The organism is Nocardia sp. No.11 (genome assembly GCF_038752175.1).
Classification (GTDB): domain Bacteria; phylum Actinomycetota; class Actinomycetes; order Mycobacteriales; family Mycobacteriaceae; genus Nocardia; species Nocardia canadensis.
In genome coordinates this window covers 1-57,671 of the sequence record NZ_JBCGFB010000010.1, presented here as the reverse complement: position 1 = coordinate 57,671, position 57,671 = coordinate 1, and the positions used below count along the sequence as shown (strand labels likewise).

The window sequence follows — 57,671 nt, the reverse complement described above, 5'->3', positions numbered from 1 at the left end:
TGCCAGACAATCGCATTGACGAGCCCCACGCCCCGACCTCGAGGAGAGGCAGGGCGACGGGACAGGAGGGGCCGCGACCTCGAGCGCGCCAGCGCTCAAATATTCACGCCGTAGTCTCTGGCGATGCCGGCCAGGCCGGAGGCGTAGCCCTGGCCGATGGCGCGGAATTTCCACTCGTTGTTGTGGCGGTAGAGCTCGCCGAAGACCATGGCGGTCTCGGTGGAGGCGTCTTCGGAGAGGTCGTAGCGGGCCAGTTCGACACCGGTGATCGCGTCGGTGACGCGAATGTAGGCGTTGCGGATCTGGCCGAAGGACTGGCCGCGGGCCTGGGCGTCGTGGATCGAGACCGGGAAGAAGATGTTGGTGATCGTCGGCGGCGTGGCCGCCAGGTCGACGTTGATCACCTCGTCGTCGCCGTCGCCGGCGCCGGTCAAATTGTCACCGGTGTGCTCGATGGTGCCTTCCGGCGAGCGCAGGTTGTTGTAGAAGACGAAGTGCTGGTCGGAAAGCACCTTCAGGTTGGCGCCGGTCGCCAGCGCGCTGGCGTCGAGATCGTGGTCGGCGCCGGTCGTGGTGCGCACGTCCCAGCCCAGACCAACCGCGACCTTGGTGAGGTTGTCGGTCTGCTTCGACAGCGAGACATTGCCGCCCTTGGCGAGTGTGACGCTCATGGAAACCCTTCTATCTGATGATGTGTGTCAGTCCTCGGCCCAGGTCCGCAACGTCTCGACCCGGCCTTCCAGCGCGCGCAGTTCGGTCTCGTCGAGCACGGTGCGCTGGATGCCCCGATCCACCGCGAAAGCCGACTGGCGATGGTCGTCGATCACCTCGACGTCGAGTTGCACGGCGGTGTAGTCCTCGGCCGAGGGCATCTGCTCGGCGATCACCTTCGCCCGCCCGCGCGCGCACAGCGCGACATTGCCGCCGCCCAGGATCAGCAGGGCCACCTCCGGCCGCGCCCGCAACCGGGCCAGCGAGCCGCGATCGGACTTCAGGCTGATCAGGATCCGGCGGTCGCCCGCGCGCACCGGCCACGAGACGGGAATCGCGTGCGGCGCCGGATCGGTCGTGACCAGCACGGCGATCGTCTCCTGCGGCCATACCGGCAACACGTCGAGCTCGGGGTGATCAGTCATGTAGTCCTGCCCTGCCGGATCGACTTCTGTTGCCATCTACCTCACCTCGACGATCGTCGGACACCGCTGCGCCCACCGCGGACGGCGAGCCACCCCCGAGTCTAAATCGGTGTGCCCCTTGCTCGCTGGCTCGCGCCGGATTGTCCGGCAGATCTCAGCAACGTCTCAGCCGCCACCTGCGCGAACGATCCGATTAGCTGACCGATAACTCGTGCGGCCAGAACGCGCGCCACTGCGCCGCCGTCAGCGCGGCCCGCTCGCCCCGCGCGGCTTCGGCCGCGTCCTCGGCGGCCCGGATCGCGGCGGCGAAATCGATGGTGGCCTTGCGCAGCCGCTCCTCGGCGGAATCGGGCCCGCCGAGCTCGACCACCCGCAGCGCGCGCGGCACCAGATCGTCGGGCAGGCCCGCTCTGGCGCTGCGCGAGCGCACCTTCTCGGCCAGGGCCAGCGCGGGCTGGGCCATCGCGATCCCGTCGAGGCAGGAACGCCGCGACTTCTCCGCGGATTTGCGTTCCTCCCAGGCCTTTTCCTGCGCGGCGATCTTGTCGGCGACCGAGGTGCCCGCGGGCAGGTCGGCATCGATCAGGTGCGGGCTGCGGTGCACGAGCTTGCCCACCAGCGTCGCCGCCACCTCGTCGACGGTGAATTCACCCGCGGCCTCGGCGATCCGGGAGTGGAACAGCACCTGCAGCAGCAGGTCACCGAGTTCCTCCTTGATCGTCTCGTAGTCGCCCGCCTGGATCGCGTCGAGCAGCTCGTAAGTCTCCTCGAGCAGGTACGGGCGCAGCGAGTCGTGGGTCTGGGTGGTCTCCCAGCCGCCGAAATGCCACAGCCGGTCCATCACCTCGACCGCGCCTGCCAGGCCGGCCGCGACCACCGCGGCGTCGGCCGCCTCCTGCGCGCGGACCTCGCCGCCCATCAGACCGGAGTCGCTTCGGTCGGCACCGAGAGATCCACCATGCCTTGGGGTTTGCCGTCGAGCGCGAGCAGCAGATCGGCGACGAACTGCAGCACGGCCACATCGCGCACCCGGTCGGCGCCGACGCTGTCGGTGATCCGGGGCAGCGGCAACTGCACGAGGCCGCTGGCCGCGCGGTAGGTGGCGCTCGGGTAGAGCCGCTTGAGCCGGAGCTGTTTGGAATCGGGCAGCGTCAGCGGCGCGATCTTGAGTGTTGTTCCGGTGACCACGATCTCGGACACGTCGTAGGCGCGGGCCAGCAGCCGCAGCTTGGCGACCGAGACGAGCCTGCCGACCTCCACCGGCAGCGGGCCGTACCGGTCGACGAGTTCCTCCACCACCGCGGCCAGCGCCGCGTCGTCCTGGGCGGCGGCGAGCTTGCGGTAGGCCTCGAGCCGCAGCCGGTCGCTGGCGACGTAGTCGGGCGGGATGTGCGCGTCCACCGGCAGGTCGATGCGCACCTCCTTGGTCTCCTCGGTGACGATCGGCTTGCCGTCGGCGGCCGCGCGATAGGCCTCCACGGCCTCGCCGACCAGCCGCACGTACAGGTCGAAGCCGACGCCGGCGACGTGACCGGACTGCTCGGCGCCGAGCACGTTGCCCGCGCCGCGGATCTCGAGGTCCTTCATGGCCACGGCCATGCCCGCGCCCAGATCCGAGTTCTGCGCGATGGTGGCGAGCCGGTCGTAGGCGGTCTCGGTCAGGGGCTTCTCCGGCGGGTACAGGAAGTAGGCGTAGCCGCGCTCGCGGGAGCGCCCGACGCGGCCACGCAGCTGGTGCAGCTGCGACAGGCCCAGGGAGTCGGCGCGTTCCACGATCAGGGTGTTGGCGTTGGAGATGTCGAGGCCGGTCTCGATGATCGTGGTGCAGACCAGCACGTCGTATTCGCGCTCCCAGAAGCCCTGCACGGTGCGCTCGAGCTGGTCCTCGTTCATCTGCCCGTGCGCGACGACGACCCTGGCCTCGGGCACCAGCTCGCGAATCTTCTTGGCCGCCTTGTCGATCGAGGAGACCCGGTTGTGCACGTAGAAGACCTGGCCGTCGCGCATCAGCTCGCGACGGATGGCGGCGGTGACCTGCTTGTCGTTGTAGGCGCCGACGTAGGTGAGCACCGGGTGCCGTTCCTCCGGCGGGGTCAGGATGGTCGACATCTCGCGGATGCCCGCCAGGCTCATCTCCAGGGTGCGCGGGATCGGGGTGGCCGACATGGTGAGCACGTCGACGTGGGTGCGCAGCGCCTTGATGTGCTCCTTGTGCTCGACACCGAAGCGCTGTTCCTCGTCGACGATGACCAGACCCAGGTCCTTCCAGCGCACGCCGGTCTGCAGCAGCCGGTGGGTGCCGACCACGATGTCGACCTCACCGTCGGCCATCCCGGCCAGGATCTCCTTGGACTCGGCGGCGTCGGTGAAGCGCGACAGGCCCTTCACCTTCACCGGGAACCCGGCGACCCGTTCGGTGAAGGTCTGCAGGTGCTGCTGGGCCAGCAGCGTCGTCGGCACCAGCACGACGACCTGCTTGCCGTCCTGGACCGCCTTGAACGCGGCGCGCACGGCGATCTCGGTCTTGCCGTAGCCGACGTCACCACACACCACGCGGTCCATCGGGACCGCCTTCTCCATGTCGGCCTTGACGTCGGTGATGGCGGTCATCTGATCGACGGTCTCGGTGAACGCGAACGCGTCCTCCATCTCCTGCTGCCACGGCGTGTCCGGGGCGAAGGCGTGCCCGGGCGCGGCCTGCCGCGCCGCGTAGAGCTGCACCAGCTCGCCCGCGATCTCGCGAACAGCCTTGCGCGCCTTGCGTTTCGTGTTCGCCCAGTCCGACCCGCCGAGCTTGGACAGGCTGGGCAGTTCGCCGCCGACGTAGCGGGAGAGCTGATCGAGCGACTCCATCGGCACGAACAGCCGGTCGCCGGGCTGGCCGCGCTTGCTGGGCGCGTACTCGATGACCAGGTACTCGCGCCGGGCCCCGCCGATGGTCCGCTCGATCATCTCGACGAAGCGGCCGATGCCGTGCTGGTCGTGCACCACCATGTCGCCGGCCGACAGCGCCAGCGGGTCGACCTGGTTGCGGCGCTTGGCGGGCAGCCGCTTGCCCTCGGTGGGCGCGGTGACCCGGTTGCCGGTGAGGTCCGACTCGGCGACGACGACCAGGCCCGCGTCGTCGAATATCAGGCCGTCGTGCAGCGAGCCGCACAGCACCCCGACCACGCCCGCGTCCGGCACCGCGCCCGCCGCCAGCGCGGTCGCGGGCACCTCGGCGTCGGCGAGGCGTTCCAGAATGCGTTGCGCCGTCCCGTGTCCGGTGACCACGACGACGGCACGACCGCCGGTGGCGACGTGCGCGCGCAGCGAGGCGAAGATGGTGGCGACCAGTTCCTCGGACCCGCGTGCGGTCGGCCCGGCCAGCACGGGCAGGTTCACCTCGACCGGATCACCGGAGCTGAGCGGGCTCAGCGACCACCACGGCAGCCCGAGTTCGTCGGCGCTGGTGTGCAATTCCGGCAGGCTGCGGTAGCCGGAGGCGGCCAGATCCAGACCGTGCGCGCCCAACGGCGCGTCGCTGCCGAACGAGGCGGCGGTCCAGGAGGCTTCGAGGAATTCCTCGCCGGTGCGTACGAGATCGGCGGCGCGGGTGCGGATCTTCTCCGGATCGCACAGCAGCAGGTGGGTGCCCGCGGGCAGCGCCTCGGTGAGCAGGCTCAGCTTGCCGGGCGCCAGGACCGGCAGCAGCGCCTCCATGCCGTCGACCGGGATACCCTCGGCGATCTTGTCGAGCATTTCGACCAAGGCGGCGTCGGCGGCGTTGTCGACCGCCACGGCGGCGGCGCGTTCCCGCACCGGCGCGGTGAGCAGCAACTCCCGGCACGGCGGCGCGACCACGGTGTCGACGGTGTGCTCGCCCAGCGAGCGCTGGTCGGCGACCGAGAACGGGCGCAGCTCGGTGATCTCGTCGCCCCAGAACTCCACGCGCACCGGATGATCGGCGGTCGGCGGGAACAGGTCGAGGATGCCGCCGCGCACCGCGAACTCGCCGCGCTTGCCGACCATGTCGACCCGGGTGTAGGCGAATTCGACCAGGCGGGTGAGCAATTCGTCGAAGTCGTAGTCGGCGCCGGTGCGCAGCACGATCGGTTCGATGTCGCCAAGGCCCGCCGTCATCGGCTGCATCAGCGAGCGCACGGTGGTCACGACGACGCGCAGCGGCTCCGGATACACCGGGTCCTCGGGGTGGGCCAGCCTGCGCAGCACCTCGAGCCTGCGGCCGACGGTGTCGGGGCCGGGCGAGAGCCGCTCGTGCGGCAGCGTCTCCCAGGACGGGAACATGGCCACCGAGGGCCCGAGCATCTCGGCCAGCTCGACGGTGAGGTCGTCCGCCTCGCGCCCGGTGGCGGTGACCACCACCAGCGGCTGCTGGGCCGCGATCGTCGCGGCGACGAACGGCCGCACGGCCGACGGGGCGACCAGTTCCACCCCGGACTTGCCGACCAGGTCGGCAACCGTCCGCAGCGCGGCGTCACCCCCAGCCGCCTCGGCCAGACCGGCGAGCGGAGGACGAAGGGAGGACATGAACGCTCCTGAATACGCAGACGGGATGTTCCGCGTCGAGTCTAATCACCGGCCCCGACACCGTCGGCGCACGCCTCCTGACCGGCGCCGGTGCGGTCCGGGGGCACATCCGACGAGGCGTTTTCCGCCGCGCGGGCGTACCGTCGAGATCGTGAGTCTGGCTCAGCGGGAACGCCACGCCCTGGTGGCGACAATGATCGAAGCGGGGCCGTCGGCGCCGACCCTGTGCGGTACGTGGACGGTGCACGACCTGGCCGCCCACCTGGTGGTCCGGGAGCGCAGGCCCGACGCCTCCCTCGGCATCCTGATCCGGCCGCTGGCCGGCTACCTGGACGCGACCCAGGACAAGATCGCGCAGCGGCCGTTCGCCGAACTGGCCGAGCTGGTGCGCACCGGGCCGCCGTGGTGGTCGCCGCTGCGGCCGGTCGACGCGTTCGCCAACCTGTCCGAGATGTTCGTCCACCACGAGGACGTCCGCCGGGCCGAACCCGGTTGGACGCCACGGGAATTCGTGGCCTCCGACGAGGCGCGGCTGTGGTCGGCGCTGCGCATGGTGGCGCGCACCGCCTACCGCAAGTCGCCGGTCGCCGTGGTGCTCGCGACGCCGGACGGCGACCGGGTGACCGCGCATCGCGCGGCGGGCACCGAGGTCGTGCTCACCGGCAAGCCGTCGGAGCTGCTGCTGCACGCGTTCGGGCGCGACGAGGTCAGGATCGAGACCACCGGCGCCGAGGCCGACGTGCGGGCGGTGCTCGGCACCGACCGCAGCGTCTAGGCCACCGGCTAGAGCACGTAGCGACGCAGGCGGCGGGCGGCGAACTCGCGGAAGTACGACAACTTCTCCGTCGGCACGATCGAGGGCAGCAGGAAGTACCAGGCGCGTTCCATCCTGGACGCCATCTGATCCATCGACTCGGTTCCGACCGCGACGATGTGCACGCCCGCCGTCAGCTCGTGCAGCAGCAGCCCGACCACCTCGGGATCGAGGTCGGCGTGCAGGTCGCCCTGGGCGATGGCCCGCTCGGCCAGCACCCGGTAGGTCTCACTCCAGACCTTGGCGATGTTGTCGCCCTGGGCGCCGCGATAGTCGCCGATCTGGTGGGTGAGCTTGAGCATCGCCCCCACCATCGGATCGTTCATCGACAGATCGGCCACCACGTAGGTGATGCCGATGCACGCCTCCAGCGCGGGCACCCGGGAATCGAAGAATCCCTGGCACGAACCGACCAGGCGCTCGTTGCCCTGATCGACCACCGCCCTGGCCAGCTCCTCCTTGGAGCCGAAGTGAAAGTACAAGGCGCCCTTGGTCACATTGGACTGCGCGATGATTTCGCTGAGGCTCGCGTTGGCGTAGCCCAAACGGAGAAAGACATCGGCAGCGCCAGCAAGGACGGAGTCGCGGGTGATCTCCGCGCGCGCTTGCCTAGCCATCAGATCCGCCTGTCATCCAATAATCCAGCCATCCTGAAGTAGACCGACATCCCGAAGTTTGATCGACTTACCGCCCGGCAGCACCCAAAAGGATGGGTGAACCGTACCACCAGGCGGCTACGCGGCAGCCGAATCCTGGATTCGCTGTGGCCGCGGGCGCTATCGTCCGGTTACCCCGCCGATCCGCCTGCCTGTCCCGTATTCCATTCGGAGCTGAGCCCCGGTTCGGCTTCCAAGTGGCTCAATCCGTTCCAGCACAGGTTGACCAGATGGGCCGCGACCACTTCTTTCGAAGGCGTGCGCTCGTCGAGCCACCAGGTCGCCGCGGTCGAGACCATACCGACGAGCGCCTGCGCGTAGAGCGGAGCCAGGCTCGGGTCCAGATCGCGCCGCGCGAAATCACCGGCGAGCAGATGCGCGACCTGGTTGACCGCCTCGTTGAGCAGGCTCGAGTAGCGACCGTCGGCGTTCACGGCGGGCTGGTCGCGCACCAGGATCCGGAACCCGTCGGTGCGCTCCTCGATGTAGGCCAGCAGGGCCAGCGCCACCTGTTCGAGCCGGACCCGCGAGCGGTTCTGGGTCAGCGAGGAGGTGATCATGTCCAGCAGCATCGACATCTCGCGGTCGACCACGACCGCGTAGAGCCCTTCCTTGCCACCGAAGTGCTCGTAGACCACGGGCTTGGACACCTGGGCACGCTGGGCGATCTCCTCGATCGATGTCGCGTCATATCCCCGCTCGGCGAACAACGCGCGACCGATCTCGATCAGCTGCTGCCGTCGTTGCGTACCGGTCATCCTCGGTCTACTGGGCCGCCCCGCATCACTCACCAGATCCCGCCTCTCCTACCGCCCGACAGTCCCCCCAACTGTCTCAGACCGCCCCACCCGTCCACAGACCCCACCCCGCCCGCCGACCAACTGATTTCGCGAGCACAGGGGTAACTCACCGGGGACGGGCCGACCTGCCACCTCGGCAAGGCCTGCCGCGTTCACGACTCACCCCGCACCTAGGTCCGGCCAAAATTTACGGAGAGGCGGAACTGTGCGAGGATCATGGCCGTGCCGTAGCACAGTGGTGGGCTCTCACGGCCCACTGGTGTGGCGATCCGCCGTAGTGTAATGGCAGCACCTCTGATTTTGGTTCAGATAGTTCAGGTTCGAGTCCTGGCGGCGGAGCACACGGACACAGTGACGTATCGTCGGCCCGCACCATCACCGACCGAACCCGCCACAGCACACTCGCTGACAGGCAGCCGAGGGAGATCCATGCCACCGCAGACCGCCGTCGTCGTTCTCGCCGCTGGTGCCGGGACGCGAATGCGGTCGAAGACCCCGAAAGTGCTGCACCCATTGGCCGGTCGGTCGATGCTCTCGCACGCGCTGCACGCCGCCGACGAGATCGACCCGACCCACCTGATCACCGTGGTCGGCCACGACCGCGACAAGGTCGCCGCCGCCGTCGCCGAGGTGGGCAAGGAACTCGGCCGCGAGATCGTCTGCGCGGTACAGGAGGAGCAGCTCGGTACCGGCCACGCGGTGCAGTGCGCACTGGACTCGGTGCCGACGGACTTCGACGGCGACCTGCTCGTCACCTCGGCCGACGTCCCGCTGCTGGACGGGCACACCCTCGCCGCGCTGCTCGACGAGCACCGCAGCTACGCCGAACGCCCGGCGGTCACCGTGCTGACCTTCGTCCCCGACGACGCCAACGGCTACGGCCGGATCGTGCGCGACGCCGACGGCCAGGTCGCCGAGATCGTCGAGCACGCCGACGCCACCCCGGAACAGACCAAGATCAAAGAGGTCAACTCCGGCGTCTACGCCTTCGACGCCTCGGTGCTGCGCACCATGATCGGGCGGCTGTCCACCGCCAACGCCCAGCACGAGCTCTACCTCACCGACGTGCTGCGCCTGGCCCGCGAGGCCGGGCACCCGGTGCACGGCGCGCGCCTGGTCGACGCGAACAAGGTCACCGGGGTCAACGACCGGGTGCAGCTCTCGCAGGCGGGCGCCACCCTCAACCGCTACATCCTCGAACGGCACATGCGGGCCGGCGTGACGATCATCGATCCGGCGACGACCTGGGTCGACGCCGGCGTGCGGATCGGGCGCGACGCCGTGCTGCGGCCGGGCACCCAGCTCTTCGGCGAGACCCACATCGGCGAGGACGCCGAGATCGGGCCGGACACCACGCTGACCGACGTCGTCGTCGGCGCGGGCGCGAGTGTGGTCCGTTCCCATGGCGAGCGCGCCGAGATCGGCGACAGCGCGACCATCGGTCCCTTCAGCTACCTGCGGCCGGGCACCGTCGTCGGCGAGCAGGGCAAGCTCGGCGCCTTCGTCGAAACCAAGAACGCCTCGATCGGAGCGCACTCGAAGGTGCCGCACCTGACCTACGTCGGTGACGCGACCATCGGCGAGTACAGCAACATCGGCGCTTCCAGCGTTTTCGTGAACTATGACGGCGTCAACAAACACCACACTGTGGTCGGTTCCCATGTGCGGACCGGTAGCGACACCATGTTCATCGCTCCCGTCACCGTGGGTGACGGCGCCTATACGGGAGCGGGTACTGTGCTGCGTAGAAGCGTTCCACCGGGGGCACTTGCGGTGTCGGGTGGACCACAGCGCATCATTGAGAACTGGGTGCAGCGTTACCGTCCAGGAACCGCTGCGGCGCGCGCGGCGGCGGATGCCATCGCGGCAAACGAGACGTCTGATCAGACAATCGAGCAAAAGGATGGCAACCAGCAGTGACCGCGTTCTCGATCGACAACCAGAAGAACTTGATGCTCTTCGCCGGCCGGTCACATCCTGAGCTGGCCGAGCAGGTCGCCAAGGAACTGGACGTCGACATCACGCCGCAGACCGCGCGCGACTTCGCCAACGGCGAGATCTTCGTGCGGTTCGAGGAGTCGGTGCGCGGTTCCGACGCCTTCGTGCTGCAGAGCTTCCCGGCCCCGCTGAACCAGTGGCTGATGGAACAGCTCATCATGATCGACGCGCTCAAGCGCGGCTCGGCCAAGCGGATCACCGCGGTGCTGCCGTTCTACCCGTACGCCCGCCAGGACAAGAAGCACCGCGGCCGCGAGCCGATCTCGGCCCGCCTCGTCGCCGACCTGCTCAAGACCGCGGGCGCCGACCGCATCATCACCGTCGACCTGCACACCGACCAGATCCAGGGCTTCTTCGACGGCCCCGTCGATCACATGCACGCGCTGGTGCAACTCTCGGAGTACATCCGCACCAACTACCCGTCCGACAACCTGGCCGTGGTCTCGCCCGACGCGGGCCGCGTGAAGGTCGCCGAGAAGTGGGCCGACTCGCTCGGCGGCACCCCGCTGGCGTTCATCCACAAGACCCGCGACCCGCTGGTGCCCAACCAGGTGAAGTCCAACCGCGTCGTCGGTGACGTCGAGGGCCGCACCTGCGTGCTGATCGACGACATGATCGACACCGGTGGCACCATCGCCGGCGCGGTCAAGGTGCTCAAGGAAGCCGGCGCGGGCGATGTCATCATCGCCGCCACCCACGGTGTGCTGAGCGATCCGGCCGCCGAGCGCCTCGCCAACTGCGGCGCCAGGGAGGTCGTCATCACCAACACCCTGCCGATCAGCGAGGACAAGAAGTTCCCCACGCTGACCGTGCTGTCCATCGCGCCGCTGCTGGCCCGCACCATCCGCGAGGTCTTCGAGAACGGCTCGGTCACCGGCCTGTTCAACGGCAACGCCTAGGCTGGTCCGCCTCTCCGCACATTCTGGCCGGACTCAGGTGCGGGGCGAGTTGGGGACGCGGCCAGGATTTCGGAGTGGGGGTTCGCCCGCACCCGGTGAGTTACCCATGCGCCAGCGAGAGCAGTCGGTGCGCCTTGTCTTCGGACGTGGCGCACCGACTGCTCTTCGGGCATGGTGGGTCCTGTAATACGGGACGTGGCAGGGGGGAACATGAGTACCGAACCGGAAAGGCCGGTCGAGCTGGGTAAGGACCGGGTGGTGCCGCGGGTGCAGGACGCTCCGGCGCCCACCGAGCGGATGTGGAACGACGGCACGCCGCCCGCTGAGTTGCCGCCGCACCCGGAGCAGGCAGCCGTTCCGCCCACCCTGGCACCGCCACCCACCCCGGCACCGCCGCACACCGAGGCGCCGTGGGCCGGGGTCGAGCGGCCCGCGCCGCCGGTGGAGCTGCCGCCGTATCCTCCGCCACCACCGGTCGCCGGCCCCATGTTCCCGCGCCCGGCGTATCCGCCCGCCGCGGGCTATCCGGGGTATGCCCGGCCCGCTTACGGCCCGCCCCAGCCGCTGACTCCGCGCTACGGCTATGTCGACAGCACGCCCATCTGGTCGATCCTGAGCTTCTGCTGCGTCGCCGCCTCGGTCCTTGGCGGACTGCTGCTGTGCGGGCTGCCCGTGCTGGTCACCGCGCCGACCGGGATCGTGCTCGGCGTCGTCGGCCACGCCAAGGGCGAGCAGATGGGCAAATGGGCAGCGATCGCCAACGGCGCCGTAGCCGCCCTCGCCGTTCTCGCGTTCGTGCTGTTCGTCGCGGCGATCGGCGGATCCTGACCCGCGGCGGGCAATACTGGTAGCGGTAGCCGCAGGATCGCCTCAGGGAGGATCGATGAGCACGCCCCAGCAGCCGACACCGAACCCCGACGAGCCCGCCGAATACCGGCCCCGGCACGCCGCGCCGGAAGCATCCGAGGAGACCGCGCCGTCGAACCGGGACGACACGTCGGGCAGGCCCCCGGTGTCGTACTCACTCGAGACCGACGACGCGCCCGCCACGGGACGGGCGACCGGCGGCAGACAGCCCGGTGGTCGCCCCGATGTTGCCTACGGCGGCCTGCCCGCCGACACCGACCGGCCCGACGGCACCGCCCCGGCGCGCCAGACCTGGTCGACCGTGGCCTTCGTGTCGGCGGTCGTGGCCCTGCTGTTCTTCCCGATCATCTTCGGTGTCCTCGGGATCGGCTTCGGGCTCTACGGTCACAAGAAGGGCGAGCCGCTCGGCAACTGGTCCGCGGTGGCCGCGCTGACCGCGCTGCTTGCCGGAGTGGCCCTCCGGGTGTTCTTCTTCGATGCCGACCTGATCCCCGCACAGAACTGAGACGCACTCCCACCATGGACGCTTTCACTGGTTTTCCGCTGGCGGCCCTCGACTTCTACGAGGACCTGGAAGCCGACAACTCCAAGGCCTTCTGGACCGCGCACAAGCAGACCTACGACGAGGCGGTGCGCGCGCCGATGGCCGCGCTGACCGCTGAGCTGGAGGCGGAGTTCGGGCCCGCCAAGATCTTCCGGCCGCATCGCGACGTCCGGTTCTCCGCCGACAAGGTGCCCTACAAGAACCATCAGGGCGCCGTCGCGGCCACCGCGCCCGGTGTCGGCTGGTACGTGCAGATCGGCGCGGCGGGGCTGTTCGTGGCGGGCGGCTGCTACATGATGTCGCCCGCCGCCCTGGCCACGCTGCGCGCCACCATCGACGACGACGTGCGCGGCGCCGAACTGGAGTCGATCCTGGCCGACGCCACCGCGGCGGGCTTCACCATCGGCGGCGACCGCCTCAAGACCAAACCGAAGGGCTACTCCGCCGACCATCCCCGCATCGAGCTGCTGCGGCACAAGTCGCTGACCGCGCACCGCGAGTTCGGCGCGCCCGACTGGCTGAGCACCCCGGCGGCTGCCGCCGAGATCCGGCGCGCGTGGACCGAGCTGCGGCCGCTGGTCGAATGGTTCACCGGCGTCCTCGAGGGCGTCGCTCACTGACCCGGCGGGCGTGGCACCGGTGACGGACGCCGACCGGAGGCCGATACTGGACCCATGAGCCGTGAACCGCTGGACATGGACATGGGCGACGACGATCAGGCCGACGACATCGTCGAATACGAGCGGTACGTCGAGGACCCGCCGCAGGACTACGTCATCCGCAATCACGAGGCCGACGCCGACGGTTTCCTCGGCATCACCGAGGAAACCGACGAGGAGTGGTCCGAGTCCGGCGCCGAACGCGAGGCCGTCGCCGAGGACGAACGCCCCGCCGAGGTCTCGGCGGTCCGGGTGGTCGGTGACGACGCCGTCGACGGCGACCTCTACGACGACGACGCGATCGACGGCGAGGAGGGCGTCGAACGCGACCTCGAGGGCGACGAGAACCTGACCGACGGCGAGTACCTCGCCGACGAACTCGATCTGTAACTCAGCGTCGTTCGGCCAGCACCAGGGCGAAACGGTTGTCCTGGTCGGTCCAGGTGCGCAGGGTGGCGAAACCGGCGGCGTCGAGTTCGGCGCGCAGGCCCTCGGGCCGGAACTTGGCCGAGATCTCGGTGCGCATCTGCTCACCGGCCGCGAAGTCGACGGTCAGGTGCAGGTCGGTGACGGTGGCCGTCATCGCCTCGGTGGCGCGCAGGCGCATCTCGATCCACTCGTTCTCGGCGTCCCACAGCGCGACGTGCTCGAACTTGTCCGGGGCGAAGTCGGCACCGAGGCGGTGGTTGAGCACGTGCAGCACATTGCGGTTGAACTCGGCGGTGACGCCCGCGGCGTCGTCGTAGGCCGGGACCAGGACCGCCGGATCGATCACCAGACCCGCGCCGAGCAATAGCAGTTCCCCGGGTTCGAGGACGTCGTTGATGCCCGCCAGGAACTCGGTCCGTTCGGCGGGTACCAGGTTACCGAGGGTGCCGCCGAGGAAAGCGATCATCCGGCGGCCGCCGCGCGGCAGGTTGTGCAAGGTGTCGGTGAAGTCGCTGACGACACCGTGCACGCTCAGCTGCGGGTACTCGGCCGCGATCTCGGCGGCGGCGCCACGCAGGGCCGATGCCGAGACATCCTGCGGGACATAGGTCTTCAGTGACCCTTCGGCGGTGAGCGCGTCCAGCAGCAGCCGGGTCTTGGCAGCCGAGCCGGACCCCAGCTCCACCAGGACCTCCGGCCGGGCCGCCGCGGCGATCTCGCCGACGACGCGCGCCAGCAGGGCCCGCTCGGTGCGGGTCGGGTAGTACTCGGGCAGTTCGGTGATCCGCTCGAACAGCTCGCTGCCCCGGGCGTCGTAGAACCACTTGGGCGGCAGCGACTTCGGAGTGGCGGTGAGACCGGCGCGGGCGTCGGTGCGCAAGGCCGCGGTGAGATCGTCGTCGGTGAGATGGATGTCCAGCAGCGGCGCGGTCATGAACGGACCCTTTCGGTGACGGGAAGCTCGAGAGCGGTGACGGTGCAGTGGCCGGGCGTGGCGATCACCAGCTGGTGATCGGCGATCGGCTGCCACCGTGGATCGGCGTCGTACGGTTCGGAACAGAGCACGGTGTAGTCGTCGGCTACCAGGACCGACAGGGCGTGCCAGCAGGTCGTGCCCCACAGCTCGGTCCCGTTGCCGAGCAACAGATTCAGCCGGGCGGTGGGCTGGTGGCGCAGGACGGCGGCGACCAGCAGGCGTAGCGCGTCGGCGGGCGAGGTGATCGGGCCGTCGGGGGTGATCGCGCCGAGCAGGCCGCGCAACAGCACCCACAGGGCGGCGGAGTCGGTGAGCGCCTCGGCCCGCAACAGCACCTCGGCGGAACCGAACAGCGGACCTGCGGCGAACAGTCCGTCCAGGTCGGCGCGGACTCTCGCCAGCGTCGTCCGCCACGCGGGGACGACGCCGTTGTGGCTGAAGGCCCAGTGCTCGTCGACGAACGGCGCGCAGGCCGCCCGCTCGACCGGCATGCCCACCGTGGCCGACCGCACGGCGGCGAGCACGGCGCGCGATTCCAGCTGACCGAGCACCTCGACCACCGCCGGGTCGGTCCAGATCGGCGCGGCGTTGCGGTATCGGCTGGCGGCGTCGCGTTCCCCCTCGACGCCGATATCGGCCCGGCGCCACCAGGCCACACCGAACCCGTCGGCGTTGATGGTGCCGCCCGCCCGCATGTCGGTGGGCGCCCAGGACTGCGTGTACAGCGAATGGGGGCCACGCACGACCAGCTCACCGACCGCGACCGGTGGGCCCACGTAACCCAGATGACGGCACATCAGCAGCCCGCCCCCGGTACGAGCCGGGCATGGCCGGACTCCGGCGCGACCCGCGTCGGTTCGCCGGCCCCAGAACGCGCCGGACACGCGCCCACTGCCGTTCGGCGGGCCGGTTCCGGGCGCCGAACGGTGAAGTCACCGCCGCGCATCAGATCTCGTCCGCTCGCAGGTCGCGGGCCAGCCGGAACCCGGCGAAGATCTGTCTGCGGATCGGGTGGTCCCAGTTGCGGAAGGTGCCGCGGCAGGCGACCTCGTCGGTGCCGAACGAGCCGCCGCGCAGAATCCGGTAGTCGCCGCCGAAGAAGACCTCCGAGTACTCCCGGTACGGGAAGGCGCGGAAGCCCGGGTAGGCCTCGAAGCCCGAGGAGCACCACTCCCAGACGTCACCGATCAGCTGGTGCACGCCGGTCGCCGAGACGCCGGCCGGATAGGCGCCGACCTCGGCGGGTTCCAGGTGCCGCTGGCCGAGGTTGGCCCGGTGCTCGTCGGGGGTGTCCTCGCCCCACGGATAGCGGCGCGAGCCGCCGGTGGCCGGATCGAACCGGGCCGCCTTCTCCCACTCGGCCTCGGTCGGCAGGCGCTTACCCGCCCAGCGCGCGTACGCCTGCGCCTCGAACCAGCACACGTGCACGACCGGCTGCCGCGGCCGGAGCGGGGTGCGCACTCCGAAGGCCACCCGCGTCCACCGGGCGCCGTCGCGCTCCCAGAACTGCGGCGCGACGAGCCCGGCCTCCTGCCGGTGCGCCCAGCCCCGCTCCGACCACAGTTCGGGGCGTTCGTAGCCGCCGTCGTCGATGAACGCCAGGTACTGCTCGTTGGTCACCGGCGCGATGTCGATGGCGAAGCCGGGCACGTGCACCGGATGCGCGGGGCGTTCGTTGTCCAGGGCCCACGGGTCGGCCGAGGTGCCCATCAGGAATTCGCCCCCGGGAACGACCACTTCGCCGGTGACCGGACTCGGCGCGGTGGGCGCGGGCGGTGCCGACAGCACCGGGGCGCCGAGGCGCAGCTGATGGGTGGCGAGCATGGTCTCGTCGTGCTGCTGTTCGTGCTGGGCGATCATTCCGAAGGCGAAACCGTTGTCCACCAGCGGATCACCGGACAGCGCGCTGGAACCCAGCACGTCCCAGACCTTCTCGCGGACGGTGCCGACATAGCCGCGGGCCTGATCGGGATCGAGCAGCGGCAGCGCGGGGCGGTTCGCGCGGGCGTGTTTGAACGCGTCGTAGAGCTCGTCGATGTCGGCCCGGACCGCCTCGCGGCCACCGACATCGCGGACCAGCCAGAGCTCTTCCTGATTGCCGATGTGGGCGAGGTCCCAGACCAGCGGGCTCATCAGCGGCGAATGCTGGGCGATGAGGTCGGCCTCGTCGACGCTGTCGGTGAGAACGGCGGTGCGGCGGCGGGCCCGCTGCAGCACCTCGGCGATCCGCTCGCGCATGCGGTCGCGGTCGCGGTGATCGGCGGGGGCGGAAAGGGTCACGGGATCAACTCCGGAAGGGTGTGGGCGACAACGTCATCGGGCCGGTGGGAGCGGTACCTGTCACGAACCGCCCGACCCGTTGCGCGCCCGCGCCACGGTGAGGGGACTGTCGCCGGACCGACATCGGCGCGCGGCCAGGGCCAATTCCTGTGCGGCCGGGGCGGATCGGGCGTGCTGGGCGGCGAGTTCGAGCAGGTCGACCGCGACCCGGCGGACCTGCGGATTGAGCAGGCCGGTGCGGGCCGCGCCAAGCCACTCCCCCGCGGTCGGCGCGGCCAGGGCGGTCGCCTCGGCGACGACCGCGGGCGTGGACAACAGCGCGTCGAACAGGTGGATCGGGGTGGTCCAGGTGTCGCCGGGCTGGGTGTCGAGGTAGCGCACCTCGAGGTGGCCCGCGGCCCGGACCGGCGGGAACAGGGTGGTCAGGTGATAGTCCAGGTCGGCGGTGCCGGGGCGGCGGCCGACCTCGTCGTCGAGCGCGCCCGCCAGCCAGTCGGCGAAGGTGGCGCCGGGCGGCGGTGACCAGTCGGCGTCGTGCTCGGTGCAGCGCACGCACAGCAGCGGCACGTCCAGCGCCCAGTGCGCGTAGGCGGTGATCGGATCGGACCAGTCGGCCACCGGCGGGCGGGTGCGCGAGGGGTCCAGTCGCAGCCAGGTGCGCATGCGCTGGGATGCCCACGCGCCCTGCGGTGCGCCGTAGAGCCGGGGCGAGCAGGCGAAGGCGGCGATCAGTGCCGGTCCGAGGACGTAGAGCGCCGTCCAGCGGGCCCTGACCTCGTCGGGATCGGCACCCGCGTCGACGCTGACCTGGGTGGCCGCGGTATTGCACATCATGAGCGCCCCGAACGGCCCGACGCCGGCGAACCGGCGTTCCATGGCCGCGTAGCGGGGTAGGCGGAGGAGCCGTTCGGCCGGGCGACGAGCGTCGGCGGCGGCCGATTCGATACCGATTCCGTGGGCGGCGAGCAGGTCCCGCAAACGGGCCGCATCAGCCGCCAGCTGCTGCGTCAGCGCCGCCGGATCGGCGAACGGTGCGCTGGATAGTTCTATCTGACCACCGGGTTCGATGGTGACCCTGCTTCCGCCGGGCAGGGGGGCCGCGGCCGAGGCCGGGGCGATCGAGGTGGGTGCGTGGGGCCCGAGGGCCGCTGCCATCAGCTCGAGCGAGGGGCGCGCACCGGTGGGCCCCGCGGTGAGCCACTCCAGTTCCGCACCGATCAGCGCCGGTGGCCCGAGTTTGAAGCAGACCCCGCCGACATAGGCCTCCGCCGCCGCCCTGGACGACAGTTCGCCCTGGTCAGTGACGGAATCGGGCCACGAAGAACGTTCCAGAGTGACCGCCATGCCAACCTCCGCGTACTGGGTGCCGCCGTGGAAACCGCGTGCTCGTGCAACCGACTCATTCCAGAGTAGCGACGAGTACCGACAGAAAAAGTGACGAAATGGGGAACAGCTCGGCGGCGGTAGGGTCGTCGCCATGATGGACCTCGCCGCGATCAGAGCCGACACTCCCGGACTCGCGTCCGGGCAGGTATTCCTCGACAGCGCCGGATCGTCGCTGTCGCCGCGGGTGGTCACCGACACCGTGATCGCCCACCTGCGCCGGGAAGCGGAGATCGGTGGCTACCGCGCGGCTAACGAACGACTGGACGACCTGGCCGCGGTGAAGACCTCGATCGCGAGCCTGATCGGCGCCACCCCGGAGACCATCGCGCTCAGCGACAGTGCGAGCCGGTCATGGGCCGATTTCGCCTATGCGGTGGCGCTGCGTCCCGGCGACCGCATCCTGATCTCCGGCGCCGACTACGCCAGCAACGCCATCGCCGCGCTCCAGCGGGCCGGGCGGACCGGTGCCGTGGTCGAGCACATTCCCAGCGACGACACCGGCCGTCTCGACACCGACGCCCTCGCGGCCATGCTCGACGAGCGGGTGAAGCTGGTCTCGCTGCAGCACGCGCCGACCAACGGCGGCCTGGTGAATCCGGTCGGCGAGGCCACCCGGGTCGCCCACGAGGCGGGCGCGCTGGTGCTGCTCGACGCCTGCCAGTCGATCGGGCAGTTGCCCATCGACGTCGGCGCGCTCGGCGTCGACGCGCTCTCGGCCACCGGGCGCAAGTGGCTGCGCGGGCCGCGCGGCACCGGATTCCTCTACGTCCGAGACGAACTGGCGCGCACGATGGAACCGGGACGGCTCGATCTGCACAGCGCGCAGTGGGTGAGCCCGAACGAATACCGGCTCGCCCCCGACGCGTCTCGCTTCGAGTTCTGGGAATGCGATGTCGCCGCCCGGCTCGGACTCGGGGCCGCCGTGGACTACCTACTCGCCCTCGGGCCGGACGAGGTCTACGCCGCCGTGGCCGACCGAGCGGGTTACCTGCGCAAAGCCCTGCCCGGCGTGCCCGGGGTGACCGTGCGCGACCTCGGCACCGAGCACAGCGGGATCGTCTCGTTCACCGTCGACGGTCACGACCCGCTCGCGCTGCGCGACCGGCTCGCCGAGCACGCCGTCACCGTGACCGTCAGCCACGCGGGCTCCACCCTGCTGGACATGACCACGCGCGGCCTGCCCGCGATCGTGCGGGCCTCCCCGCACTACTTCGTCGACACCGACGACCTCGATCGCTTCGTCGCCGCGCTGGCGGAGGTCACCCGTTAACCCGTGAGGTGCTCGCCGACGATGCGGTCGGCGAGCACGCGCGGGTCCGCTTCCGGGGCAACGACTTCGAGTGTCCGGTTGGCTGCGACGGTGGCCAGGCCGTGCACATTCGTCCACAGCAGCAGGGCCGTGGCGGGGGCATCGGCGCCCGGCCGGGCTGCGGCGGCGACCAGCGCGACGATCTGCCCGTACAGCGGCTGGGTCGTCGCCCGGAGGTTCTCACCCGAGCCCGCCAGCAGGTCGTGCCGGAACATCAGGGTGAACATCTCGGGCCGGGTGAGCGCGAAGTCGACGTAGTCGATCGCCATCCGGCGCAGCCGTTCGCGTGGGTCGGCGATCGTGGCGAGCGCGCCGAAGCGGTCGATCAGGTCGGCGAAGCCCCGCGCGGCGATCGCGGCCAGCAGGGCGGCATGGGTGGGGAACCAGCGGCGCGGGGCACCGTGCGAGACGCCGGCCGCCCTGGCGATGGCCCGGAGCCCGAGTTCGCCGACGCCGTCGCGTTCGAGCAGGTCGACACCGGTGTCGATCAGGCGCTCACGCAGCGATTCGGGCATAGGGGCAATTCTGCACACCCGGTGGGCCACGCGCGCCCTCGCCTGCGTAGACAATGTCTACTATCCTCGCGTAGACACTGTCTACGATGGAGGTCCCATGTGGTACCAGCTGTGCAGACACGTCCTGATCGGCCCGCTGCTGCGATTGCTCGGCCGCCCGCGCGTGGAGGGTCTCGAGCACGTGCCGCGCACCGGGCCGGTGATCATCGCGGCCAATCACCTGGCCTTCATCGACTCGCTCTACCTGGCGCTGGTGATCCCGCGCCCGCTCACCTTTCTCGCCAAACAGGAGTACTTCGCCGGCACCGGCCTGCGCGGACGGGCCAAGCGGTGGTTCTTCACCGCCGCCGGACAGGTACCGGTGGACCGCACCGGGGGTGACGCCGCCGCCGACGCCCTCGCGGCTGCCACCCGGATCCTCGAAGCGGGCGGCGTCTGGGCAATTCACCCGGAGGGCACCCGGTCGGTGGACGGCAGGGTCTATCGTGGTCGCACCGGGGCGCTGCGCGTTGCCATGGCTACAGGGGCGCCGGTGGTGCCCGTGGTGCTGGAGGGAACCGACCGCATGAACCCCCGCGGTCGGAAACTGTTGCGTTTCACCAAGGTGCGCATCAGCGTCCAGCCGGCGCGGCGGTATCCGGCAGCGGTGCACCGCGCCCAGGTCAGAGTGGCAACTGACCAGCTGATGCGGGAAATTGCGATGCAATCGGGTAGACCATATGTGGACCGCTACGCTGCCTCCTTTGCCGCCGAACGTTGATCGGCGAGGACGCTCGGTTGCCAGTCGGGGTTAACACCGGGTGGGCGGGGCGGGATTTTCTGTTGGGAGCACGGCCGTAACCGATCGTTGGCGTAAAGGGAGTCCGACGTTGAGCAGGTTCACCGACGAAATGTTTGCCACAGCGCTGACCAGCCACAGGGGGCTGGTCACCGGGGAGCCGGAGGCGCCGTTGCGGCAGACCTGGGGGGATATCCACCGCGTGGCGCGGCGGATGGCGGGTGGCCTGGCGGCCGCCGGGATCGAGCACGGTGACGCGGTGGGCGTCCTGGCCGGCCTGCCCGTCGACATCGCCCCTGTCTGCCAGGGCATCTGGATGCGTGGTGCTTCGATCACCATGCTGCACCAGCCGACTCCGCGGACCGACCTCGCGGTCTGGGTACGCGACACCGAGACGGTGCTCGACATGATCGAGGCCAAGGCCGTCGTGCTCGGCGCGCCGTTCGCCGCCGCCGAACCCGTGCTGCTCGAGCGCGGGATCACCGTGGTCAAGATCGAGGACCTGCACGAGGGCCCCGACACCGACCCGGTGCCGACCGCCGAATCCGATATCGCGCTGCAGCAGTTGACCTCCGGATCGACCGGATCACCCAAGGCCGTCCGGATCACCCACGGCAACTTCAACGTCAACGCGCACGCGATGTTCAATCGTGTGAAGTTCCAGCTCGACGACGACGTGATGATCAGCTGGCTGCCGCTGTTCCACGACATGGGCATGGTCGGATTCCTCAGCGTACCCATGCAATTCGGCGCCGAGGTGGTCTGCGTGACCCCGCTGGATTTCTTGGCCAGGCCGCTGCTGTGGGCCGAGCTGATCGACAAGTATCGCGGAACCGTCACCGCGGCACCGAACTTCGCCTACTCGCTGCTGGCCCGGCGGCTGCGCCAGGCCGAGCCGGGCTCGATGGATCTGTCCAGCGTGCGGTACATGTGGAACGGAGCCGAACCGGTCGACCCGGACACCATGATCGCGCTCGCGGACGCGGGCAAGCACTTCGGGCTCAACCCGATGGCGCTGACCCCGGTCTACGGCATGGCCGAGACCACCCTGGCCGTCTCGATCCCCGACCCCGGCCACGGCATGGTGCTCGACGTCATCGACGCCGATCTGCTCGAAGCCGTCGGCAAGGCGGTGCCGGTGGCCGAGGACGGCCACCACGGCACCCCGCGCAGGCTGCCGACGCTCGGCCACCTCGTCGACGACCTCGAGGGCCGGGTGGTCGACGCCGAGCGGCAGCCGCTGCCGGTGCGCACGGTCGGCGTCATCGAATTACGCGGCCCCGCGGTGACTTCGGGCTACGTGACCGTCGATGGATTCCGGCCCGCGCAGGACGAGGAGGGCTGGCTCGACACCGGCGACATCGGCTACCTCACCGAGGCCGGGCTGGTCGTGGTCTGCGGGCGGATGAAGGACGTCATCATCATGGGCGGGCGCAACATCTACCCGACCGACATCGAGCGGGCCGCGATGCGGGTGCCCGGCGTGCGCCCCGGCAACGCGGTGGCCGTGCGCCTGGACGCGGGCGAGAAGCGCGAAAGCTTCGCCGTGGTAGTGGAATCCAACGACTATCAGGATCCCGACGAGGTGAAGCGAATCGAGCGCGAGATCGTGCACGAGGTGTTCGCCGAGGTCGGCGCCCGCCCACGCACGGTCGCGGTCCTCGGCCCCGGTGCCCTGCCGAAGACGTCGTCGGGCAAACTGCGCCGAGCCGCCACCGCGGTACACCTGAGATAGGACCGACCCGTCGCTGCCGGCCACGCACGCCCCGACCTCGAGGAGGGGCCGCCGAGCAGCGGCGGTTCGCGGCCCGTCCCGCCGGTCAGGTGCCGTTGCGCAGGCGACGTAGGAGCAAGCAACGGTGCCTGACCGGCGGGACCGGAAGGGCCGCGAACTCGAGCGCACCAGCGCTCAATGTAATTGGTTCTGGGCGGTTTCCAGCCCGACCTTCAGCAAGAGCTCGACCGCGTCGGCGGCCTGCTCGACGATCACCGGGACCTCTTTGCGCTCCGGGGCCGCGAACGGCTTGAGCACGTAGTCGGCCGGGTCCTGACGACCGGGCGGGCGGCCGATGCCGATCCTGGTGCGCAGGTAGTCCTTGGTGGTCAGGGCCTGGGAGATCGAGCGCAGGCCGTTGTGGCCGCCCTCGCCGCCGCCTTGCTTGAGCCGGATGGTGCCGAACGGCAGATCGAGCTCGTCGTGGACCACGATGACCTGGTCGACGGGCACCGAGAAGAACTTGGCCAGCGCGGCCACCGGCCGACCGGACAGGTTCATGTAGGTGCGCGGCTTGGCGATCAGGATCTGGCGCCCGTCCAGGCGGGCCTGCAGCAGATCCGCGCCGGACTTCTTGTGCACGGCAAAACGGTCGCCGACGCGCTCGGCGAGCACGTCGGCGACCAGGAAGCCCACATTGTGGCGGGTGCGCTCGTATTCGGGGCCGGGGTTACCCAGCCCCACCACGAGTGCGGGCCCGGAGGATTCGGTCATGCGCCGAACCGTAGTGCAGGAGTCTTACTCGGACTCGGGAGCCGACTCGGCGGTCTCCTCGGCGGCGGCGGTGCCTTCGCCCTCTTCGTCGAGCTGCGCGGCCGACGGCGCGGCGATGACGTTGACGATCAGGGCCTCCGGGTCACCGGCGAGGGTCACGCCCGCGGGCAGCTCGATGCTGCCGGCCAGGATCTGGGTGCCCGGCTCGATGCCCTCGACCGAGATCTCGATGGACTCGGGCAGCTTCAGCGCGTCGGCCTCGATGGACAGGGTGGTGGCTTCCTGGGTGATCAGGGTGCCGGAGGCGGCGTCGCCGGTGACCACGACGTTGACGTCGGTGGTGACGCGCTCGCCACGCTTGACGATCAGCAGGTCGGCGTGCTCGATGTAGCGGCGGATCGGGTGGACCACGACCGACTTGGTCATCGCGAGCTGCTGCTTGCCGTCGACGACGAGGTTCAGGATGGCGTTGGTGCCGTGGGTACGCAGGATGGCGGCGAAGGCCTTGGCGTCCAGGCTCAGGTGCTGCGGCTCGGCCTGGTGGCCGTACAGCACGGCGGGCACGTTGCCGTCGCGACGGGTACGGCGAGCGGCGCCCTTACCGAATTCGGTGCGGACGGCGGCTTCGATCTGGTTCACGTCGGACATGACTGAATGCGCTCCTACGGCTCTTCCGGGCTGGTCAGGTGGGGCGACCCATCTGCGGGGTCAACGTCTACTCGTCGGACGAAGAACGAACGAGGACGACCGGGAAGGCCGAGCCGCGTCGATCACGGTGAGTACAACCACTAGGGGCAACTCACCCTCGCCGAGACAACCCGACCACCATACCGCATCGGCATATCCACAGAAAAACGGCCCCACCTGCCGCCGCGAAGCCGCGCGACACCATCCACCGCGACGACCACGGGTTTGCGGCCGCCTCGCATCCGAGGCTCGAAGCGTAACGCCGAAGGCGTAGTCTCGAGCCTCGGATGCGAGGCCCGAAGGGCCGCAAACCCCGCGGCACCAGCCGCCATAAACACAGTGAGGTTCTGCGTTGACCGAGTCCGGAGAGAGCGCCGCCCCCACCCCGCGCGGACTACCCGCCGAGGTCGCGCGCCGCCGCACCTTCGCCGTGATCTCGCACCCCGACGCGGGTAAGTCGACGCTGACCGAGGCGCTGGCACTACACGCCAAGATGATCTCCGAGGCGGGCGCCATCCACGGTAAGGCCGGGCGCAAGTCGACCGTGTCGGACTGGATGGAGATGGAGAAGGCGCGCGGCATCTCGGTGAGCTCGACCGCGCTGCAGTTCAACTACCGCGCCGCCGGGTCCGACATCGACAATGTCATCAACCTGGTCGATACCCCCGGCCACTCCGACTTCTCCGAAGACACCTACCGCGTGCTCACCGCGGTCGACGCCGCGGTCATGCTGATCGACGCGGCCAAGGGCCTCGAGCCGCAGACGCTGAAGCTGTTCCAGGTCTGCCGCCACCGGGGCATCCCGGTCATCACCGTCATCAACAAGTGGGACCGCCCCGGTCAGGCGCCGCTGGAGCTGCTCGACGAGATCAGCGAGCGGATCGGCCTCACCCCCACCCCACTGTTCCTGCCGGTCGGCATCGCCGGCGACTTCCGCGGTCTGCTGCGGCGCGGCCCCGAGGGCGAGGCGAGCGAGTACATCCACTTCACCCGCACCGCGGGCGGCGCGACCATCGCCCCCGAGGAATCGCTGACCCCGGCCGAGGCCGAGGCACGCGAGGGCGAGGCCTGGACGACCGCCGCCGAGGAGAGCGAACTGCTCTCGGCCACCGGGCAGGACCACGACCAGGAGCTGTTCCTGGCCGGGCAGACCTCACCGGTCATCTACGCCTCGGCGATGCTGAACTTCGGTGTGCGCCAGCTGCTGGAGACGCTGGTGGCGCTGGCGCCCGCACCGGGCCCGCGGGCCGACGTGGCGGGCAAGGACCGCGCGACCGGCGATCCGTTCAGCGCGGTGGTCTTCAAGGTGCAGGCGGGCATGGACACCGCGCACCGCGACCGGTTGGCGTTCATGCGGATCGTCTCCGGTGAGTTCGAGCGCGGCATGGTCGTCACGCACGCGCAGACCGGTCGTCCGTTCGCCACCAAGTACGCGCTGACCGTGTTCGGACGCGAGCGCACCACCGTCGACACCGCCTACCCGGGCGACGTGGTCGGCTTGGTGAACGCCACCGCGCTCGCGCCGGGCCACACCCTGTTCGTGGACAAGAAGGTGGAGTTCCCGCCGATCCCGAGCTTCGCCCCCGAACATTTCGCGACGCTGCGCGCGCAGAGCGCGGGCAAGTACAAGCAGTTCCGCAAGGCCATCGACCAGCTCGACTCCGAGGGCGTGGTGCAGGTGCTGCGCAACGACGCCCGCGGCGACGCCTCGCCGGTGCTGGCGGCGGTCGGCCCGATGCAGTTCGAGGTCGTCACCGCTCGCATGCAGGCGGAGTTCAATGTGGAAACCCAGCTGGATTTCCTGCCCTTCACTTTGGCCAGGCGCACCGACGCGGAATCGGCGCCGGAATTGGATCGCCAGCGCGGCGTCGAGGTGTTCACTCGGACCGACGGCGCGATTCTCGCGCTGTTCAGCGACAAATGGCGGCTGCAGTACATCGAGAAAGAGCATCCGAGGCTCACGCTCGAGCCACTGGTCGCGACCGCGGACTAACTGGTCGACTGTCTGAGTCGGCGTCAGGCGGCCGGTCCGGGGTTGCGCTCCACCGAGGAGATGTGATTCTCCTGGGCGATCATCCCCCAGCGGCTCGCGGTCAGCCGCAGACTGGGCAGATCACTGAGCGAGAGCACCACCTCGTAGGTGCGCTCGTACCCGGTGTGCGCGATGCGCCAGTGACCGTCCTCGCAGCGGACGTAGCGGTCGGTATAGAAAGCCGCGCCGCGCAGGCACATGTTGTGCTCGGGGATGATCACCGTGTCGGCCAGGTACCAGGTGCCGGTCGCGGTGTCGCCGTCGACATCGATCTCCGGATGGTCGCAGCGATGCTCGGTGATGACGTGCGGGCCGAGGGTGTTGCGCAGGAAGGCCAGGAAGGCCTCGCGCGACTCGAACTGCAGGTATTCGCTGTAGGTGGCGGTCGCCTCGGGGATCAGGGTGTCGGCGAACTCGTCCCAGGACTTGGTGTCGAGGGCCCGCAGATAGCGGAATTTGAGCCGGCTGATCGCGATCAGGTCGTCAGGGTGATCGGGCGGGCGCTGGACCGGTTCGGGCTGCTGTTCATCCATCGCGTCCGCGGGCGGCATCTCGGCCATCCGATCCTCCCCCGTCTCCATCCCGGCGACCAGTGGAGCGTCGTCACCGGGCAGCAGCGGACCGGGCCGCGCCGAGGTGGGCGCGACGGGATCGTCGACGCGCACGCTCGGAGATCCGGGACCCTGCTCCATCCCTCCACGATCCCACTGAAACGAGCGCAGTGCCGGATCTGTATCTGATCGCTATCACTGCCGACACCGGAGCGTGACCTCCGGCGCCGCCTGCCCGCGCTGTCTCAGCTACCCGATGGTGAAGCAGGTGCGGCAGAAGTCCTCGCCGAATTCCGACAGGCGCAGGCTCTTGCGGACGATCTTCGGCGCGCGGCCGGCCTTCTTGAGCGCCTCCTCGACCACCGGCTGCACTTCGAGCACCATGTAGCGGCTCAGCACCACCGGATCCTCGGAGGTGAACGTCAGGCCGAGGCGGTTGAGGTTGATCAGATAGGAGCGGGCCCGATCGGGGTAGCGCACGCCGGCCTGCTCGGGCACCGAGGTCAGATCGCCCTGCACCAGCTCCGAGCCGATACCGAGCGGGCGGTTGGTGCGCACGTCGACCGAGGGCTGCGGACCGTTGAGCGCCATGAACCGCAGGATGCGGGCCTCGTCGGGCGCGATCTCGTCGAGGATGCGGTCGTAGGCCGGGTGCACGTCCTCGGTGAAGTAGACGTCGGCCGAGCGGGCCAGCAGCGCGTCGCCGCGGCGACGCAGGTCCTCGGTGCTGGCCGAGCGCAGGTAGGGACCGACGGTGATGGCCTGCTGGGTGGACCCGTTGGGCGTCGGCACGTAGCTGACGATCTCGCGCACCGACCCCTCGGTGACACCGAGCGCGCTGCGCGCGATCGAGCGCAGGGCGTTGCCCGTGCGCTCGGCGATGTCGGCCGAGGACTCGCCGTCCAGGGCCGCCTGGGCCAGTTCCTTGGTCACCTCGTAGGTGGTGCCGACCGCCCATTGGCTGCCGCGCACCGCGGTGCCCGCCGCCAATCCGGCGGCGCGGAACACCCCGCGGATCAACCGGGCTTCATTACTGATCTGTCGCTGCTCGACATCCGAGCTGCGCTCGACGGCGCGGGTACCGGCACGGGCCAGGTCCTGTCCGGTCCTGTCGTCTGTCACGTCCTACTCCGAAGTCTCGCATGGGAACGATCGCCCACAGATTATTGCCCGACCACGCTCCAAGCACAGTGCGTACGCAGCGCGCCCCCTGTACGCGCTGGTTGTGGCCTGTCACCAAATGTGGTGGTGCTCATTGTTCCGACTCGCCTGGGCGAATACGGCATTCGGGACAGGTTCTGTGACTGATGTCTCAGACACTACCCTGTGGCCTGGCGCACGACGAATGGACCCAGTTCCGCACCTCACAGTAGGGTCACCGCGGCACGGGGGTGCTAATTTTGGGTGCCGGTGAGGCGGTGATCACCGGGTTACGGCAGGAGGGTGTCGTGTTGGAGAGTGTGTTCGGGTTACATCCGACACTCCTGCTAGAAATTCTGACCATTCCTCTTTTCACAGGAATAATCGGCTACATCACGAACTGGACCGGCATTCTGATGCTGTTCCAGCCGATCAAGTTCCACGGCGTGAAGCTGCCCGGCTTGCGCGCGATCTTCCCGTATCTGCCCAAGCGGATCCAGGTGTTGCCGCTGCTCAGCTATGACGGGCGGATCGGCTGGCAGGGCATCGTGCCCTCGCGCGCCGACAAGATGGCCAGCATCGCGGTCGACAAGGGGCTGTCCAAGCTCGGCAGCGTGTCCGACTTCTACCGCGAGCTCGATCCGGAGAAGCTGGCCGAACATCTGGCCGAGGTCGCCGACGCCCAGATCAGCGATATCGTCGAGGTGATCCTGCGCCGCGAGCACCCGCAGCTCTGGTACAACCTGCCCACCCAGGTGCGCGAGATGGTGCATCAGCGGGTGCGCTCGCAACTGCCGGAGATCCTGCGCGAACTCACCATCGAACTCGGCACCAATATCGATCAGCTGCTCGATGTGAAGCAGATGGTCATCCGATATTTCCAGGCGCGACCGCAATTGCTCAACCAGTTGTTCCAGGTGCTCGGCGCCAAGGAACTGCGGTTCATGCAGAACTTCGGCTTCTATTTCGGCGCGCCCTGCGGTCTGCTGCTGGTGCTCGCGCTGCACACCACCGGCCTCTCGCCGCTGATCGTGCTGCCCATCGGCGGGATCATCATCGGCTGGGTGGTCAACTGGGTCGGCATCAACATGATCTTCGCGCCCGCGACGCCCAAGTGGTGGTGCCCGTGGCGGCAGGGTCTGCTGATCAAGCGCCAGCCCGAGATCACCGCCGGCTACGCCGAACTCGTCTCCACCGAGGTGGTCACCGTCGCCAATATCGGCGACGAGCTGCTCAACGGCCCGCGCTCGGACCGCACCCTGCAGATGCTCGAGGACACCCTGCGTCCGGCCGCCGACCGCGCGCTCGGCCCGGCCCGGCCCGCGGTGAAGTTCATGCTCGGCAGCCGCGAGTACGACTCGCTACAGTCCACCCTCACCGCCGAGGCGATGACGATCGCGCCGATGGCCTTCGCCGACCCGGCGTTCAACGTCCAACAGGGCAGGCAGGTCAACGAATACATCGCCCGGCAAATGTCCGCACTTTCCCCACACGACTTCGTGGACATGCTGCGTTCGGCCATCAAACAGGACGAATGGTTGCTTTTCGTCCATGGCGGCGCGCTGGGGCTGCTCGCCGGATACGCTCATATCCTGGTCTTCGGAACTGGAGTGGCGACTACATGGATATAGACGACGGGACCCCGTCCACCGAACTGGTGCGACGCGAGGTACCGCCGATCGAAGCCATCGGTGACCGGCGTGGCGTGCTGCCCGTCTCGCCGGTGCGCACGGTACGGGCGGCGACCGGGGTCGCGCGGGTCGCGCTCACCGCGGCCTCGGGGATGACCCTGTGGACCCTCGACACCGCCCTCGGCGTGACGGTCACCGTCCTGCGCGGCAGCATGGCGGGCGCCCCGCCCAAGGATGTCCTCGCCGAAGCCGAAGGCGAAGTGCGCGACCGGCTCCGGCACGCGCTCGGCCTGCCCGTCGGCACCGAGCACTCCGGCGACGGCGGCATGCCGACGCTGCGCGAACAGGGCGCCGAGCTGCTGCGCCTGTCGGCCAGCACGCACGCGGCCCAGCCCGATACCCACCCCGCCTACCCCGGCATCCTCGCCGAGATCACCCCCGACGAGGCCCGGATCCTGCGGTTCATGCACGTCGACGGACCGCAGCCCGCGCTCGATGTGCGCACCGGACGCCAGCGGGCGTTCGGCGGTGAGCGCCTGATCAGCGGCCTCACCCTGATCGGCGAGCATGCCGGTCTGCGCTTCCCGAACCGGGTGCCGCAATACCTGCCCAACCTGCGCAGGCTCGGGCTCATCGAGTCCACCCGCGAACCGGTCGGCAATCCGAGCCGCTACCAGCTCATCGAGGCGCAGGAGCAGGTGCGCGACGCGCTCAAGCGCGGCTTCGGCACCAAGGTGAGCTACCGCAGCATCATCCTCACCGAATTCGGCGCCGACTTCGTGCAGACCTGCCTGCCCGTCGTCATCGCCGAAGGGCGCGAGACTGTCCCGCCTCCCCGCGATTTCGGGCCGGACTCAGGCGCTGGGTCACGACGCGTCGGCGGCTGACCGTCGCTCGCCGGATCGGTCAGCCCGTGCCCGGCGAGTTACCCCTGCCCCTCCGTGATCAGTGGTCCTCGGCCAGTTCCAGCCATCGTTCTTCGGCGGCTTCCTTTTCCGCGACGACCTCTTTGAGTTCGGCGCCGAGCTTGACCAGCTTGTCCGGGTCGGTGGCGGCATCGGCCAGGGCGACGTGCAGTTTCTGTTCGCGCTCGTCGAGTTTGGCGATGCTGCGCTCGAGCCGCGACAGCTCCTTGCGGGCGGCGCGGCGGTCGGCCGAATCCGTGGTCGCGGCGGACGGTTTCGCGGCGGCGGGCTTGGCCGGGGCGGCCAGCGTGGCGCGCTTGGTGAGGTACTGGTCGATGCCGCCGGGCAGGTTGGTCAGCTTGCCGTCGCCGAACAGCGCCCAGGTGGTGTCGCAGATGCGCTCGACCAGGTAGCGGTCGTGGCTGATGACGACCAGCGTGCCCGCCCAGTTGTCGAGCAGGTCCTCCAGCTGCTGCAGGGTATCGATATCGAGGTCGTTGGTCGGCTCGTCGAGCAGCAGGACGTTCGGCTCCGCCATCAGGATGCGGGTCAGCTGCAGGCGGCGTCGCTCGCCACCGGACAGGTCGCCGACCGGTGTTCGCTGCCGGGCGGGGGTGAAACCGAGCCGCTCGGCCAGCTGACCGGCCGAGATCTCCTTGTCGCCGAGCATGATTCGCTGGGCGACCTGCTGCACGGCCTCGAGCACCCGCATGTCGGTGGGCAGGTCGTCGAGTTCCTGGCGCAGCCAGCCGATCTGAACGGTCTGGCCCTGGATGCGCTTGCCCGCGGCGGGTTCGGCGTCGCCGGCCAGGGCGCGCAGCAGCGTGGTCTTGCCCGAGCCGTTGACCCCGACCAGACCGACCCGCTCACCCGGCGCGAGCCGCCAGGTCAGATCGTCGACCAGCACGCGGCCGTCGGGGGTGGTGAGCGTGGCGTCCTCGAGTTCGATCACCACGCGGCCCAGGCGCTTGCGCGCGAACGCGGCCAGCGAGACCGAGTCGCGCGGCGGCGGCACGTCGGCGATCAGCGCCTCGGCGGCTTCCACGCGGTAGCGCGGCTTGGAGGTACGGGCCTTGGCGCCGCGACGCAGCCAGGCCAGTTCCTTGCGGGCCAGGTTCTGGCGGCGGGACTCGGTGGCGTCGGCCTGACGGGCGCGTTCGGCGCGGGCGAAGATCCAGTCGCCGTAGCCGCCCTCGTAGGTCTCCACCTTGCCGCCCACGACCTCCCAGGTGCGGGTGGCGACGGTGTCGAGGAACCAGCGATCGTGGGTGACGACGACGAGCGCGGTGCGCCGGGCGACCAGGTGCTCGGCCAGCCACTGCACGCCCTCGATGTCGAGGTGGTTGGTCGGCTCGTCGAGAACGAGCAGGTCCAGGTCGCGCACCAGCGCGGCGGCCAGCGCGACGCGGCGGCGCTCGCCACCGGAGAGGTTCGTGACCGGGGTGTCCAGGCCGAGATCGGCGATGCCGATGCCGTCGAGCACCGAGCGGATGCGCGCGTCGGCGGCCCATTCGTGTTCGGCGATGTCGACGGTGGACAGATCGTCGGAGAGTCCGGCGAGCACGATGGAACCGATGGTGGCGCCGTCGGGCAGCACGCCGCGCTGGGTGACCACGGCCATCCGCAGTCCGCCGACCCGGCTCACCCGGCCGCTGTCGGGCTGCTCCAGACCGGTCAGCACCTCGAGCAGCGTCGTCTTGCCGCCGCCGTTGAGACCGACCACCCCGATCCGCTCTCCCGCGTGCACACCGAGCGAGACGTCGTCCAGCAGCGGCTTGATGCCGAAGCTCTTGGAGACCTGTTCGAGGTTGATCAGGTTGGACATAGGTGTTGCTCGCCCGCCTTCCGCGCGACTGTGGGGCCGTGACGAGCCTACTTGCCCGGTCGTCGGCCGTCCGAGCCGCGCCACCTTGCGCTACGAACGATGTTCGTTTAACGTCGTTCGTAGCGAACAACGTTCGACACGAACGACGTTCTTTCCCCGGAGGATTCCATGCATATCGGCCTCGGCCTCCCCATTTCCGATCCGCCCGCCCTGTTCGACTGGGCCCGCCGCGCCGACGACGGCCCCTTCTCCACCCTCGGCCTGCTCGACCGGCTGGTCTACGACAACCCCGAACCGCTCGTCACCCTGGCCGCTCTGGCCGGCGCCACCCGCCGCATCCGATTGCAGACCGAGGTGCTGCTGGCCCCGCTGCGCGAGACCGCGCTGCTGGCCAAGCAGGCCGCCACCCTCGACGTACTGTCGGGCGGCCGGTTCGTCCTCGGCGTCGGCGTCGGCGGACGCGCCGACGACCACCTCGCCGCGGGCACCGAGCTGCGGACTCGCGGGCGCCGCCTCGACGAGCAGATCGGCCTGCTCCACCGCCTCTGGGCCGGCGAATCGTTCGGCCCCGAGTGCGGACCGATCGGCCCCGTCCCGCGCTCCCCCGCCGGTCCCGAGCTGCTGTTCGGCGGCTTCCAGCCCGCCGCGCTCGACCGCGTCGGCCGCTGGGGCGGCGGGTTCCTCGCCGCCGCGCCGCCGTCGTGGGCGGGCAACCTGTTCGACACCGTGCGCCGCTCCTGGAAAGACCACGGCCGCATCGGCGCGCCGCGGATCGTCGCCCAGGTCAATGTGGCCGTCGGTGACGACGACCTGATCGCCGACGCCCGCGCGGCCATGGGCGCCTACTACGCCTTCGCCGGTGATCGCTCGAAGTTCATGCTCGACGGGCTGCTCACCACACCCGACGCCATCCGCTCGACCATCGCGCGATTCGACGAGCTCGGCGCCGACGAGGTGATGCTCTACTGCTACGGCCGCGACGCCGACCAGGTCGACCGGCTCGCCGACGTCATCGGCTGACGCTCAGTGCTTCCCGTGCGCCTCGGTGTCGAGCACCCGCGCCCCCGGCACCGGACCGCTGGCCGTGCGCACACTGCGGCAGACGCCGGCACCGGCCAGTTCGGCCGCCACCGCGATCGCCGCCTCCTCGGTCTCGCACAGGAACGCGCAGGTGGGGCCGGACCCCGAGACCAGTCCGGCGAGCGCACCCGCCCCGACCCCGGCGCGCAGGGTGCGCCGCAGCTCCGGCTTCAGCGACAGCGCCGCGGCTTGCAGATCGTTGCCGAGCAGCGGCGCCAGCGTGCGCGCGTCGCCCGCGGCCAGCGCCTGCATGAGTTTCTGCGGATCGCCCAGCCGCGGCGGGTCGCCCTCGGCACGCAGTCGATCGAGTTCCCGGAAGACCGACGGGGTGGACAGGCCGTCCTTGGCCAGCGCCAGGACCCAGTGAAAGGTGTTGCGCGAGAGCACCGGAAGCAGCCGCTCGCCGCGGCCGGTGCCGAGCGCGGTGCCACCATGCAGCGCGAACGGGACGTCGCTGCCGAGTTCGGCGGCCACCGCGGACAGCTCGTCGCGGCCCAGCCCCAGATCCCACAGTTCGTTCAAACCGACCAGCGCGGCGGCCGCGTCGGCGCTGCCGCCCGCCATGCCGCCGGCGACCGGAATACCCTTGGCGATGGCGATCTCCACCAGCGGCGCGCGTCCGGCCAGATGCGCCAGGCGAACCGCGGCCTTCCAGACCAGGTTCTCCCGATCGGTCGGCACCTCGGCCGCACCCTCGCCGGTGACCCGCACCGCCAGCGACGCCGACGGGGCGAGTTCGAGCTCGTCGGCCAGCGACAACGCCTGGAAGACCGTGGTCAGGTCGTGGTAGCCATCCGGACGCAGATCACCGACTCCGAGATGCAGGTTCACCTTCGAAGGGGCGCGCACGACGACCGGGCTGGGCACAACTGACAGCACGATCACCAAGCGTAACGGGTTACCCCGACGAGTACCCGCGCTGAATCCGCGCCCCACCGGACAGGGAGAGCCACGCCACAGCAGGTGGCCGGGCGGGGGCTTGCGCCTAATACCCATGGGGGGTATGTTCGTTCGTGTCGGGGACATACCCCTGGACCGTATGATCGAAGAGCGAAGGAGTCGGCCATGGCCACCACCACCTACACCGTCACGGGGATGACCTGCGGACACTGCGTGAGCTCGGTCAAGCAGGAGATCGGCAAGATCGATGGTGTCACCAGCGTCGATGTCGACCTGGCCAGCGGTCTCGTCAAGGTCGACAGCACGAACGAGCTGACCGAGTCCGAGGTCGCCGCCGCCGTCGACGAGGCGGGCTACGCGCTGGCTGAGTAGAAGGCGGCTGGCGCCGCGGGTTTTCGGCCTCGTGACCTCGCGTCCGAGGGGCGATACTGCGCCTTCGGCGTTACGTCTCGCCCCTCGGACGCGAGGCGGCCGAAAACGTGGTGGGTGCGGAGGGCGTTTACCGATGGTTCATTCGGGGGCTGGACGCCATGAATCATCCACAGCGTCATCCACATCTGCGTCCGGCGGCGTGCCGTCGGTGGTTTTCGTCCCGGACCGGTGACGTCGTTCGTGCATCATGATCAACTCCGGCGGCGGCGAAAACCGGTTGTCCACAATTGCTTTCACAGGGTGCGCGCGTGAGTCCCGATGAACAGCCGGTGTACTGGAGGTTCGGCTGCGCGCGCCCGCGATTCGCGGATCAGCCCTGGGTGGCCAGGCGGACGAACGCCGCGGTGTCGAGTGTCTCACCGCGGGCGGTCGGATCGATGCCGGCCGCCACCAACCTGCGCTCGGACTCCGTGGGCGAGCCCGCCCAGCCGGACAGCGCCGAGCGCAACGTCTTTCGGCGCTGCGCGAACGCGGCGTCGATCACCTCGAACACGCGACGGCGATGCGCCTCGTCCATCGGCCACGGCGGCTCGGCGTAGCGATCGATACGGACCAGGCCCGATTCGACGCGCGGCACCGGCCAGAAGACCTGCGTGCCGACCGCGCCGGCGCGCCGCACCTTGCCGAAGAAGCCGGCCTTGACGCTCGGCACGCCGTAGACCCGGTTGCCCGGTTCGGCGGCCAGCCGGTCGGCCACCTCGGCCTGCACCATCACCAGCGACACCTGGATGCTCGGCAGCACCGCGAGCAGGTGCAACAGCACCGGGACCGCCACGTTGTAGGGCAGATTCGCGACCAGCGCGGTCGGCTCGGCGGGCAGCTGGTCGGGACGCACGCGCAGCGCGTCGGCCTCGACGACCCGCAGGCGATCGACCAGGCCGGGAGCGCGATCGGCGACGGTCTCGGGCAGGTAGTTGGCCAGCACCGGGTCGATCTCGACGGCAACCACTTGGTCGACGACGTCGAGCAGCGCCAGGGTCAGCGAGCCCAGACCGGGACCGACCTCGAGCACGGTGTCGCGCGGACCGACGCCCGCGGCGGTGACGATGCGGCGCACCGTGTTCGCGTCGTGCACGAAGTTCTGCCCGAGCTGTTTGGTCGGCCGGACGCCGAAACGTTCGGCCAGCGTCCGCACCTCGGCGGGACCGAGCAATGCGGCGCTACCGCGCGCGGGAATCTCTGGTTCGGGCACCGCTAGAACCTACCAACCCGGCCGATCGAGCAGCTCAGCGCTGCGGCGGGGCGGCGTGGACACGCGCGAGGAAGGCGTCCATCGCCGCGCGCTGCTCCGCCGAGACCGAGCCGTGCGTGCCCGTGCCGGGGATCACCTGCTGGTCGACGCCGTTGGCGGCGAACTGCGCGACCAGCGCCGCGTGCAGCGGGGACGGCACGATCGTGTCGGTGACGTTCATGGTCAGCAGGATCGGGGCGTCGTAGCCGCTGGTCGGCAGGGTCATGTAGGCGGCGAGGACATCGCGCAGGCCGGTCAGCGGGCGGGCGAGCAGCTCACGCGCCGACAAGCCCTTGACCGAGGCGATGATCTCGTCCAGGCAGCGCTCACCCGCCGCGTCGACGAGCGACTTGCCCAGCGGCGTCAGATAGGAGTCGACGTCGGCCTCGGGGTGGGTGGCGCGCAGCCCGGCCAGGATACTGACGACGAACGAGGTCGCCGCCGACAGCACCGGGATCTCCGGCAGTTCGGGGCCGATGAACGGCAGCACCTTCTCCACGTCGGAGGCGGCGTCGACCGCGATGGTGCCGCGGAAATCCAGCTCGGGGGCGTAGCTCTGCTGCACGTGCCCGGTGCTCAGGGCGGCGTGCCCGCCCTGCGAGACGCCGAGCACGCTCCAGGTGCGCGACAGGCCGGGATCGGCGGCGCGGGCGGCCCGGACCAGATCGATGGTGGCGGTCGCCTCGCTGCGCACCTCGAGATACGGGTGCGGGCCGGTCTCGAAACGGCCGAGGCCCAGGTAGTCCGGGGCGACCACGGCGTAGCCCTGATCGACGAATCGCTTGATCAGCGCGTCCTCGGCGGCGCGATGCTGCGGCAGCGCCGCCAGTTCGGGGTCGGCCTGGCCGCCGCAGCCGGGACCCGAGCCCGAGGTGCCGTGGTCGTAGGCCAGGATCGGCCAGCCGGTGGCCGGGGCCTCACCGTCCGGGAGATAGACCGCGCCGCTGGCCGGGCGCGCGACGCCGGCCGAGTCGGTCATCCAGTACTCGACGACCGACCCGCGCGCGAGGCCGTGCCAGCCCGCCGGTTTCGGCTCGACGGCGATAAGCGAGCCGGGCGACTGCGCCGCGGCGGGGGCGAAGGTGGCGGCGGTGAGCGCGCACGCCGTGACTGCGGCGACCACCGTCGCGCGGATCGGGTTCTTCAGCACGGATCCATCTCTCCACCGGCGACCAGGACCTGGACGAGTGTACAGATTCACGCCCGGTGCGCCCGTCGACCCGAACCCGATGTCGCCGAGGCGGTTCGGGCCCGGATCGGTCCCGTGGTTCAGCGCTGCGGCGGCGCCTGGTGGACGCGGTCGACGAAATCGGCGAGCGCGTCCTTCATCTGCCGGTTGAGCACGGTGTGCTGACCGAAACCGGTGACCGCCTCGAAGTCCACACCACCGGCCGCGAATTGGGCGACCAGCGCGGCGTGCAGCGGCGAGGGCACCACCGCGTCGGTCGCGTTGATCAGCAACAGGATCGGGGCGTCGTATCCGCTGGTCGGCACGGTCATGTACGCGGCGAGCGCGGTCCGCAGCGGGCCCTCCGACAGCGGCCGCGCGAACAGCTCGCCCAGACCGAGCCCGGCGAGATCGGCCACGATCCCATCGATGCACTGCCCGCCCGCGGCATCGACGATCTCCTTGCCCTTGGGCGTGAGGTAGGAGTCCACCTCCGCCTCGGGATGGGTGGCGCGCAGCCCGGCCAGGATGCTGACGGTGAACGCCGACAGACCCGCGGCGCCCTCGGCCTCGGGGAACCACGGGCCGAGCAGCGGCAGCGCCTTCTCGACATCGGAGGCCGGGTCGACGGCGACGGTGCCGCGGAAGTCGAGTTCGGGTGCGTAGCTCGCCTGCAGGTGCGCCGTACCGAGCGCGGCGTGGCCGCCCTGGGAGGCGCCGACGACGCTCCAGGTGCGCGAGAGTTCGGGCGTGGCCGCCCGGGCGGCGCGTACCAGGTCGATCGTGGCCGTGGCCTCGCTGCGCACCTCGAGGTACGGGTGCGGACCGGTGTCGAAGCGGCCCAGCCCCAGGTAGTCCGGCGCGACGACGGCGAAGCCCTGCTCGACCAGGCCCTGGATCAGCGCGTCCTCGGCGGCGCGGTTCACCGGAAGTGGCGCGAGATCGGGATCGGCCTGGCCGCCGCAACCGGGCCCGGAGCCGAGGGTGCCGTGGTCGTAGGCGATGATCGGCCAGCCGGTGGCGGGCGCGTCGCCCTCGGGCAGGAACAGCGCACCGCTGACGGGACGCTCGACGCCGGCCGAGTCCAGGGTCGTGTATTCGACGACCGAGCCACGCGACATCCCGTGCCATCCCACGGGTCGCGGTTCGACAGCGAGCACTCCGCCCGGTTCCGCCGAAGCGGGCGCGTGGGTGGCGCTCACCAGCGCGGCGGCGGTGACGGCGGCTGCGATGGCAGCGCGGCTCAGGGTCTTCGGCATCAGGGGGTGACCTTTCCGGCCGATCGGGAGCAACGAACTGGACGATCGTACAGTTCGCCGATCGGTAGCCAGGACACCGCTCAGGACCTGCGATGGAGCGAGCGTGGGGCAGATCAGCGCGCCCGGGCCAGGAATTCGTCGACCGCGGCGATCATCGCCGGGTTCAGCTCACAGTGTTTGCCGGTACCGACGACAGATGTGTAGTCGACACCGTTCGCGGTGAACTGGGCGGCCAGCGCGGCGTGCAGCGGCGAGGGCACCGTGCGGTCGGTGGCGTTGACGAGCAGCAGGATCGGGGCGTCGTAGCCGCTGGTCGGGACGGCCATGTAGTCGGCCATCACCGAGCGCAACGGCTCCTCGCCGAGCGAGCGGGTGAGCAACTGACCAAGCGTGAGATCGGCGACCCGCTCGTCGATCGCGTCCTGGCACAGCGTGCCGATCTCGTCGAGGACCTGGCGTCCCAGCGGGCTGAGGTAGCTGTCGACTTGCGCATCCGGCCTGGCCGCGCGCAGACCGGCCAGAATACTCACCGAGAAACCGAGGATGCCGCCGCTGACCCGATCCGGATTACCCGGCCCGAGCAGGGTGGCCACCTTCTCGACATCGGATTCCGGGTCGATGGCGATGGTTCCGCGGAAGTCCAGCTCCGGCGCGTAACTCGCCTGCCGGTGGCCGGTGCCGAGCGCGGCCTGCCCGCCCTGCGACATGCCCGCCGCCACCCACACCGGCGACAGATCCGAGCGCACCGAACGCGCCGCCCGCAGCAGGTCCAGAGTGGCGGTGGCCTCGGTGTCGATGCCCAGATACGGATGCGGCCCCGTGTCGAACCGCCCGAGCCCCAGGTAATCCGGCGCGACGACGGCATACCCCTGCGCCACCAGATGCCGCAGGAACTCGTCCTGCGGCGCCTGCGACTCCGGCCAGGGCGCGCCCGCCGGATCGGACTGCCCACCGCAGCCCGCGCCGAGCCCGGTCGTCCCGTGGTCGAAGGCGACTACCGGCCAGCCGCCGGCGGGCGCGTCACCCTCGGGCAGATACAGCGCCCCGCTCGCCGGCTGCGTCACCCCGCCGACACCCCGGGTCCAGTAGTCGATGACCTGTGCGCCGGACATCCCGTGGAATCCGTCGGCCTGCGGAATCACCGCGATCACCGTCCCCGGCGTCTGCGCGTGCGCGGGCGTCATCGGCACGCACACCCCGGCACCGGCCGCCAACACGATCGCGACAGCCACCCGCCGCCAGGCCGAAACCCCACGCATCACAACCACCCTCGACTCGACGAGCCGGGACAACGCACGAGACACAGACCCGGCGAAACGAGTGCAACCTACCGTGCCAACTCCCCGGGTCAACCCGACCCGCCGAACAACCCCGGATAGATACCCATCCCACCCACCCAGCTCCACCCGCCCCGACCCCGAGGAGGGGCAGGCCGACGTAGTCGGCCGTCGCGGCCGTCCCGTCGATCAGACGCCGTTGCGTCCGCGACGAAGGAGCAAGCAACGGTGCCTGATCGACGGGACACAAGGGGCCGCGGCTCGAGCGCGCCAGCGCTCCGGCAACTCAGCTCAGGCCGAGGCGTCCTGTGCACGCGGGCCAGGCGCCCCAGCCCTGGCGGGCGCGGGTGACCTCGGCGATGGCGATCTGCTCTTCGCGGGTGGCCAGGTCGGCGCGGGGGGCGTACTTCAGGCCGCCCTGGCGCTCCCAGGTGCTCTGGTCGAACTGGATGCCGCCGTAGTAGCCGTTGCCGGTGTTGATGGCCCAGTTGCCGGTCGACTCGCAGCGCGCGAGCGCGTCCCAGATCGCGCCGTCGCGCACCGGCGGCACCTCGGTGCCCGGCTTGGCGCCCTTGCGGATGGTCTTGGGCTGGGCGGGGGTGATGACATTGGAGTTGGTCTGCACGCGGCTGGACTCGACGCCGTTGGTCAGGGTGACGGCGAAGGTCGCCTCGTGCAGCCCGGCCACGCCCGGGTTCTCCACGACCGTGCGGCTCATGTTCATGGTCGGGTCCTCGATCACCAGCTCGGTGGGATCGAGCGGCAGGGTCTCGGTGCGCTGTTCGACGCGCTGCCGGGTGACGGTGACCTTCATGCCCTCGGTGAGCGGTGTATCGGCGGCCGGCTCGGTGAAGTCCTGATCCTCGAGCGGAATGCCCGCGGCGGTGAGGAATTCGCCGATGGTGGCGGCGGCCAGGCGCACGTCGACCGGGGCGGCGCCGCCGTCGGCGAGCGAGACCGTGCGCGGGGTGTACACGCTGAGCGCGGCGCCGGCCAGCGGCAGCTTCTCGGTGCGGGTCGGCACGACATGGGTGTCGGCCGGGATCTGCATCTGCGCCAGCGCGTCGCCCGCGGTCAGACCCGTGGTCCACACCTTGCGCTCGGCGCCGTCGACGGAGACGGTGATCTCGCGGCCGCGATTGAGCGTGATGGTGGCGCCGTCGGCGACCTTGCTCCCGGCGGCCGGGGTCACGGCGTCGTGCTCGGAGAGCTCGTAGCCCGCGTCGGCCAGGACGGCGCGCACGTCGCGGGACATGGTGGTCAGCTCGGTCCGCTCACCGTCGACGACCAGGGCGACCGTCTTGTGGTTCACGATGGCCAAGGAGGCACCGACCATGAGAATCAGCAGCATGGCCGCCACCGCCGCGTACAGCAGCGGCGAGCGAGACGAGTTGATCCGCGCAAAAGCCGACATGGTTACAGAACGATAACGAGTAGGTTTGCCTCGGACAACACCGAGCGCCCCGATCAGCGGGATCGCAGGTCACGATTCGATATAGACGTCGCTGGTAGATAACGACTATGACCGGTGAATGTGACCCGAAACACGTTTGATGTCCAGCCCCCTTCCGGCCGGACGAAACGGACTCAGCGGATCCGGTAGAGCCTGCGCGCGTTCGCGGTGGTGATCTCCGCCAGTTCGTCCGGGTCCTGCTCGCGTACCTCGGCCAGTGCGCGCACCGTATAGGGCAGGCAGTACGACTCGTTCGGCGCACCGCGATACGGGTGCGGCGTCAGGTACGGCGCGTCGGTCTCGACCAGGATCTGATCGTCGGGCACCAGCTGGGCCGCCTCGCGCAGCTCGTGCGCGTTCTTGAAACTGACCGTGCCGGAGAAGCTGAGCACATACCCCTCGGCCACGCACGCCTGCGCCATGGTGGCGTCGGAGGAGAAGCAGTGGAAGATCACGGTGTCCGGAGCGCCCTCGTCGAGCAGCACCGTGAGCAGGTCGTGGTCGGCCTCGCGATTGTGGATCATCAGCGGCTTGCGGACGCGCTTGGCCAGATCGATGTGCCAGCGGAAACCCTCGATCTGGGTCTCGATGTCGGCGCACCCGTCGAGCTTGCCGGGCCAGTAGTAGTCCAGGCCGGTCTCACCGATCGCGACCACCCGCGGGTCGGTGGCCAGGGACTCGAGCTCGGCCTTGGCCTTGTCGTCGAGGGCGTTGGCCCTGGTCGGATGCAGCGCGACCGCGGCGTAGACGCGCGGGTCCCACTGCGCGGCCCGCACGGCCCACTGCGCGGCGGCGAGATCGTCGGCCACCGTCACCACGTGCCCGACACCGACCGAGGCCGCGCGATCCACGATCGCCGTGGTCGAGGCGGCATCGGTCGCGCCACACGCGTCGAGGTGGGTGTGCGCGTCGATCAGGGGCGCGAGCGGCGGCGGAAGGGGCGGAGCCGGACGATTCTGGTTTGCCACGCGGATTACAGTAGTTCGCATCATGAGCGAGCGAAGCGAGCGGACGAGCACAGCCGCATCTGCGGTCAGGACTGAGCTGAGCGCCAGCGAGGCTCAGTCGTGAGCACACCCGACGGCGCCGAGGCGCCCGCCTTCTACATCACGACGGCCATCGCGTACCCGAACGGTGCGCCGCATATCGGGCACGCGTACGAGTACATCTCGACCGACGCGCTGGCCCGGTTCAAGCGACTCGACGGCTACGACGTGTTCTTCATGACCGGCACCGACGAGCACGGTCAGAAGATGCAGCAGACCGCGGCCACCGAGGGCATTCCGGTGCAGGAGCTCGCGGCCCGCAACTCCGACGTCTTCGAGGCGATGGACAAGGCGCTCGACATCTCCTTCGACCGCTTCATCCGCACCACCGACGCCGACCACAAGGCCGCCAGCGTCGCGCTCTGGGAGAAGATGCTCGCCAACGGCGACATCTACCTGGGCAACTACTCGGGCTGGTACTCGGTGCGCGACGAGGCCTTCTACACCGAGGAGGAGACCACCCTCCTCGACGACGGGACCCGCGTCTCGACCGAGACCCAGACCCCGGTCACCTGGACCGAGGAGTCGAACTACTTCTTCAAGCTCTCCGAGTACCAGGACAAGTTGCTGGCGCTCTACGAGGAGCGGCCCGAGTTCATCGCGCCCGCGACCCGGCGCAACGAGATCGTGAGCTACGTCAAGGCCGGCCTGAAGGATCTGTCGATCTCGCGGACCACCTTCGACTGGGGCGTCCCCGTGCCCGGCCACCCCGATCACGTGATGTACGTGTGGGTCGACGCGCTCACCAACTACCTCACCGGCGTCGGCTTCCCGCACACCGATTCGGCGGCGTTCCAGAAGTTCTGGCCCGCCAACGTGCACATCATCGGCAAGGACATCACCCGGTTCCACACGGTGTACTGGCCCGCGTTCCTGATGTCGGCCGGGATCGAACTGCCGGACCGCGTCTTCGTGCACGGGTTCCTGTACAACAAGGGCGAGAAGATGTCGAAGTCGACGGGCAATGTCGTCGACCCGCTCGCCCTGGTGTCGACCTACGGCCTGGACCAGGTGCGCTTCTTCCTGCTGCGCGAGATCTCCTACGGCCAGGACGGCAGCTACAGCAACGACGCCATCGCGGGCCGGATCAACGCCGACCTGGCCAACGAGTTCGGCAACCTGGTCCAGCGCAGCCTGACCATGGTCAACAAGAACTGCGACGCCAAGGCGCCGGCTCCGGGCGCGTTCACCGCGGACGACCAGGCGCTGCTCGATCGCGCCAACGCCCTGCTGGAGCGCTGCCGCGCCGATTTCGACGCCCAGCAGATGCACCTCGCGCTGGAGGCCATCTGGCTGACTCTCGGCGAGACCAACCGGTACTTCTCCGCCAATGCCCCGTGGGCGCTGCGCAAGTCGGGTACCGAGGAAGACCTGGCCAGGATGGCCACCGTCCTCTACGTCACCCTCGAGGTGGTCCGGATCGTGGCGATCCTGGTGCAGCCGGTGATGCCGGGTTCGGCCGCCAAGATCCTGGACCTGCTGGCCCAGGACGGCCGCGCCTTCGCCGATATCGCCACGCCGCTGGTACCCGGGATCGACCTGCCCGCCCCGGAACCGGTGTTCCCGCGTTACGTCGAGCCCAAGGAGTAGGACGCCGTGGCGCCCGCCCGCTCGCCGGGCGCCACCGGCGTGACTCAGGTCCAGGCGGCCAGCAGCTTGCCCGCTTCCACGCCCAGCGCCGCCTGCAACAGCGGCCCGAAGCTGATCCGGCCGACGCCGAGTCCGGCGAGGTGCTCCTTGGCCGGGGTCCCCGGCTGCGCGATCGCGTTGACCGGCAACGGCAGTTCGGCGGTGAGCCTGCGCTGGACGTCGTCGGCGTGCCAGCCCACCGGATACAGCGAGTCCGCGCCCGCGTCGGCGGCCAGTCGCAGCCGGGCGATCACCCGATCGACCCGGTCGGCCTCGTCCCCGTCCTGACGCAGGAACAGATCGGTGCGCGCGTTCACCACCACGTGCACGCCCGCCGCGTCGGCGGCCGCGCGCAGCCCGCCCACCAGCTCGGCGTGCTCTTCGGGGCTGCGCAGCCGCTTGCCCTCGCTGTGCACGGTGTCCTCGATATTGAGCCCGACCGCGCCGGCCGCGAGCAGTCCCTCGATGAGCCGCGCGGGCTCGAGCCCGTAGCCCGACTCGATATCGACCGACACCGGCACGTCCACCGCCCCGGTCACCTGGGTGACCCGCGCGAGCAGTTCGTCGTAGGTCATTCCTTCGCCGTCACTGCGCCCGACCGAATCGGCCACCGGGTGACTACCCAGCGTCAGCCCCGAAAAACCGGCGGCCACAGCGACATTCGCCGACCAGGCGTCCCACACGGTCGGCAGCACCACCGGATTTCCGGGCTGGTGCAGTTCGAGCAGAGTCTTGGCTTTCGCGTCCAGAGAGGTCATACCCGCGATGATGCCGCACCGCGGGCGCGCGCGCCGCGGACCCGGCTAGACGCAGCCGGAGCGCGGCGGGCAGTTCAGCTGAACGTCGAGCACACGCGCGCCCGGCCCCTCCGCGCCGAGCCGGTCGTGCTCGTTGACGAGCTTGCACGAGCCCAGTGACAGGCAGCCGCAGCCGATACAGCCGGTGAGGTTGTCGCGCAGGCGGGTGAGCTGGGTGATGCGATCGTCGAGATCCTCGCGCCAGGTGGTGGACAGCGTCTCCCAATCGCGGCGGGTGGGGGTGCGCCCTTCGGGGAGCCGGTCCAGCGCCGAGCGAATCTCACTGAGTGGGATGCCGACGCGCTGGGAGATGCGGATGAAGGCCACTCGGCGCAGCGTTTCGCGAGCGTAGCGCCGTTGATTGCCACTGGTTCGACGACTCGATATGAGACCTTCACGTTCGTAGAAGTGCAACGCGGACACTGCAACTCCACTACGATCGGAAAGCTGCCCGGGGGTCAGCTCCTTCGTTTGCCAATCGGCCGTCGTCATCTGCGCTCCTCCCGTTTTCGCCCTCAACAATACTTGAGGTTTTCGTGTCGTGTACGAAAACGGCTGGACTCCGCACCCGCCGGGTCTGCGGGTCTTCCGTGCCGAGGCGCGCTCGGCGGATTACGGTTTCCGCATGGGAACCGCCCCCGACTCGCGCTTGGCCGTCACCTCCGAGGTCGGCACGCTCCGGACGGTGCTGCTGCACCGGCCCGGCGACGAACTGCGCAGGCTCACCCCGAGCAACAACGATCAGCTGCTCTTCGACGGCATCCCGTGGGTGGAACGCGCCCAAGCCGAGCACGATTCCTTCGCCGCCCTGCTCCGCGAACGCGGCGTGGAAGTACTGCTGCTGTCGGACCTGCTCGCCGAGACGCTCGCGGTGAGCGGGGCGGCCAGGATCCAGGGTATCTCCGCCGCCGTCGACGCCCGTCGACTGGGCCACGGCCTGGCCGATCAGCTCGCGGCCGAGCTGCGCAAGGTCGAGGCCCGCGAGCTCGCCGACATCCTGATGGCGGGCATGACCTTCGACGAGCTGCCGTTCGGCCCCGACACCACCTCGCTGGTGCGCCGGATGCACCACGGCGGCGATTTCGTCATCGATCCGCTGCCCAACCTGCTGTTCACCCGCGACTCCTCGTTCTGGGTCGGCCCGAAGGTGGCGATCACCTCCCTCGCGCTGCCCGCCCGCATCCGCGAGACCTCGATCACCGATCTCGTCTACGCCTTCCACCCCCGCTTCCTCGGCGTGCGCCGCGCCTACGAATCGCACACCGCGCCGATCGAGGGCGGTGACGTGCTGCTGCTGGCGCCGGGGGTGGTCGCGGTCGGCGTCGGCGAGCGGACCACGCCGGCGGGCGCGGAAGCGCTGGCGCGCAGCCTCTTCGACGACGATCTCGCGCACACCGTGCTGGTGGTGCCGATCGCGCAGAACCGCGCCACCATGCACCTGGACACCGTGTGCACGATGGTCGACACCGACGCGGTGGTGATGTACCCGGGTGTTCGGGAAACCTTGCAGGCGTTCACGATCCGCCGCGAGGACGGCTTCTCCGGGCGCGGCGACCTGGACCGGATCAGCATCTCCGGACCCGAACCGTTCCTGCCCGCCGCGGCCGCCGCGATGGGGATCGCGAGGCTGCGGGTGATCGACACCGGCCGCGACGGGCCGACCGCCGAACGCGAGCAGTGGGACGACGGCAACAACACCCTGGCGCTGGCGCCGGGCGTGGTGGTGGCCTACGAACGCAACGAGATGACCAATTCGCGGCTGACCGACGCCGGTGTCGAGGTGCTCACCATCCAGGGTTCGGAGCTGGGCTCCGGCCGTGGCGGTCCGCGCTGCATGTCCTGCCCCCTCGCCCGAGACGAGGTGTGAGCGAGCGTGTTCCACGTCGAGCTGTCCACCGATTCCGCTCAACCGCCCTACGAGCAGTTACGCATGGCGGTGATCGAACAGGTCCGCGCGGGCACGCTCAGCGCGGGCACCAAGATCCCGACCGTGCGCGCGCTGGCCGCCGATCTCGGCATCGCGCCGAACACCGTCGCCCGCGCCTACCGGGAGCTCGAGGCCGACGGCGTCCTCGAAACCCGGGGCCGCCAGGGCTCTTTCATCGCCTCATCGGGTGACCCCACCCGCGATATCGCCGGTCGCGCGGCCGTGGACTACGTCGCGACCATCCGGCGGCTCGGCCTGCCCGATTCCGACGCGGTCGACTTCGTCCGACGCGCGCTGGACAGCTGACCCACGCCCCTAGCGCCAGCTCGGGAGCCAGAGGTGGTCCTGCCAGCTGGCGGGACTGATCGGCTGGGCGGTGAGAATCGGCCACAACCAGACGAAGTTCGCGATCACCAGGCCCAGGTAGATACTGACGATCAGCAGCCCCAGGGCGTAGCGCTCGTTGACCGGGGCCGGGAGATAGGTGCCGGTGGGACTACGCGGTATCCCGGCGGGCCGGGCCGACCCGAGGATGTCGCCGAGGATCAGCGCGACGCCCATCGCCAGGAACGGCGCGAGCACCACCGCGTAGAAGAAGTACATCTGCCGGTCCAGGGTCAGGAACCACGGCAGCAGGCCCGCACCGTACCCCACCAGCACCGCCGCGTAGCGCCAGTCCCTGCGCACGACCGAGCGCCACAGCATCCAGCCGAGGGCGGGCAGCGCCAGCCACCACAGCGCCGGCGTGCCGACGGCCATCACGGCCTTGACGCACTGCGCCTCGCCACAGCCGGTCACCGTGCCGTCGGCGTAGTAGTAGAGCATCGGGCGCAGGCCCATCGGCCAGGTCCACGGCTTGGATTCCCACGGATGGTGGTTGCCCGCGGAATTGGTCAGGCTGGAATGGAAGTCGAGGGTCTCGCCCTGGTAGTACCAGAGCGAGCGCAGCGCGTCGGGCAGGAACGCGAACGGGCCGTCGGTGCCGATCTGATTGCCGACCGCGTACCGGTACACCCCGGACTCGCTGGCGAACCAGGCCCAGTACGAGGACAGGTACACCACCAGCGGGATGACGACCAGCGCGTACAGCGCGGGCCCGACATCGCGGACCAGCGTGCCGACCCACGGTCTGCGCACCCCGTACGCGCGCCGGGCACGCACGTCGAAGGCCACGCTGAGCAGGCCGAAGAACATGATGAAGTAGATGCCCGACCACTTGGTGCCGCACGCCAGTCCGAGCAGTACGCCCGCGCCGAAGCGCCACCAGCGCACGCCGAGTCGCGGTCCCCAGTCGGTGATCCCCACCCGGCCCGCCAGATCCGCGCGGGCCAGGCGTTCGCGCACGTCGTCGCGATCGACGATGAGACAGCCGAACGCGGCGGTCACCAGCAGCGCCATGAAGATGTCGAGCATGCCGATGCGGGAGGAGACGAAGGTCAGCCCGTCGGCGATGAGCAGGATGCCGGCGAAGGCGCCGATCAGCGTCGAGCGCGACATGCGCCGCACGATCCGAATCACCAGCAGCACCAGCACGGTGCCCGCCAGCGCCGCGGTGCCGCGCCAGCCCCACGCGTTGTAGCCGAACAGGGCCTCGCTGATCGCGATGAACTGCTTGCCGACCGGCGGGTGCACCACCAGGCCGTAGGCGGGGTTGTCCTCCACGCCGCCGCCGGTGACCATCTGCCAGGCCTGCGGCGCGTAGTGCTTCTCGTCGAAGACGGGCGTGCGCGCGTCGGTCGGATAGTTCAGGTTCGCGAAGCGGGTGATCGCGGCGATCGCGGTGAGGACCAGGGTGACCGCCCAGCCGCGCGCGGTGTCGAGCGGGCCGAAATCGGGGGCGGGTCGCAGCGGAGCCGGACCGACCAGCGCCGAGGCGGGCCGTGACGGTGGCAGCGCACGCGTTTCGGTCACCGGGATCACGCCCCGATCGTAGGCGGTGCGCCCAGCGATGTCCGACCCGACACTTGTCCCCCTCCTCCGACGCGCGAACCGGCGCGACCCGCTCGCCTGACAGAATGACCCAAACTACCGGAGAGGCTGGGCGACACTGTGTTGGTCTTAGCGGCTACACCGATGGGCGACATCGGCGACGCGTCCCAGCGACTGCGCGACGCGCTCGGCTCGGCCGATGTGGTCGCCGCCGAGGACACCCGCCGGACCAAGGCCCTGGCCAAGGCGCTCGGCGTGGAGATCACCGGCCGGGTGGTCAGCTTCTACGACCATGTCGAAACCGCCCGCATCCCCGCCCTGCTCGACGACCTCGCGAGCGGGCTGACCGTGCTGCTGGTGACCGACGCGGGCATGCCGTCGGTCAGCGACCCCGGCTATCGTCTGGTCGCGGCCGCCGTCGAGCGCGATCTGCCGGTCACCTGCCTGCCCGGCCCGTCCGCGGTCACCACCGCGCTCGCGCTGTCCGGGCTGCCGGTCGAACGGTTCTGCTTCGACGGTTTCGCCCCGCGCAAGGGCGGCCAGCGCCGCGAGTGGCTGCGCACCTTGGCCTCCGAACAGCGCGCCTGCGTCTTCTTCGAAGCGCCGCACCGGCTGGCCGACTGCCTGGCCGACGCCGTCACCGTGCTCGGCCCCGACCGGCGCGCGGCCGTCTGCCGCGAACTCACCAAGACCTATGAGGAAGTCGTGCGCGGCACGCTCGGCGAGCTGGCCGCCTGGGCCGTCGAGGGCGCGCGCGGCGAGATCACCGTGGTGCTCGCCGGAGCGCAGCCGGTCTCGGCCGACCCCGCCGACCTGGTCGCCGAGGTGGAGGCCCTGGTCGAGTCCGGGTTGCGGCTCAAGGACGCCTGCGCCGAGGTGTCGGCCGGGCGCGGCGCCTCCAGGAAAGACCTGTACGAAGCGGTTCTGGCCGCCCGCAGCGAGAGCTGAACCACCGCACCGCACGGCGTTCGGGGGTGTCAGCACGCGCGGTTCCACTCCTGGTCGGCGGGTGGCGATCACCGCACGGCCCGGTCCGCCGGGTGGCGATCACGGCACGGCCCAGTCGGCCAGGTGGCATCACGGCACCGGCCCAGTCCGCCGGGCGGCGATCACAGCACAGCCCAGCCGACCAGGTTGCGCGCCGGTCCGGCCCAGCCGACCGGGTGGCCCGCCGGTCCGGGTCAGCGGTCGAGGACGGCGAGCATGCCCGCGACGGCGCGCGGCCAGGTGAACTGTTCGGCGCGGGTGCGGGCGGCCTTGCGGCGGCCCGAGGTCGGCATGGCCAGGACATCGGTGACGGCCTGCGCGAAGGCGCGGGGGCGGTCGGCGGCGATGGCGCCGCATTCGGCGGTGACGATGTCGGCCAGCGCCGAGGAGCGGCTGGCGACGACCGGGGTGCCCGCGGCCAGGGCTTCCAGCGCGGCGAGGCCGAAGGTCTCGTGCGGGCCGGGAGCGAGTGAGACATCCGCTGTGGCAAGCAGTTTCGCGACCATGGACCGGTCGCTGATGAAGCCGGTGAAGTGGACCGACGGCGCGCCGCCGGGCAGCGCGGGCAGGGTGCGGGCGCGGCGTTCGAGCGATTCGCGGCGGGGACCGTCACCGGCGACGACCAATCGCGCGGGCAGCCCGGCCCGATGCAGCGCGCCCACCGCCTCGATACTGCGGTCGACCCGCTTCTCCACCGACAACCGCCCGCAATGCACCAGCAGCGGATACCCGTCGACCCCGAGGTCGGCGCGCAGCCTACGGTCCCGACGACGCGGGCTGAACAGGTCCAGGTCGACACCCAGCGGCACCAACTCCACATTGGGCGCGCCGATGCGCTGGAACTCCTCGCGCGCGAAATCCGTCGTGCACACCACCATGTCGTAGTCGTCGGCGGTGCGGCGGTTGGCGACATCGGCGCACCGGCGCGCGGCAGGCCCCGGCAGGAACTGACCGAGCAGCCGATCGAGCCGCTCGTGCGAGATCATCACACTCGCCACCCCGCGCCGCCCGGCCCAGCGCCCGAACCCGCGCAGCGTGAGCCGATCCGACACCTCGAGCACGTCGGGCCGCAACCCACCGAGCACATCGGCGACCCGCCGCGGATCGGCCGCCCGATACCCGCCGGTGCACGGAATAGCCACGGCGGGCAAGGTGATGCGCAATGCCCCGGTCGGCAGCATTTCCTCACTGCGCCGCGCCCCCGGCACGATCAACACCACTTCGTGCCCCGCCGCCACATACCCCTCCCCGAGGTGGTGCAGCGCGGTACGCAACCCGCCCGATCGCGGGCCGTAGAAGTTGGCGAGCTGCACGATGCGCACCCTCCCGATCGTTCAGCGACACGGGTGCACTCCGGAACCGGGCCGTGGAACGGTACGTGAACACCGGGGAAAGAGATCGACACTCGGGCGCCCAGAGGAACTGGACGAATCTTGTAGAGTCGACCGACTGAAAGTTCAGGCTTGTTTGCCGGAGGGGGATTGCGTCACGTGTTGCAAGTCGATATTGACGAGTTGAGGAAGCTCGCCACAACGGTCACTTCGGTCGGCGAGGAGATCGACAAGATCGATGTCCGGACCAGCGGCGACAAGATCGGTGAGTCCTTCCCCGGTGTCGAGATCGGGGCTGCGTGCGCGAAGGCAGGCGAGTACTCCGAGGGTGCGTGGCTGCGGATCGCCGAGCGGATGCGAAAGCTGGCGGGCATCGTCAATCAGTGCGCCGACAACGTCCAGACCACCGACCAGGAATTCAAGAACCGGCTCGAGGTCATGGACTTCTTCGCCACCGGGAGCGTCGGCTGATGGCGACCCGTAACAATGTCGAGGCGTGGAAACCGGAGAAGCTGTCGGAATGGGCTCAGGAGCTCGAAGACGACACCACTGCCTACGAAACCCAGCTCGCTTCGACGCTGACTCATTTCCAGGGCACGACCTGGCAGGGCGCGGCCTATCTGGCCGCCTACGACCGTTTCCACGAGGAGAACGACCAAGGTCGCAGGCTGGCCATCGAGATTCGCGATATCACCACGGCGCTGCGCAACGCCGACTCGCGGATTGCCGGTGAGCGTAATGCGCTGCTCCGCCGGGTCTCGGATGCGGAGAACGATACCGAGTCGCCCGTCGGCCTGACAGTCGACGACAGCTGGAAGGTGTCCACCAAGCCCTACACCGAGTCCGACTACACCGACGAGCAGAAACAGAAGGTCAAGGATCGGATCACCCACCATCAAGGTCTGATCGATACCGCGAAGACGAGCCTGCTGGCGGCAGTCGGGGAAACGATCGCCGCGATCAACACTGCTTCGGACGAGGTCCGAGTGCGTGGCGATCAACTCGGCAACGGCTTGGACGTGCCGACTGCGACGACGGTCGATGTGGCGGCGCTCGGCCGCCAGGACGGCGAGACCATCGCCGATGGCAAATTGTCGGACGAGGAGATCGCTCAGATCAGTGCCCGCCTCGACCAAGCCGGACTCACCCCCGAGCAACTCGAGGCGCTGGCGAACGGCCAGGAAGTCACGGTCCCGGCATCGACAATGGACTACCTGAGCAACCTCTACGACAAAGCTGGTCGCGACGGCCTGATCGACCTCGCCGACCGCCTCGTTGTGAACGGTTCTCCGGAGTCGCTCGAACTCCGTAAGAACCTCGCGGACGGGTTGCTCACCCTGAGCAACGAGGACGTGGTCACCCGCGACAGCACCGGAGCGATCACCGAACGCGGCGGCTGGGACCAACTCCATCCCGAAGTCCGCGAACTCATCGGCACCCGGCCGGGTTTCAACGACAGCCCCGACGGCAACACCCGCGACCTGCCCGACGACTACCGGTCGGGCTTTTTCGGGCCGAACATGGACGAGTGGGCCGGTGTCCAGGAATACACCAAGGACATGCGCGGATTCGGGCAGTTCCTCGCGGCCTCCGACCAGGCCTATATTCCCGGTGAACGGTTCGGTGTCGAACTCGATCGCCAGGCCGCCAATCTGGCGTTCATCAACGACAACGGCGGATATCAGAACTACACCGGCGACCCCAACGAGCCGGAATGGCTGTCCCGAAACGAGCACAGCGCCGCCGATCTGCTGTCCGTGGGCGCCCGCAACAACGACAGCAGCTACGCGCTGTTGACCGGCAACGGCAGCGAAGAACTCTTCGGCAAGGACGTCCCAGGCCAGAGCTATGAGAAGTACGACCCGCAGGTCATCCAAGGGATCTTCCAGCACGACTGGGTCGACAACGGCGCCGCCGCCGGCGACATGATCAAGTGGATCGGCACCGAGTCTCACGAAGTCGGCGCAGACGGCAAGCTGACCACCGACGCACTTCAGGCCCGCGAAGCTCTCACCCACCTGCCCGATATCCTCACCCCGCGTGAGGACGTCGACGATCCGGACGACAACAAGCCCGACCGCAATCGCTCGGGCGGGATCGATGTGGAGGAGTTCAAGAAGACCGAGATGGGGTTCGTGAATAATCCCGAACTCTCCCGAGCGCTGTCCACCGCCATGGGATCGAACATCGATGCCTGGATCGATGGCGAACAGTATGCGACGACGACCTTCCTGTCCGACCCTGGTGAAGCACACCTCGAACTCGTCGACGCGAACCGCCTACTCTATCTGTCGAGCCAGTCCGATGAAGGTCGCCTGACTCTCGAGGTCGCCCGTTCCGCGTACGAATCGGAAATCTTGAACGGCGCATTCTCACAGACCGAGATGCGGCCGGGCGAATACTTGGGGACAAAAACCATCGAACAGCTTGCACACCTGGACGCCCGGATTTCCAACGCGGCAGCCAACGCGCTCACCTTCCAGGACCAGAACACCGTCGAGGAACACAACAACATCCAGCAGGAGATCTACGACAACAAGAAGGCTGCCGCCAAGCTCGTCGACCAGATCCTGATGGCAAACGTCGATGTCGGCTTGGACTACGCAAAAGGCCTCACACAGGACAGCCACGGACTGGGGGCCGCCACCGGCGTCGAGGGAGGTAAGAAGGTCGCGGCAATGCTCGGCGAAGGTGTCGTCGAAAGCATGATCGAGCAATACATAGACAAGCCCGAGACGTTGGAGGTCGAGTACCCCAACGAGGCCAGGATGAATGCGCAGGCTTACAGGGATTTCCAGCAGGCAATCCTGAACGCCGCATACGAACAAAACCAACTCGGCGACGCACCTCTGCTCGATCCCACCACCGGTCGACCGCTCGACATGAACAGCCCAATTTCGAACCAATCGATCGCCGACGTTGTCGCTTATCTGAATGCGCAAGGATTCGAAGAGCCGCTGTCCGACTACAAGACGGCTCATGGAATAGAAACCGTTACCGGCGCCGGCGAATCCGGCTCCAGTTTGGAAGTAATCCGGACCGGACAATCGACAACCGAGAAGAAGTGACGTATGCGGACCAACACGATTACGGCGGCAACGGCGCTCCTGGCAACCGCTCTTGCGACGACATCCTGCTCTACCGATTCTCCTCAGCCCGCTTCAACAAATTCTACCGCGGCCAGTTCGACCGTACCGATCCCATCCTTTCCCTACCCCCCCATACAATTCGCCTGGGAGATCGCGTCCCCCATGAACGAGCGGGATTCAGAGGTTGCCAGATTCGCCCTCGAGGTGGAGTCTTTGGAACGCACTTGGATCGCTTCCCATGAGGACGAGTCCCTCCTTCCCGGAATCAATGCCCGCGTCGGTCACACGAACAAACCACTGCCGCTTGACCATCGAACACTTCCCGAAACAGGAGGACGACTTTTCCGGGCGGTCGGGGTCGGTAAGGAATCCGATTCCCAGTGGACGGTCACGATTTGCGAGTACGATACCCCCGGGGTATACAAGATGGGCAACGACGGAGAACTTATTTTGAGCTCTCCAAACGAGTCTTATCGCGTTGTCCGCTCAACAGTGGCATCAACAACAGAGAAATCCGGGTCCGGCGACAATTCGGCTACGCCCAGATTGCTGGTCATGAATAACTCCGACGTAGATTACAACGAGACCGCGCGCCGCACCTGCGAACCGTTCCGACCCGACCCCTACATTCAGCAACCACCCCAGCCGATTTCGCCCGGCAAATAGGAAAGTCAGGGCTATCGAACGTTCCAACGCGGCCCGAAGCCCAGCGGCCATGTGTGCTAACCGGACTCCGGCGAGTCGTCGGACCAGACGCGGAGCAGGCCGTGGCCGGTGGCGGCGGTGGTGATGGTGACCAGTTCGGCGTGGGCGCGGATCCATTCGGACTCGGCGAAGCGAACGCGCAGCGCGAGGCGACGGGAGGTGCCGGGGCGCAGGGCGGCGTCGGCGCAGGCGGCTTGCAGGGCGGCGAGGTCGATCGGGTCGACGGTGGGGCGTTCCACCGCCCAGCGGTCCAGTGGGGGTGGTGGGTCGCCCGCCCACTCGTAGATGAGGGCGGAGGACAGCAGGATCAGGCCGACGCCGACGCCGCTGCGCTGGGAGACCGCGCGCAGCATCGTGATGTCGGGGTCGACCGCCGCGGCGTCGTCGTCGAGTTCGGGGATCGCGTGCATGAGCGCGCTCACCCGGCGCGCGCCGGGGTTGGCCCTGGTGATCATCTGGAACCGGCGAGGACACTCGTCGTCGCCGAGCATGTCGACCTGGCCCTGCCACCGGCCGCCCGGCGCCAGCTCGGTGGCCATCGCGAAGTAGTCGACCCGGCCGTCGAAGCGGACCATCCGGCCGAACGCGTCGGGCGGGGTGCGGATCACCCGCACGTGCTCGGGTGCCCTGGCGAAGACGAGTTCCTCCAGGCCGGGACCGTGATGGGCCAGTTCGGTGATGGCGTCCCAATCCCAGGCCGCGACCCGGCGGCGGGGCCGCACCGGCGCGTCGGCAGGGCCGGTCCAGACCTGCACGCCGTGGATGCCGCCGAACGCGCAGCGCACCGGTTCGGCGAGCACCAGCGTCGCACCGACGACCTCACGGGTGGATTCGCCGCGGTCCCGGCACCGGTCCACCGCCTCGCGCAGCAGCCGGGCGCGGGTCGGGCCGAGCGCGCGCGACCACCGCGACGGCGGGAGCCAGTCGCGCGCGTGCGCGTCCACCGCGACCAGCGTCGGCGCGAGCTCCCCGGCAAGGGTCTCCACCAGCAGCCATCCGCCTGCCGATATCGTCACGATCAGTTCGGTGCCACGCCGCGTCCCGCGCGTGGCAGATCGAGGTCGAGGGGAATGCGCCCTTCCCGCAGTTGCGCTTCGACTTCCTCGGCGGGCATCGGCCGGGCGATGAGGAAGCCCTGCGCGCGGTAGCAGCCGAGCCCGACCAGGGTCCTGGCCGCCATCGGCGTCTCGACGCCCTCACCGACCACGCCGAGCCCGAAGGAGCCGGCCAGGCCGATGATCGACTTCACGATCGCCAGGTCGTCGTTGCTGTCGCCGAGGCGCTGCACGAAACCGCGGTCGATCTTCACCGCGTCGACCGGCAGTGCCTTGAGGTGCGAGAGCGAGCTGTAGCCGGTGCCGAAGTCGTCGATGGCGATCTGCACGCCCATCCGCTTGAGTCCGCGCAGGGTGAGCCTGGTGCGCACGAGATCCTGCACGACGACATGCTCGGTGATCTCCAGGCAGACCGAACTGCCGTCGATCCCGAACAGCCGCAGGATGTCCTCGATGCGCTCCACGAAATCGGCGCTCACCAGCTGCACCGGCGACACATTGATCCGGATCACCACATTGGCGGCCAGCCCGCGGCGGCGCCAGTCGGCGAACTGCGAACAGGCCGACCGGATCACCCAGCGGCCGAGCTCACCGGCCAGGTTGGTGGCCTCGGCCACCGAGACGAAGGCGCCGGGCGGCAACAACCCGCGGGTGGGGTGCTGCCAGCGGACCAGCGCTTCCAGGGCCACGATCCGGCCGGTGCGCAGGTCGACCTCGGGCTGGTAGTGCAGCACCAGCGAGCCGTCGGACACCGCGCTGCGCAGGTTGAGCTCGACGTCGTCCTGGAGTTCGAACTGCGCGCGCATGGCGTCGGTGAACACCGCGACGCCGTTGCCGCCGCCGGACTTCGCCGACAGCAGGGCGTGATCGGCGCGGCGGGCACGTCCGACACCGAGGTCTCCCCCGGAATGCCCAGCGCCACACCGACGCTCACCCCGCGACTGACCGATTCCTGCCCGACCGAGACCCGCCGGCCGATGAGCTGCTGGATCCGGGTGGCCTCCAGTTCGGCGGCGACCGCGTCCATCGGCGCGGCGGGCACGATGACGAACTCGTCGCCGCCGAGCCGGGCGATCATGTCGCCGGGTTCCAGGTTCTGTTTGAGCCGGCGCGCGAGGGTGCGGATGAAGTTGTCGCCCGCGCTGTGGCCGAGGAAGTCGTTGAGCGCCTTGAGCCGGTCCAGGTCGAGGAAGAAGGTGGCGACCGGGCCCGCTTCGCCCGCGCGCAGCCGCTCCTCCATGTATTCGAGCAGGGCGCGGCGGTTGGCCAGCCCGGTCAGATCGTCGTGCAGCGCGATGTAGCGCAGCTTCTCCTCGGCGACCACGCGCGCCTGCAACTGGGCGAACAGCGCGGCGATGGCCTTGAGCACGTTGAGTTCCCGCTTGGACCAGGCCCGGTCGCCCATCTTCACGAAACCGAGCACGCCGGTCGACTCGCCGCGCGAGACCAGCGGCACGCAGGCCATGGCCACCTCGGGAATGCCCGAGGACTTGCGGATCGTCTCCTGGTAGTCGTCGCTGTCGGCGCCGGGCCGCACGATCAGCGGTTCGGTGGCGAACTCGAGGGCACGGAACACCGAATCCGCGTGCTCGAACTCGACCGTGTGCAGCGGGTCGGGATCGGGGACGTCGGGGCGGCGCGGCCATTCGGCGACCAGCACGGTCGCGCGCTTGGCGCGATCGGTGTGGCGCAGATAGCTGACGTCGACGTCGAAATGCTCGACGAGGGAGGCGAGCACCCGCTCGCTCGCCGACACCATGGTCGTGGCGTCGACACCCATCAACTCGGAGGCGACCTGGGTCACCAGTGAGTCGAGCGTTTGCCGAGGCACGTTGTCTCCGATCCGCGCTATCCGTCGTTCCTACCGCCGGGCACCGGCAACCGTCGACTGCGAACGCTCGCAGCCGCGGCGTAGCTCAGACGAAGAACCAATGCCACGTTCTCATCCTCAGGGATCCCCAGCAGGTCCTGGAAAAGCCTCTGAATGTTGGCAAGTGTATCTGTGAACTCGGAAGAAACGATGCGCAAATCCTCGCGCCGGTCGGCATAGAGGAACACCGGGGACACCGGCTGCACCGCCAGCCCCAGTAGTTGCGCCCGTAGCCACACCCTTTCCACTGCGGCACCAGCCCTCGCGTAGTCGGCCAGATCAGGTGTACCCGCTGCTCGCGCGCGGAAACCGATCGCCACCAACGCCGAGCTAGAACGCACCCGATCGACGGTGAATTCGCCCAGCGCGTTGCCCGCCGACCACTCGCGCAGCCGATCCATCACATCAGTGCGCCTGCCGACCTGGAGTTTGGCCAGTTCGTCGGGCGCCGGGTCGAGGGTGCGCACGTCGATACCGGTGCGGACATCCTCTCCCGGCCAGCGCAATTCGCCGTAGAGTTGCGCGTGCAGCTGCGGGGTCAGGTAGCGGACCCGGTCGCTGGCGCCGAGCAGCGCCGCGGCCTCGGCCAGCGCCTCGATCCCGGTGACCGCGTGCACGGTCGCGCCCTCGGCCGCGGCGGCGGTGCTCAGCGCGGGCAGCACGGTGCCGGG

The 57,671-nt window shown here is 69.5% G+C and carries 51 protein-coding genes, 1 tRNA gene and 1 pseudogene (1 of these 53 running past the window's edge); 23 read left to right on the top strand and 30 right to left on the bottom strand.

The annotated features are described in order from the left end of the window. Positions 1-19 carry the 3' end of an MATE family efflux transporter gene (locus V8688_RS05380; protein WP_342800309.1) on the top strand. 1,373 nt of this gene lie to the left of the window's left edge, so only the last 19 of its 1,392 coding nucleotides appear in the window; its start codon lies off the left edge, out of view; it ends in the stop codon at positions 17-19. A gap of 76 nt (positions 20-95) precedes the next feature. Here V8688_RS05380 and V8688_RS05375 read toward each other — a convergent pair whose 3' ends face one another. From V8688_RS05375 to mfd, 4 genes are all read right to left on the bottom strand, one after another. Next, positions 96-671: a TerD family protein gene (locus V8688_RS05375; protein WP_316576064.1), complete on the bottom strand. Its 576-nt coding sequence runs from the start codon at positions 669-671 to the stop codon at positions 96-98. A 27-nt stretch (positions 672-698) separates the two neighbouring features. Continuing rightward, positions 699-1,172 carry a hypothetical protein gene (locus V8688_RS05370; protein WP_255586644.1) on the bottom strand — a complete coding sequence of 158 codons (474 nt, stop codon included), beginning with the start codon at positions 1,170-1,172 and terminating at the stop codon, positions 699-701. Between the two features lie 157 nt (positions 1,173-1,329). Next, positions 1,330-2,055 carry a MazG family protein gene (locus V8688_RS05365; RefSeq protein WP_218716040.1) on the bottom strand — a complete coding sequence of 242 codons (726 nt, stop codon included), beginning with the start codon at positions 2,053-2,055 and terminating at the stop codon, positions 1,330-1,332. After that, on the bottom strand, positions 2,055-5,666 hold the full coding sequence (gene mfd / locus V8688_RS05360; RefSeq protein WP_218716039.1) for a transcription-repair coupling factor: 3,612 nt from the start codon (positions 5,664-5,666) through the stop codon (positions 2,055-2,057). The genes V8688_RS05365 and mfd overlap by 1 nt, the downstream gene beginning before the upstream one ends. A 151-nt stretch (positions 5,667-5,817) precedes the next feature. Here mfd and V8688_RS05355 point away from each other — a divergent pair, with 151 nt between their 5' ends. Then, on the top strand, positions 5,818-6,441 hold the full coding sequence (locus tag V8688_RS05355; RefSeq protein ID WP_218716038.1) for a TIGR03085 family metal-binding protein: 624 nt from the start codon (positions 5,818-5,820) through the stop codon (positions 6,439-6,441). Positions 6,442-6,449: 8 nt separating this feature from the next. Here the strand turns inward: V8688_RS05355 and V8688_RS05350 are convergent, their stop codons facing one another. Next, the gene (locus V8688_RS05350; protein WP_218716037.1) at positions 6,450-7,097 is read right to left on the bottom strand and encodes a TetR/AcrR family transcriptional regulator; all 648 of its coding nucleotides are present in this window, start codon (positions 7,095-7,097) and stop codon (positions 6,450-6,452) included. Positions 7,098-7,267: 170 nt separating this feature from the next. Further along, a complete protein-coding gene (locus V8688_RS05345) occupies positions 7,268-7,894 on the bottom strand; it encodes a TetR/AcrR family transcriptional regulator (protein WP_218716036.1) in 627 nt (208 codons plus the stop codon). Positions 7,895-8,204: 310 nt separating this feature from the next. Here V8688_RS05345 and V8688_RS05340 point away from each other — a divergent pair. The 7 genes from V8688_RS05340 to V8688_RS05310 all read left to right on the top strand — a co-directional run bounded on the left by V8688_RS05340 (position 8,205) and on the right by V8688_RS05310 (position 13,293). After that, positions 8,205-8,275 (top strand) — tRNA-Gln (locus tag V8688_RS05340). Positions 8,276-8,365: 90 nt separating this feature from the next. Further along, entirely contained in the window at positions 8,366-9,856 is a 1,491-nt protein-coding gene (gene glmU / locus V8688_RS05335; RefSeq protein ID WP_342800308.1) for a bifunctional UDP-N-acetylglucosamine diphosphorylase/glucosamine-1-phosphate N-acetyltransferase GlmU, read from the top strand. Then, positions 9,853-10,833: a ribose-phosphate diphosphokinase gene (locus V8688_RS05330; RefSeq protein WP_218716034.1), complete on the top strand. Its 981-nt coding sequence runs from the start codon at positions 9,853-9,855 to the stop codon at positions 10,831-10,833. The genes glmU and V8688_RS05330 overlap by 4 nt, the downstream gene beginning before the upstream one ends. 210 nt (positions 10,834-11,043) lie before the next feature. Beyond that, entirely contained in the window at positions 11,044-11,661 is a 618-nt protein-coding gene (locus tag V8688_RS05325) for a hypothetical protein (protein WP_342800307.1), read from the top strand. A gap of 55 nt (positions 11,662-11,716) precedes the next feature. Then, a complete protein-coding gene (locus V8688_RS05320) occupies positions 11,717-12,205 on the top strand; it encodes a hypothetical protein (RefSeq protein ID WP_342800306.1) in 489 nt (162 codons plus the stop codon). Between the two features lie 14 nt (positions 12,206-12,219). Beyond that, positions 12,220-12,864, top strand: coding sequence for a DUF2461 domain-containing protein (locus tag V8688_RS05315; RefSeq protein WP_342800305.1), 645 nt, complete (start codon positions 12,220-12,222; stop codon positions 12,862-12,864). Positions 12,865-12,918: 54 nt separating this feature from the next. After that, on the top strand, positions 12,919-13,293 hold the full coding sequence (locus V8688_RS05310) for a hypothetical protein (RefSeq protein ID WP_316576069.1): 375 nt from the start codon (positions 12,919-12,921) through the stop codon (positions 13,291-13,293). A 1-nt stretch (position 13,294) separates the two neighbouring features. Here V8688_RS05310 and egtD read toward each other — a convergent pair whose 3' ends face one another. The 4 genes from egtD to egtA all read right to left on the bottom strand — a co-directional run bounded on the left by egtD (position 13,295) and on the right by egtA (position 17,932). Continuing rightward, positions 13,295-14,266: an L-histidine N(alpha)-methyltransferase gene (gene egtD, locus V8688_RS05305; RefSeq protein WP_342800304.1), complete on the bottom strand. Its 972-nt coding sequence runs from the start codon at positions 14,264-14,266 to the stop codon at positions 13,295-13,297. Further along, positions 14,263-15,105 (bottom strand): ergothioneine biosynthesis protein EgtC, encoded by an 843-nt coding sequence (gene egtC, locus V8688_RS05300; protein WP_342800303.1) that lies wholly within the window; start codon positions 15,103-15,105, stop codon positions 14,263-14,265. The genes egtD and egtC overlap by 4 nt, the downstream gene beginning before the upstream one ends. A gap of 148 nt (positions 15,106-15,253) precedes the next feature. After that, entirely contained in the window at positions 15,254-16,546 is a 1,293-nt protein-coding gene (gene egtB / locus V8688_RS05295) for an ergothioneine biosynthesis protein EgtB (protein WP_218717236.1), read from the bottom strand. Positions 16,547-16,648: 102 nt separating this feature from the next. Beyond that, the gene (egtA, locus tag V8688_RS05290; protein ID WP_342800302.1) at positions 16,649-17,932 is read right to left on the bottom strand and encodes an ergothioneine biosynthesis glutamate--cysteine ligase EgtA; all 1,284 of its coding nucleotides are present in this window, start codon (positions 17,930-17,932) and stop codon (positions 16,649-16,651) included. Between the two features lie 133 nt (positions 17,933-18,065). Here egtA and V8688_RS05285 point away from each other — a divergent pair, with 133 nt between their 5' ends. Further along, a complete protein-coding gene (locus tag V8688_RS05285) occupies positions 18,066-19,244 on the top strand; it encodes an aminotransferase class V-fold PLP-dependent enzyme (protein ID WP_316576070.1) in 1,179 nt (392 codons plus the stop codon). Here the strand turns inward: V8688_RS05285 and V8688_RS05280 are convergent. Continuing rightward, entirely contained in the window at positions 19,241-19,798 is a 558-nt protein-coding gene (locus V8688_RS05280; protein ID WP_342800301.1) for a TetR/AcrR family transcriptional regulator, read from the bottom strand. The genes V8688_RS05285 and V8688_RS05280 overlap by 4 nt on opposite strands. Positions 19,799-19,895: 97 nt before the next feature. Between V8688_RS05280 and V8688_RS05275 the strand changes: the two genes are divergently transcribed. Further along, a complete protein-coding gene (locus V8688_RS05275) occupies positions 19,896-20,558 on the top strand; it encodes a lysophospholipid acyltransferase family protein (protein WP_342800300.1) in 663 nt (220 codons plus the stop codon). A gap of 109 nt (positions 20,559-20,667) precedes the next feature. Beyond that, positions 20,668-22,311 (top strand): fatty acyl-AMP ligase, encoded by a 1,644-nt coding sequence (locus V8688_RS05270; RefSeq protein ID WP_316576073.1) that lies wholly within the window; start codon positions 20,668-20,670, stop codon positions 22,309-22,311. A 174-nt stretch (positions 22,312-22,485) separates the two neighbouring features. Here V8688_RS05270 and pth read toward each other — a convergent pair whose 3' ends face one another. Further along, positions 22,486-23,064 (bottom strand): aminoacyl-tRNA hydrolase, encoded by a 579-nt coding sequence (pth, locus tag V8688_RS05265; protein ID WP_342800299.1) that lies wholly within the window; start codon positions 23,062-23,064, stop codon positions 22,486-22,488. Between the two features lie 24 nt (positions 23,065-23,088). Then, on the bottom strand, positions 23,089-23,712 hold the full coding sequence (locus tag V8688_RS05260) for a 50S ribosomal protein L25/general stress protein Ctc (RefSeq protein ID WP_342800298.1): 624 nt from the start codon (positions 23,710-23,712) through the stop codon (positions 23,089-23,091). Positions 23,713-24,103: 391 nt separating this feature from the next. Between V8688_RS05260 and V8688_RS05255 the strand changes: the two genes are divergently transcribed. Further along, a complete protein-coding gene (locus tag V8688_RS05255; protein WP_342800297.1) occupies positions 24,104-25,744 on the top strand; it encodes a peptide chain release factor 3 in 1,641 nt (546 codons plus the stop codon). Between the two features lie 23 nt (positions 25,745-25,767). Here V8688_RS05255 and V8688_RS05250 read toward each other — a convergent pair whose 3' ends face one another. Both V8688_RS05250 and V8688_RS05245 read right to left on the bottom strand, forming a co-directional pair. Beyond that, on the bottom strand, positions 25,768-26,316 hold the full coding sequence (locus tag V8688_RS05250) for a nuclear transport factor 2 family protein (protein WP_218717235.1): 549 nt from the start codon (positions 26,314-26,316) through the stop codon (positions 25,768-25,770). A 267-nt stretch (positions 26,317-26,583) separates the two neighbouring features. Then, positions 26,584-27,456 (bottom strand): Abi-alpha family protein, encoded by an 873-nt coding sequence (locus tag V8688_RS05245; protein ID WP_308248403.1) that lies wholly within the window; start codon positions 27,454-27,456, stop codon positions 26,584-26,586. Between the two features lie 434 nt (positions 27,457-27,890). On the opposite strand from V8688_RS05245, the gene V8688_RS05240 reads away from it, so the two are divergent. Next, a complete protein-coding gene (locus tag V8688_RS05240) occupies positions 27,891-29,105 on the top strand; it encodes a hypothetical protein (RefSeq protein WP_255587347.1) in 1,215 nt (404 codons plus the stop codon). Further along, positions 29,096-29,992, top strand: a complete 897-nt coding sequence (locus tag V8688_RS05235; RefSeq protein ID WP_342800296.1) for an Abi-alpha family protein — start codon at positions 29,096-29,098, stop codon at positions 29,990-29,992. The genes V8688_RS05240 and V8688_RS05235 overlap by 10 nt, the downstream gene beginning before the upstream one ends. Before the next feature lie 58 nt (positions 29,993-30,050). Here the strand turns inward: V8688_RS05235 and V8688_RS05230 are convergent, their stop codons facing one another. After that, positions 30,051-31,835, bottom strand: a complete 1,785-nt coding sequence (locus tag V8688_RS05230) for an ABC-F family ATP-binding cassette domain-containing protein (RefSeq protein WP_218717219.1) — start codon at positions 31,833-31,835, stop codon at positions 30,051-30,053. A gap of 168 nt (positions 31,836-32,003) precedes the next feature. On the opposite strand from V8688_RS05230, the gene V8688_RS05225 reads away from it, so the two are divergent. Beyond that, on the top strand, positions 32,004-32,855 hold the full coding sequence (locus tag V8688_RS05225) for an LLM class flavin-dependent oxidoreductase (protein WP_218717218.1): 852 nt from the start codon (positions 32,004-32,006) through the stop codon (positions 32,853-32,855). 3 nt (positions 32,856-32,858) lie between these two features. Here the strand turns inward: V8688_RS05225 and V8688_RS05220 are convergent, their stop codons facing one another. After that, positions 32,859-33,794 (bottom strand): 4-(cytidine 5'-diphospho)-2-C-methyl-D-erythritol kinase, encoded by a 936-nt coding sequence (locus V8688_RS05220; RefSeq protein WP_218717217.1) that lies wholly within the window; start codon positions 33,792-33,794, stop codon positions 32,859-32,861. 186 nt (positions 33,795-33,980) lie between these two features. Here V8688_RS05220 and V8688_RS05215 point away from each other — a divergent pair, with 186 nt between their 5' ends. Continuing rightward, on the top strand, positions 33,981-34,187 hold the full coding sequence (locus V8688_RS05215) for a cation transporter (protein ID WP_218717216.1): 207 nt from the start codon (positions 33,981-33,983) through the stop codon (positions 34,185-34,187). Positions 34,188-34,557: 370 nt separating this feature from the next. On the opposite strand, the gene rsmA is transcribed toward V8688_RS05215, so the two are convergent. The 6 genes from rsmA to V8688_RS05185 form a co-directional block, all read right to left on the bottom strand. Further along, positions 34,558-35,439 (bottom strand): 16S rRNA (adenine(1518)-N(6)/adenine(1519)-N(6))-dimethyltransferase RsmA, encoded by an 882-nt coding sequence (gene rsmA / locus V8688_RS05210; RefSeq protein ID WP_342800295.1) that lies wholly within the window; start codon positions 35,437-35,439, stop codon positions 34,558-34,560. Between the two features lie 34 nt (positions 35,440-35,473). Then, a complete protein-coding gene (locus V8688_RS05205; protein ID WP_342800294.1) occupies positions 35,474-36,628 on the bottom strand; it encodes an alpha/beta fold hydrolase in 1,155 nt (384 codons plus the stop codon). A 119-nt stretch (positions 36,629-36,747) separates the two neighbouring features. Further along, positions 36,748-37,905 (bottom strand): lipase family protein, encoded by a 1,158-nt coding sequence (locus V8688_RS05200; protein ID WP_342800293.1) that lies wholly within the window; start codon positions 37,903-37,905, stop codon positions 36,748-36,750. Between the two features lie 113 nt (positions 37,906-38,018). Further along, a complete protein-coding gene (locus V8688_RS05195; protein WP_342800292.1) occupies positions 38,019-39,164 on the bottom strand; it encodes an alpha/beta fold hydrolase in 1,146 nt (381 codons plus the stop codon). A 304-nt stretch (positions 39,165-39,468) separates the two neighbouring features. Further along, positions 39,469-40,596: a resuscitation-promoting factor gene (locus V8688_RS05190; protein WP_218717211.1), complete on the bottom strand. Its 1,128-nt coding sequence runs from the start codon at positions 40,594-40,596 to the stop codon at positions 39,469-39,471. Positions 40,597-40,769: 173 nt separating this feature from the next. After that, complete coding sequence (locus V8688_RS05185) at positions 40,770-41,624, bottom strand: TatD family hydrolase (protein WP_316576078.1); 855 nt, start codon at positions 41,622-41,624, stop codon at positions 40,770-40,772. A gap of 78 nt (positions 41,625-41,702) precedes the next feature. Between V8688_RS05185 and metG the strand changes: the two genes are divergently transcribed. Beyond that, on the top strand, positions 41,703-43,271 hold the full coding sequence (metG, locus tag V8688_RS05180; RefSeq protein WP_342800291.1) for a methionine--tRNA ligase: 1,569 nt from the start codon (positions 41,703-41,705) through the stop codon (positions 43,269-43,271). 44 nt (positions 43,272-43,315) lie between these two features. Here the strand turns inward: metG and V8688_RS05175 are convergent, their stop codons facing one another. Together V8688_RS05175 and soxR are read right to left on the bottom strand one after the other, a co-directional pair. Continuing rightward, on the bottom strand, positions 43,316-44,068 hold the full coding sequence (locus tag V8688_RS05175; RefSeq protein WP_218717208.1) for an isocitrate lyase/phosphoenolpyruvate mutase family protein: 753 nt from the start codon (positions 44,066-44,068) through the stop codon (positions 43,316-43,318). Positions 44,069-44,113: 45 nt separating this feature from the next. Then, positions 44,114-44,599: a redox-sensitive transcriptional activator SoxR gene (soxR, locus tag V8688_RS05170; protein ID WP_218717207.1), complete on the bottom strand. Its 486-nt coding sequence runs from the start codon at positions 44,597-44,599 to the stop codon at positions 44,114-44,116. A gap of 133 nt (positions 44,600-44,732) precedes the next feature. On the opposite strand from soxR, the gene arcA reads away from it, so the two are divergent. After that, entirely contained in the window at positions 44,733-45,974 is a 1,242-nt protein-coding gene (gene arcA / locus V8688_RS05165) for an arginine deiminase (protein WP_342800290.1), read from the top strand. A gap of 6 nt (positions 45,975-45,980) precedes the next feature. Next, positions 45,981-46,340 carry a GntR family transcriptional regulator gene (locus V8688_RS05160; RefSeq protein WP_218717205.1) on the top strand — a complete coding sequence of 120 codons (360 nt, stop codon included), beginning with the start codon at positions 45,981-45,983 and terminating at the stop codon, positions 46,338-46,340. Positions 46,341-46,349: 9 nt separating this feature from the next. Here the strand turns inward: V8688_RS05160 and V8688_RS05155 are convergent, their stop codons facing one another. Beyond that, complete coding sequence (locus V8688_RS05155) at positions 46,350-47,954, bottom strand: phospholipid carrier-dependent glycosyltransferase (RefSeq protein ID WP_218717204.1); 1,605 nt, start codon at positions 47,952-47,954, stop codon at positions 46,350-46,352. A 117-nt stretch (positions 47,955-48,071) separates the two neighbouring features. Here V8688_RS05155 and rsmI point away from each other — a divergent pair, with 117 nt between their 5' ends. Then, positions 48,072-48,911 carry a 16S rRNA (cytidine(1402)-2'-O)-methyltransferase gene (gene rsmI, locus V8688_RS05150; protein ID WP_218717233.1) on the top strand — a complete coding sequence of 280 codons (840 nt, stop codon included), beginning with the start codon at positions 48,072-48,074 and terminating at the stop codon, positions 48,909-48,911. Between the two features lie 233 nt (positions 48,912-49,144). Here rsmI and V8688_RS05145 read toward each other — a convergent pair whose 3' ends face one another. After that, complete coding sequence (locus tag V8688_RS05145) at positions 49,145-50,272, bottom strand: glycosyltransferase (protein WP_218717203.1); 1,128 nt, start codon at positions 50,270-50,272, stop codon at positions 49,145-49,147. Positions 50,273-50,464: 192 nt separating this feature from the next. On the opposite strand from V8688_RS05145, the gene V8688_RS05140 reads away from it, so the two are divergent. Beyond that, positions 50,465-50,752, top strand: a complete 288-nt coding sequence (locus tag V8688_RS05140) for a hypothetical protein (RefSeq protein ID WP_316576080.1) — start codon at positions 50,465-50,467, stop codon at positions 50,750-50,752. Beyond that, the gene (locus V8688_RS05135) at positions 50,752-53,349 is read left to right on the top strand and encodes a hypothetical protein (protein WP_342800289.1); all 2,598 of its coding nucleotides are present in this window, start codon (positions 50,752-50,754) and stop codon (positions 53,347-53,349) included. The genes V8688_RS05140 and V8688_RS05135 overlap by 1 nt, the downstream gene beginning before the upstream one ends. Before the next feature lie 743 nt (positions 53,350-54,092). Here V8688_RS05135 and V8688_RS05130 read toward each other — a convergent pair. From V8688_RS05130 to V8688_RS05120, 3 genes and pseudogenes are all read right to left on the bottom strand, one after another. Next, complete coding sequence (locus V8688_RS05130; RefSeq protein WP_342800288.1) at positions 54,093-55,091, bottom strand: GAF domain-containing protein; 999 nt, start codon at positions 55,089-55,091, stop codon at positions 54,093-54,095. 2 nt (positions 55,092-55,093) lie between these two features. Continuing rightward, positions 55,094-56,910, bottom strand: a pseudogene (locus V8688_RS05125) (EAL domain-containing protein). Between the two features lie 68 nt (positions 56,911-56,978). Continuing rightward, complete coding sequence (locus V8688_RS05120) at positions 56,979-57,662, bottom strand: hypothetical protein (protein ID WP_342800287.1); 684 nt, start codon at positions 57,660-57,662, stop codon at positions 56,979-56,981. Positions 57,663-57,671 lie beyond the last annotated feature (9 nt).

Coding starts and splice junctions, on each gene's coding strand:
- V8688_RS05185 (WP_316576078.1), bottom strand. CDS start 41,624: ATGCGAACTACTGTAATCCGCGTGGCAAACCAGAATCGTCCGGCTCCG.
- V8688_RS05310 (WP_316576069.1), top strand. CDS start 12,919: ATGAGCCGTGAACCGCTGGACATGGACATGGGCGACGACGATCAGGCC.
- V8688_RS05190 (WP_218717211.1), bottom strand. CDS start 40,596: ATGTCGGCTTTTGCGCGGATCAACTCGTCTCGCTCGCCGCTGCTGTAC.
- V8688_RS05325 (WP_342800307.1), top strand. CDS start 11,044: ATGAGTACCGAACCGGAAAGGCCGGTCGAGCTGGGTAAGGACCGGGTG.
- arcA (WP_342800290.1), top strand. CDS start 44,733: ATGGGAACCGCCCCCGACTCGCGCTTGGCCGTCACCTCCGAGGTCGGC.
- V8688_RS05250 (WP_218717235.1), bottom strand. CDS start 26,316: ATGGATGAACAGCAGCCCGAACCGGTCCAGCGCCCGCCCGATCACCCT.
- pth (WP_342800299.1), bottom strand. CDS start 23,064: ATGACCGAATCCTCCGGGCCCGCACTCGTGGTGGGGCTGGGTAACCCC.
- V8688_RS05365 (WP_218716040.1), bottom strand. CDS start 2,055: ATGGGCGGCGAGGTCCGCGCGCAGGAGGCGGCCGACGCCGCGGTGGTC.
- V8688_RS05285 (WP_316576070.1), top strand. CDS start 18,066: ATGATGGACCTCGCCGCGATCAGAGCCGACACTCCCGGACTCGCGTCC.
- egtC (WP_342800303.1), bottom strand. CDS start 15,105: ATGTGCCGTCATCTGGGTTACGTGGGCCCACCGGTCGCGGTCGGTGAG.
- V8688_RS05345 (WP_218716036.1), bottom strand. CDS start 7,894: ATGACCGGTACGCAACGACGGCAGCAGCTGATCGAGATCGGTCGCGCG.
- V8688_RS05175 (WP_218717208.1), bottom strand. CDS start 44,068: ATGACCTCTCTGGACGCGAAAGCCAAGACTCTGCTCGAACTGCACCAG.
- V8688_RS05370 (WP_255586644.1), bottom strand. CDS start 1,172: ATGGCAACAGAAGTCGATCCGGCAGGGCAGGACTACATGACTGATCAC.
- V8688_RS05215 (WP_218717216.1), top strand. CDS start 33,981: ATGGCCACCACCACCTACACCGTCACGGGGATGACCTGCGGACACTGC.
- V8688_RS05275 (WP_342800300.1), top strand. CDS start 19,896: ATGTGGTACCAGCTGTGCAGACACGTCCTGATCGGCCCGCTGCTGCGA.
- V8688_RS05135 (WP_342800289.1), top strand. CDS start 50,752: ATGGCGACCCGTAACAATGTCGAGGCGTGGAAACCGGAGAAGCTGTCG.
- mfd (WP_218716039.1), bottom strand. CDS start 5,666: ATGTCCTCCCTTCGTCCTCCGCTCGCCGGTCTGGCCGAGGCGGCTGGG.
- V8688_RS05230 (WP_218717219.1), bottom strand. CDS start 31,835: ATGTCCAACCTGATCAACCTCGAACAGGTCTCCAAGAGCTTCGGCATC.
- egtB (WP_218717236.1), bottom strand. CDS start 16,546: ATGCGCGAGCGGATCGCCGAGGTGCTGCAGCGGGCCCGCCGCCGCACC.
- V8688_RS05320 (WP_342800306.1), top strand. CDS start 11,717: ATGAGCACGCCCCAGCAGCCGACACCGAACCCCGACGAGCCCGCCGAA.
- V8688_RS05235 (WP_342800296.1), top strand. CDS start 29,096: ATGGATATAGACGACGGGACCCCGTCCACCGAACTGGTGCGACGCGAG.
- V8688_RS05375 (WP_316576064.1), bottom strand. CDS start 671: ATGAGCGTCACACTCGCCAAGGGCGGCAATGTCTCGCTGTCGAAGCAG.
- egtA (WP_342800302.1), bottom strand. CDS start 17,932: ATGGCGGTCACTCTGGAACGTTCTTCGTGGCCCGATTCCGTCACTGAC.
- glmU (WP_342800308.1), top strand. CDS start 8,366: ATGCCACCGCAGACCGCCGTCGTCGTTCTCGCCGCTGGTGCCGGGACG.
- V8688_RS05225 (WP_218717218.1), top strand. CDS start 32,004: ATGCATATCGGCCTCGGCCTCCCCATTTCCGATCCGCCCGCCCTGTTC.
- V8688_RS05280 (WP_342800301.1), bottom strand. CDS start 19,798: ATGCCCGAATCGCTGCGTGAGCGCCTGATCGACACCGGTGTCGACCTG.
- V8688_RS05200 (WP_342800293.1), bottom strand. CDS start 37,905: ATGCCGAAGACCCTGAGCCGCGCTGCCATCGCAGCCGCCGTCACCGCC.
- soxR (WP_218717207.1), bottom strand. CDS start 44,599: ATGACGACGGCCGATTGGCAAACGAAGGAGCTGACCCCCGGGCAGCTT.
- V8688_RS05315 (WP_342800305.1), top strand. CDS start 12,220: ATGGACGCTTTCACTGGTTTTCCGCTGGCGGCCCTCGACTTCTACGAG.
- egtD (WP_342800304.1), bottom strand. CDS start 14,266: ATGACCGCGCCGCTGCTGGACATCCATCTCACCGACGACGATCTCACC.
- V8688_RS05350 (WP_218716037.1), bottom strand. CDS start 7,097: ATGGCTAGGCAAGCGCGCGCGGAGATCACCCGCGACTCCGTCCTTGCT.
- V8688_RS05260 (WP_342800298.1), bottom strand. CDS start 23,712: ATGTCCGACGTGAACCAGATCGAAGCCGCCGTCCGCACCGAATTCGGT.
- V8688_RS05240 (WP_255587347.1), top strand. CDS start 27,891: ATGCTGTTCCAGCCGATCAAGTTCCACGGCGTGAAGCTGCCCGGCTTG.
- V8688_RS05195 (WP_342800292.1), bottom strand. CDS start 39,164: ATGCGTGGGGTTTCGGCCTGGCGGCGGGTGGCTGTCGCGATCGTGTTG.